The sequence below is a fragment of the Tsukamurella sp. NPDC003166 genome, from assembly GCF_040611135.1.
In the GTDB taxonomy this organism is placed as follows: Bacteria; Actinomycetota; Actinomycetes; order Mycobacteriales; family Mycobacteriaceae; genus Tsukamurella.
The window spans coordinates 113390-170692 of sequence record NZ_JBEXNL010000006.1 but is presented as its reverse complement, the minus strand read 5'-3'; the positions used below and the strand labels follow the sequence as shown (position 1 = coordinate 170692).

The 57303-nt window shown below is 71.2% G+C and carries 54 protein-coding genes, 1 pseudogene and 1 riboswitch (2 of these 56 only partly in view); of the genes and pseudogenes, 37 read left to right on the top strand and 18 right to left on the bottom strand.

Annotated elements, in window-relative coordinates:
- The 3 genes in view from ABZX10_RS09830 to ABZX10_RS09820 are tightly spaced (at most 38 nt apart) and all read right to left on the bottom strand, a layout consistent with a single transcriptional unit that may run on beyond the window.
- A protein-coding gene (locus ABZX10_RS09830) for a ubiquinol-cytochrome c reductase iron-sulfur subunit (protein ID WP_355537994.1) crosses the window boundary here: on the bottom strand, window positions 1-730 show its 5' portion. The gene continues 452 nt to the left of window position 1, outside the view; the window shows 730 of its 1182 coding nt (coding positions 1-730); it begins with the start codon at window positions 728-730; the stop codon falls past the left edge of the window.
- Entirely contained in the window at window positions 727-1653 is a 927-nt protein-coding gene (locus ABZX10_RS09825) for a cytochrome c (protein WP_355537991.1), read from the bottom strand. The genes ABZX10_RS09830 and ABZX10_RS09825 overlap by 4 nt, the downstream gene beginning before the upstream one ends.
- Before the next feature lie 38 nt (window positions 1654-1691).
- The gene (locus tag ABZX10_RS09820) at window positions 1692-2306 is read right to left on the bottom strand and encodes a heme-copper oxidase subunit III (protein WP_355537988.1); all 615 of its coding nucleotides are present in this window, start codon (window positions 2304-2306) and stop codon (window positions 1692-1694) included.
- Between the two features lie 149 nt (window positions 2307-2455).
- On the opposite strand from ABZX10_RS09820, the gene ABZX10_RS09815 reads away from it, so the two are divergent.
- The 4 genes from ABZX10_RS09815 to ABZX10_RS09800 all read left to right on the top strand — a co-directional run bounded on the left by ABZX10_RS09815 (window position 2456) and on the right by ABZX10_RS09800 (window position 5367).
- Window positions 2456-2911, top strand: a complete 456-nt coding sequence (locus ABZX10_RS09815; protein ID WP_355537985.1) for a hypothetical protein — start codon at window positions 2456-2458, stop codon at window positions 2909-2911.
- 22 nt (window positions 2912-2933) lie between these two features.
- Window positions 2934-3980, top strand: a complete 1047-nt coding sequence (trpD, locus tag ABZX10_RS09810; RefSeq protein WP_355537982.1) for an anthranilate phosphoribosyltransferase — start codon at window positions 2934-2936, stop codon at window positions 3978-3980.
- Window positions 3977-4444: a YbaK/EbsC family protein gene (locus ABZX10_RS09805; protein WP_355537979.1), complete on the top strand. Its 468-nt coding sequence runs from the start codon at window positions 3977-3979 to the stop codon at window positions 4442-4444. The genes trpD and ABZX10_RS09805 overlap by 4 nt, the downstream gene beginning before the upstream one ends.
- A gap of 71 nt (window positions 4445-4515) precedes the next feature.
- Window positions 4516-5367, top strand: coding sequence for a CoA ester lyase (locus ABZX10_RS09800; protein WP_355537976.1), 852 nt, complete (start codon window positions 4516-4518; stop codon window positions 5365-5367).
- 6 nt (window positions 5368-5373) lie between these two features.
- Here ABZX10_RS09800 and ABZX10_RS09795 read toward each other — a convergent pair whose 3' ends face one another.
- A complete protein-coding gene (locus ABZX10_RS09795) occupies window positions 5374-5649 on the bottom strand; it encodes an Lrp/AsnC ligand binding domain-containing protein (protein WP_355537973.1) in 276 nt (91 codons plus the stop codon).
- A gap of 25 nt (window positions 5650-5674) precedes the next feature.
- Window positions 5675-7504 carry a DEDD exonuclease domain-containing protein gene (locus tag ABZX10_RS09790; RefSeq protein WP_355537970.1) on the bottom strand — a complete coding sequence of 610 codons (1830 nt, stop codon included), beginning with the start codon at window positions 7502-7504 and terminating at the stop codon, window positions 5675-5677.
- Window positions 7505-7687: 183 nt separating this feature from the next.
- Here ABZX10_RS09790 and ABZX10_RS09785 point away from each other — a divergent pair, with 183 nt between their 5' ends.
- The 4 genes from ABZX10_RS09785 (at window position 7688) to ABZX10_RS09770 (ending at window position 11091) form a co-directional block, all read left to right on the top strand.
- Window positions 7688-7858, top strand: a complete 171-nt coding sequence (locus ABZX10_RS09785) for a hypothetical protein (protein ID WP_355537967.1) — start codon at window positions 7688-7690, stop codon at window positions 7856-7858.
- Between the two features lie 120 nt (window positions 7859-7978).
- Window positions 7979-8131: riboswitch (cyclic di-AMP (ydaO/yuaA leader) on the top strand.
- Window positions 8132-8145: 14 nt separating this feature from the next.
- Window positions 8146-8814, top strand: coding sequence for a C40 family peptidase (locus tag ABZX10_RS09780; RefSeq protein WP_355537964.1), 669 nt, complete (start codon window positions 8146-8148; stop codon window positions 8812-8814).
- Between the two features lie 87 nt (window positions 8815-8901).
- Entirely contained in the window at window positions 8902-9945 is a 1044-nt protein-coding gene (locus tag ABZX10_RS09775) for an NlpC/P60 family protein (protein ID WP_355537961.1), read from the top strand.
- 15 nt (window positions 9946-9960) lie between these two features.
- Window positions 9961-11091, top strand: coding sequence for a glycosyltransferase family 4 protein (locus ABZX10_RS09770; protein ID WP_355537958.1), 1131 nt, complete (start codon window positions 9961-9963; stop codon window positions 11089-11091).
- A 149-nt stretch (window positions 11092-11240) separates the two neighbouring features.
- Here the strand turns inward: ABZX10_RS09770 and ABZX10_RS09765 are convergent, their stop codons facing one another.
- Entirely contained in the window at window positions 11241-13049 is a 1809-nt protein-coding gene (locus ABZX10_RS09765) for a long-chain fatty acid--CoA ligase (protein ID WP_355537955.1), read from the bottom strand.
- Between the two features lie 166 nt (window positions 13050-13215).
- Here ABZX10_RS09765 and ABZX10_RS09760 point away from each other — a divergent pair, with 166 nt between their 5' ends.
- The 11 genes from ABZX10_RS09760 to ABZX10_RS09710 all read left to right on the top strand — a co-directional run bounded on the left by ABZX10_RS09760 (window position 13216) and on the right by ABZX10_RS09710 (window position 24034).
- Complete coding sequence (locus tag ABZX10_RS09760) at window positions 13216-13614, top strand: hypothetical protein (protein ID WP_355537952.1); 399 nt, start codon at window positions 13216-13218, stop codon at window positions 13612-13614.
- Window positions 13601-14065 carry an SRPBCC family protein gene (locus ABZX10_RS09755; RefSeq protein WP_355537949.1) on the top strand — a complete coding sequence of 155 codons (465 nt, stop codon included), beginning with the start codon at window positions 13601-13603 and terminating at the stop codon, window positions 14063-14065. The genes ABZX10_RS09760 and ABZX10_RS09755 overlap by 14 nt, the downstream gene beginning before the upstream one ends.
- Window positions 14065-15297 carry a hypothetical protein gene (locus ABZX10_RS09750; RefSeq protein ID WP_355537946.1) on the top strand — a complete coding sequence of 411 codons (1233 nt, stop codon included), beginning with the start codon at window positions 14065-14067 and terminating at the stop codon, window positions 15295-15297. Before ABZX10_RS09755 ends, ABZX10_RS09750 begins: the two co-directional genes overlap by 1 nt.
- Window positions 15290-15748, top strand: a complete 459-nt coding sequence (locus tag ABZX10_RS09745) for a hypothetical protein (RefSeq protein WP_355537943.1) — start codon at window positions 15290-15292, stop codon at window positions 15746-15748. Before ABZX10_RS09750 ends, ABZX10_RS09745 begins: the two co-directional genes overlap by 8 nt.
- Entirely contained in the window at window positions 15745-16695 is a 951-nt protein-coding gene (locus tag ABZX10_RS09740) for an ROK family protein (RefSeq protein WP_355537940.1), read from the top strand. Before ABZX10_RS09745 ends, ABZX10_RS09740 begins: the two co-directional genes overlap by 4 nt.
- 135 nt (window positions 16696-16830) lie before the next feature.
- Window positions 16831-18555, top strand: a complete 1725-nt coding sequence (locus ABZX10_RS09735) for an ABC transporter substrate-binding protein/permease (protein WP_355538241.1) — start codon at window positions 16831-16833, stop codon at window positions 18553-18555.
- Window positions 18556-18560: 5 nt separating this feature from the next.
- On the top strand, window positions 18561-19346 hold the full coding sequence (locus ABZX10_RS09730) for an amino acid ABC transporter ATP-binding protein (protein WP_355537937.1): 786 nt from the start codon (window positions 18561-18563) through the stop codon (window positions 19344-19346).
- Between the two features lie 71 nt (window positions 19347-19417).
- Window positions 19418-20128, top strand: coding sequence for a lysophospholipid acyltransferase family protein (locus ABZX10_RS09725; RefSeq protein WP_355538238.1), 711 nt, complete (start codon window positions 19418-19420; stop codon window positions 20126-20128).
- A gap of 11 nt (window positions 20129-20139) precedes the next feature.
- Complete coding sequence (locus tag ABZX10_RS09720) at window positions 20140-20616, top strand: polyadenylate-specific 3'-exoribonuclease AS (RefSeq protein ID WP_355537934.1); 477 nt, start codon at window positions 20140-20142, stop codon at window positions 20614-20616.
- Window positions 20617-20632: 16 nt separating this feature from the next.
- Window positions 20633-22030, top strand: a complete 1398-nt coding sequence (locus ABZX10_RS09715) for a class II 3-deoxy-7-phosphoheptulonate synthase (protein ID WP_355538235.1) — start codon at window positions 20633-20635, stop codon at window positions 22028-22030.
- A 129-nt stretch (window positions 22031-22159) separates the two neighbouring features.
- On the top strand, window positions 22160-24034 hold the full coding sequence (locus ABZX10_RS09710) for an acetate--CoA ligase (RefSeq protein WP_355537931.1): 1875 nt from the start codon (window positions 22160-22162) through the stop codon (window positions 24032-24034).
- Window positions 24035-24148: 114 nt separating this feature from the next.
- On the opposite strand, the pseudogene ABZX10_RS09705 reads toward ABZX10_RS09710, so the two are convergent.
- Window positions 24149-24511 (bottom strand): annotated as a pseudogene (locus ABZX10_RS09705) (GTP pyrophosphokinase family protein); the annotation flags it as partial.
- 85 nt (window positions 24512-24596) lie between these two features.
- Window positions 24597-26780, bottom strand: coding sequence for a Stk1 family PASTA domain-containing Ser/Thr kinase (gene pknB / locus ABZX10_RS09700; protein ID WP_355537928.1), 2184 nt, complete (start codon window positions 26778-26780; stop codon window positions 24597-24599).
- Window positions 26781-26878: 98 nt separating this feature from the next.
- On the opposite strand from pknB, the gene ABZX10_RS09695 reads away from it, so the two are divergent.
- On the top strand, window positions 26879-27259 hold the full coding sequence (locus ABZX10_RS09695; protein WP_355537925.1) for an Rv2175c family DNA-binding protein: 381 nt from the start codon (window positions 26879-26881) through the stop codon (window positions 27257-27259).
- 227 nt (window positions 27260-27486) lie between these two features.
- Window positions 27487-28044, top strand: a complete 558-nt coding sequence (locus tag ABZX10_RS09690) for a LysR family transcriptional regulator (protein WP_355537922.1) — start codon at window positions 27487-27489, stop codon at window positions 28042-28044.
- Between the two features lie 315 nt (window positions 28045-28359).
- Here ABZX10_RS09690 and ABZX10_RS09685 read toward each other — a convergent pair whose 3' ends face one another.
- The 6 genes from ABZX10_RS09685 to ABZX10_RS09660 all read right to left on the bottom strand — a co-directional run bounded on the left by ABZX10_RS09685 (window position 28360) and on the right by ABZX10_RS09660 (window position 34958).
- A complete protein-coding gene (locus ABZX10_RS09685) occupies window positions 28360-29868 on the bottom strand; it encodes an alpha-(1->6)-mannopyranosyltransferase A (protein ID WP_355537919.1) in 1509 nt (502 codons plus the stop codon).
- Window positions 29869-29895: 27 nt separating this feature from the next.
- Window positions 29896-30708: an ATP-binding cassette domain-containing protein gene (locus ABZX10_RS09680; protein ID WP_355537916.1), complete on the bottom strand. Its 813-nt coding sequence runs from the start codon at window positions 30706-30708 to the stop codon at window positions 29896-29898.
- A complete protein-coding gene (locus tag ABZX10_RS09675) occupies window positions 30705-31733 on the bottom strand; it encodes an iron chelate uptake ABC transporter family permease subunit (RefSeq protein ID WP_355537913.1) in 1029 nt (342 codons plus the stop codon). The genes ABZX10_RS09680 and ABZX10_RS09675 overlap by 4 nt, the downstream gene beginning before the upstream one ends.
- Window positions 31720-32742, bottom strand: coding sequence for an iron chelate uptake ABC transporter family permease subunit (locus tag ABZX10_RS09670; protein WP_355537910.1), 1023 nt, complete (start codon window positions 32740-32742; stop codon window positions 31720-31722). Before ABZX10_RS09670 ends, ABZX10_RS09675 begins: the two co-directional genes overlap by 14 nt.
- Window positions 32739-33734 (bottom strand): ABC transporter substrate-binding protein, encoded by a 996-nt coding sequence (locus ABZX10_RS09665; protein ID WP_355537907.1) that lies wholly within the window; start codon window positions 33732-33734, stop codon window positions 32739-32741. The genes ABZX10_RS09670 and ABZX10_RS09665 overlap by 4 nt, the downstream gene beginning before the upstream one ends.
- Before the next feature lie 135 nt (window positions 33735-33869).
- Complete coding sequence (locus ABZX10_RS09660) at window positions 33870-34958, bottom strand: polyprenyl synthetase family protein (RefSeq protein ID WP_355537904.1); 1089 nt, start codon at window positions 34956-34958, stop codon at window positions 33870-33872.
- 23 nt (window positions 34959-34981) lie between these two features.
- Between ABZX10_RS09660 and metF the strand changes: the two genes are divergently transcribed.
- Entirely contained in the window at window positions 34982-35914 is a 933-nt protein-coding gene (gene metF, locus ABZX10_RS09655) for a methylenetetrahydrofolate reductase [NAD(P)H] (RefSeq protein ID WP_355537901.1), read from the top strand.
- A gap of 13 nt (window positions 35915-35927) precedes the next feature.
- On the opposite strand, the gene ABZX10_RS09650 is transcribed toward metF, so the two are convergent.
- Window positions 35928-36872 carry an alpha/beta fold hydrolase gene (locus ABZX10_RS09650; protein ID WP_355537898.1) on the bottom strand — a complete coding sequence of 315 codons (945 nt, stop codon included), beginning with the start codon at window positions 36870-36872 and terminating at the stop codon, window positions 35928-35930.
- 62 nt (window positions 36873-36934) lie between these two features.
- Between ABZX10_RS09650 and ABZX10_RS09645 the strand changes: the two genes are divergently transcribed.
- Window positions 36935-37528 (top strand): TetR/AcrR family transcriptional regulator, encoded by a 594-nt coding sequence (locus ABZX10_RS09645; RefSeq protein WP_355537895.1) that lies wholly within the window; start codon window positions 36935-36937, stop codon window positions 37526-37528.
- Here the strand turns inward: ABZX10_RS09645 and ABZX10_RS09640 are convergent.
- Genes ABZX10_RS09640 through ABZX10_RS09630 form a run of 3 tightly spaced genes read right to left on the bottom strand, consistent with a single transcriptional unit; the run spans window position 37525 to window position 40434 of the window.
- The gene (locus ABZX10_RS09640; protein WP_355537892.1) at window positions 37525-38235 is read right to left on the bottom strand and encodes a DUF3153 domain-containing protein; all 711 of its coding nucleotides are present in this window, start codon (window positions 38233-38235) and stop codon (window positions 37525-37527) included. The genes ABZX10_RS09645 and ABZX10_RS09640 overlap by 4 nt on opposite strands.
- Window positions 38232-39812: an NAD(P)/FAD-dependent oxidoreductase gene (locus ABZX10_RS09635; protein ID WP_355537889.1), complete on the bottom strand. Its 1581-nt coding sequence runs from the start codon at window positions 39810-39812 to the stop codon at window positions 38232-38234. Before ABZX10_RS09635 ends, ABZX10_RS09640 begins: the two co-directional genes overlap by 4 nt.
- Window positions 39813-39819: 7 nt before the next feature.
- Window positions 39820-40434 (bottom strand): N-acetyltransferase, encoded by a 615-nt coding sequence (locus tag ABZX10_RS09630; RefSeq protein ID WP_355537886.1) that lies wholly within the window; start codon window positions 40432-40434, stop codon window positions 39820-39822.
- Window positions 40435-40666: 232 nt separating this feature from the next.
- Here ABZX10_RS09630 and ABZX10_RS09625 point away from each other — a divergent pair, with 232 nt between their 5' ends.
- From ABZX10_RS09625 to ABZX10_RS09560, 14 genes are all read left to right on the top strand, one after another.
- Window positions 40667-41080, top strand: a complete 414-nt coding sequence (locus tag ABZX10_RS09625) for an SAV_6107 family HEPN domain-containing protein (protein ID WP_355537883.1) — start codon at window positions 40667-40669, stop codon at window positions 41078-41080.
- Between the two features lie 105 nt (window positions 41081-41185).
- Window positions 41186-41605: a DUF3040 domain-containing protein gene (locus ABZX10_RS09620; protein WP_068569886.1), complete on the top strand. Its 420-nt coding sequence runs from the start codon at window positions 41186-41188 to the stop codon at window positions 41603-41605.
- Between the two features lie 605 nt (window positions 41606-42210).
- The gene (gene mraZ / locus ABZX10_RS09615; protein ID WP_126197196.1) at window positions 42211-42642 is read left to right on the top strand and encodes a division/cell wall cluster transcriptional repressor MraZ; all 432 of its coding nucleotides are present in this window, start codon (window positions 42211-42213) and stop codon (window positions 42640-42642) included.
- A gap of 192 nt (window positions 42643-42834) precedes the next feature.
- Window positions 42835-43833: a 16S rRNA (cytosine(1402)-N(4))-methyltransferase RsmH gene (gene rsmH / locus ABZX10_RS09610; protein WP_355537878.1), complete on the top strand. Its 999-nt coding sequence runs from the start codon at window positions 42835-42837 to the stop codon at window positions 43831-43833.
- On the top strand, window positions 43830-44726 hold the full coding sequence (locus tag ABZX10_RS09605) for a hypothetical protein (RefSeq protein WP_355537875.1): 897 nt from the start codon (window positions 43830-43832) through the stop codon (window positions 44724-44726). The genes rsmH and ABZX10_RS09605 overlap by 4 nt, the downstream gene beginning before the upstream one ends.
- Before the next feature lie 128 nt (window positions 44727-44854).
- Window positions 44855-46690, top strand: a complete 1836-nt coding sequence (locus ABZX10_RS09600) for a penicillin-binding protein 2 (protein ID WP_355538232.1) — start codon at window positions 44855-44857, stop codon at window positions 46688-46690.
- A gap of 24 nt (window positions 46691-46714) precedes the next feature.
- The gene (locus ABZX10_RS09595) at window positions 46715-48268 is read left to right on the top strand and encodes a UDP-N-acetylmuramoyl-L-alanyl-D-glutamate--2,6-diaminopimelate ligase (protein ID WP_355537872.1); all 1554 of its coding nucleotides are present in this window, start codon (window positions 46715-46717) and stop codon (window positions 48266-48268) included.
- Window positions 48265-49809 (top strand): UDP-N-acetylmuramoyl-tripeptide--D-alanyl-D-alanine ligase, encoded by a 1545-nt coding sequence (gene murF / locus ABZX10_RS09590; protein WP_355537869.1) that lies wholly within the window; start codon window positions 48265-48267, stop codon window positions 49807-49809. Before ABZX10_RS09595 ends, murF begins: the two co-directional genes overlap by 4 nt.
- Entirely contained in the window at window positions 49806-50885 is a 1080-nt protein-coding gene (gene mraY, locus ABZX10_RS09585) for a phospho-N-acetylmuramoyl-pentapeptide-transferase (RefSeq protein WP_068569187.1), read from the top strand. The genes murF and mraY overlap by 4 nt, the downstream gene beginning before the upstream one ends.
- A gap of 3 nt (window positions 50886-50888) precedes the next feature.
- Window positions 50889-52403: a UDP-N-acetylmuramoyl-L-alanine--D-glutamate ligase gene (gene murD / locus ABZX10_RS09580; RefSeq protein WP_355537865.1), complete on the top strand. Its 1515-nt coding sequence runs from the start codon at window positions 50889-50891 to the stop codon at window positions 52401-52403.
- Window positions 52400-54106, top strand: coding sequence for a putative lipid II flippase FtsW (gene ftsW / locus ABZX10_RS09575; RefSeq protein WP_355537862.1), 1707 nt, complete (start codon window positions 52400-52402; stop codon window positions 54104-54106). Before murD ends, ftsW begins: the two co-directional genes overlap by 4 nt.
- A complete protein-coding gene (gene murG / locus ABZX10_RS09570; protein ID WP_355538229.1) occupies window positions 54103-55203 on the top strand; it encodes an undecaprenyldiphospho-muramoylpentapeptide beta-N-acetylglucosaminyltransferase in 1101 nt (366 codons plus the stop codon). The genes ftsW and murG overlap by 4 nt, the downstream gene beginning before the upstream one ends.
- 44 nt (window positions 55204-55247) lie before the next feature.
- Window positions 55248-56687 carry a UDP-N-acetylmuramate--L-alanine ligase gene (gene murC / locus ABZX10_RS09565; RefSeq protein ID WP_355538226.1) on the top strand — a complete coding sequence of 480 codons (1440 nt, stop codon included), beginning with the start codon at window positions 55248-55250 and terminating at the stop codon, window positions 56685-56687.
- Window positions 56684-57303, top strand: partial view of an FtsQ-type POTRA domain-containing protein gene (locus ABZX10_RS09560; protein ID WP_355537858.1) — the 5' portion only. Its footprint extends 85 nt past the window's final position; 620 of the gene's 705 nt are visible here — the first part of the coding sequence; it begins with the start codon at window positions 56684-56686; its stop codon lies off the right edge, out of view. Before murC ends, ABZX10_RS09560 begins: the two co-directional genes overlap by 4 nt.

The window sequence follows — 57303 nt, the reverse complement described above, 5'->3', positions numbered from 1 at the left end:
CCGCCTTGACGAGCTTGACCTTGTACGGGTCGCCCACGTCGTTGCGCAGGTACACGGGCTCGTGGTTCTGCTCGCTCGAGAAGTCGTTCTCCAGCGAGTTCCAGTACGGGGACCAGCCGGTGTGCCAGAGCGCCGAGGCCTCGCGCTTGGCCCAGGGGTTCTTGACCAGGCCGCCGATGAAACCGGCGGCGGCACCGAGACCGAGCACACCCACGCCGAACCCGGCCGAGGCCAGGATCATCTTGCGGCGGGGGAGGGTCGAGGTCTCCAGCGCGTCCTTGAACAGGGCGGCGGTGGTGGCGCGGTCGACCTTGGACGAGCCGCCCGCGTCGTGCCGCTGCTGGACCGCGATCTCCTCGGGGATGAACTTCTTGGTGAACTGCACCGTGCCCGCGAAGACGCACAGCAGCGACAGCCCGAAGGTGATGCCGAGCATCGGCGTGTACAGCGTGTACCACCAGTAGTGCGCGTCGTCGATGCCCTGGTACTTCCACGGCCAGAACAGGAAGACACCGAGCAGTGCCGCGGCGAACAGGCCCGCGAGCACGAACCAGAGTGCGACGGTCCGCTCAGCACGCTTCTCAGCGCGGGTGCCCGGGACCGGCCAGCGGGGCTCGCGGTAGACCAGCTCGACACCGTCGAGGTTGGTACCGAGCTTGATCAGCTCGTCGTGGGACAGGTTGTCCAGTTCGTCGTCCGACGGGACGTTGTTCAACGGCTTGGCGGTCAATTCCTGCTCCCAACCCACATCGCGGCGCCGACGACGGCGATCATCCCGGTGAACCACATCACCATGCCCTCGGCCGCGGGGCCGAAGCCGCCGATGGCCGAGCCGGCGGGGGACTGCGTCTCGCCCGCGTTCTTGATGAAGCCGATGATGTTCTTCTTCTCTTCAGGCGACAGCGCACGGTCCGAGAACTTGGGCATGTTCTGCGGGCCGGTGAGCATCGCGGTGTAGATCTCCTGCTCGTTCGCGGGATCCAGCGGGGGCGCGAACTTACCACCGGACAGGGCGCCGCCCCGGCCGGTGAAGTTGTGGCACGAGGCGCAGTTCAGACGGAACAGCTCGGCGCCGGCGCCGAGGTTCTTGCCGCGCAGCGACTCCTGGGCGACGACGCGGTCGCCGTTCTCGTTGCGCTTGATCGAGCCGTCCGCGTTGTACTCCCACACGATCGACGGTCCGCCGCCGATCGACTGGATGTAGGCGCCCAGGGCGTCGATCCCCTTGGCGTCGAACTTCGCGGGCTTGCGCACGATCTGCGACGAGTTGATCGTCGCGGGCATGCGACCCGAGTGCACCTGGAAGTAGACCGCCGCGTCACCCACACCGACCAGGCTGGGACCGCGGTCCTTGACGCCCTCGAGGCTCGCGCCGTGGCAGCTGATGCACGAGGTCTCGTACAGGCGCTTCCCGTTCTCGATCTGCGCGGCGTCGAAGTCGTCCGCGAGGGCGACCTGCGGGGTGGGGCTGGCGATCGTGGCGACACCGCCGGCCGCGAGCAGGCCGCCGACCAGCAGGGCCGCGCTCGTCACCTTGCGGCGGAGCTTGCGCTGCTTGCGCACCTTCTGGGCCGCGAGGCGGTCGGGCGCGGCGCTCGAAGCGCCGCCCGGCTCGCCTCCCTCGCCGGCGGGCTCAAAGTTGGCTGAACTCATCTGCTATCCCTCTGTGATGGCGACTGAGAAATACGTCTTTAGCGAATGATGTAAATGACGGCGAAGAGGCCGATCCACACCACGTCGACGAAGTGCCAGTAGTAACTGACGACGATCGCCGAGGTCGCCTGGGCGGGCGTGAACTTCGAGGCGCGGCTGCGCGCCAGGATGAAGATGAAGGCGACGAGGCCGCCCATGACGTGCAGGCCGTGGAAGCCGGTGGCCATGTAGAACACCGAGCCGTACACCGACGAGCTGAGCGTGAGGCCTTCGCCGATCAACGTGTAGTACTCGTGCAGCTGCCCCGCGACGAAGGCGGCACCCATGATCAGCGAGATCAGGTACCAGATGCGGAACTTGAAGACGTCGCCCCGTTCAGCGGCGAAGACGCCGAGCTGGCAGGTGACCGACGACGCGATCAGCACGATGGTCGGCGGCAGGGCCGCGGCCAGGCTGATGTTCACGTCGTGCGGGGGCCATCCGTTCTCCCCAGCACCGGCCCGCGCCACGAAGTACATGGCGAAGAGCCCGGCGAAGAACATGAGCTCGCTCGACAGCCAGACGATGGTCCCGACGCTGACCATGTTGGGCCGGTTGAGTGAGTGCACGCGCTGGGTGATGGCTGTAGCTGAGGTCGGTGCGGCGCTAGTCACCTCGCAAGTATGACCGGTCGTAGTATCGAATGCCTACCCGGGTCGCAGATTGGGCGCGTCGAATATCGCGAGCAGGCCGCCGGCCTCCCGCACCCACCCTCGAAACGCCATGTCAGCGACCGTTTCGTCACCGGAAGATAAGGCATCCCTTGCCCTACGACCTCAACGGCAGGCCCGAGCAGGGCACCCGTCTGGGCCGCCTGCTGGGCCGCCTCTCGGCGCGCACCGTCGAAGAGTTAACGCCCGGGCACCCCGATCTGGTTCCCGTGGCGCGGTCCGGAGACGACACGGCCGCCTCGTCGGCCGTCCTCGACGCCGCGCCCGGATTCGATCCCGAGGCGCAGAGCGTGCTCCAGCACGTCCTCGAACTGCCGCCCGGATCGGTCGAGGAGGTGCTGCGGCTCGTCGGGCAGGACCGGTACGAGCGGATGCCCGACGGTGCGCCGGCCGCGGTCCGCACCGACGGGCTCGAGACCGTCGTCGTGGCCCGGGTGCAGAAGGTCGACGCGCTGCACGTCTCGCAGGAGCGCTCCCGGATGGCCGGAGTGACGGCCCGGCACGGCGGGCGGGCCGTGCTGTGGCAGGTGCTCCAGATACCCGCTTGATCGACCCCACTACGCTGTGGCCATGGATTGGCCCACAGTTCTCACCGAGCTCACCTCCCAGCGCGATCTGAGCGCGGAGCAGGCCCGGTGGGCGATGTCCGAGATCATGAGCGACGGGGCCACCCCGTCGCAGATCTCGGCGTTCGGCGTGGCCATGAAGATGAAGGGCCCGTCGCCGGTCGAGGTGCGGGCGCTGGCCGATGTGATGCTGTCGCTGACCACCCCGGTCCCGTTCGACGCGCGTGCCGTCGACATCGTCGGCACGGGCGGCGACCGATCGCACTCCGTCAACATCTCGACGATGAGCTCGATCGTCGTGGCCGCCGCCGGCGTCCCCGTGCTCAAGCACGGCAACCGCGCGGCGTCGTCGAAGTCGGGTGGCGCGGACTGCCTCGAGGCTCTGGGCGTGGCGATCGGGTTGAACGCCGACGGTGTCGCGCGCACCACCAGCGAACTGGGCATCGGTTTCTGCCTCGCCTCGGTCTTCCACTCGGGGCTGCGCTTCGCCGGTGCCACCCGCAAGGAGATCGGGATCCCGACCGTCTTCAACGTGCTCGGGCCGCTGACCAACCCGGGTCGGCCCTCGGCGGGATTGATCGGCTGCGCGTTCGCCGACCTCGCGCCGGTCGTGGCGCAGGCCTTCGCCGACCGCGGCGGCCAGGACCACGTGATCGTCGTCCGCGGTGACGACGGGCTCGACGAGTTGACCACCACGTCGACCTCCACGGTCTGGCGGGTGCAGGAGGAGGGTGTGGGCGTCGAGTCCGTGGACCCGCGCGAGCTCGGGCTGGCGCGGGTGTCGATGGCGGACCTGCGCGGCGGCGATGCGACCGTCAACGCCGCGATCGCTCGGGCCTTCCTCGCCGGTGAGACGGGCCCCGTCCGGGACGCCGTGCTGCTCAATTCCGCCGGGGCCGTGGCCGCCTACGAGGGGCTGACCGCGGGTGAGCCGGTGCAGGACGCGCTCGCCGCGCACCTGCCGCGGGTCGCCGCGGCCGTGGACTCGGGCGCCGCGGCCGCGTTGCTCGACCGCTGGGTCGCGCTGTCGCAGGAGATCGCGGGCGCGTGAGCGCATCCGGGCTGGACCGCATGCGTGCCGACGCCGCGTCCCGCGGCCTGACGGTGACCGTCCGCGAGCGCCCGGCGGCGCGCAGTCTCGAGGAGGCCGCCGCGCTGATGGACCTGCCGCCGTCGCGGTTGGTGAAGTCCCTCGTCGTGCGCCGGGGCGAGGGCGACTACCTGTTCGCGCTCGTGCCGGGGGACCGGTCGATCGCCTGGCCCAAGCTGCGCGCCGTCGTCGGGGTGAACCGGCTGGCGATGCCGCCCGCCGACGAGGCGCTGCAGGCGACGGGATACGAGCGCGGAACCATCACTCCGATCGGGGCGCTCGGGGGCTGGCCCGTGTACGTCGACGATCGGATCGTCGGGGCGACGGTGGCCCTCGGCGCCGGCGCGCACGGCCATAGCGCGATCGTGGACGCGGACGCGCTGATCGTGGCGTACGACGCGACCGTCGCGGACATCTCCGACTGAGAGCGCGTGAACAGAACGCACAAAATTCCATTCCGCGGAATTCAGCGTTCCACGCGCCTAGTCTTGAGGGCGTGAGTAAGCGCACCGTCTCCCCGCAGATCGCCCGTTCCTGGCTGCTCGTCCCGGCCTCTCATCCCGAGTCGTTCGCCATCGCCCAGGCCAGCGAGGCCGACGCCGTCATCATCGACCTCGAGGACGCCGTCGCCGCGAAGGACAAGGACCAGGCCAGACGGGACACCGTCGACTGGCTGACCACCGGGCACCGCGCCTGGGTGCGGATCAACGACGCGGCGAGCGAGTACTGGAGCGAGGACTGCGCCGCGCTCAAGCAGTGCGAGGGGCTCGAGGGCGTGATGCTCGCGAAGTCCGAGGGGTCGAGCCACCTCGACGACACCGCGGATCGCCTGCCCGACGGTACGCGGATCCTCGCTCTCGTCGAGACCGCCCGCGGCATGCAGAACGTCGAGCGGATCGCAGCCGCGCCGTCGACTTTCCGGATCGCGTTCGGCACCGGCGATTTCAAGCGCGACACCGCCGTGGGCGAGGACCCGATCGCGCTGGCCTACGCGCGCTCGCAGCTGGTGATCGCCTCGCGGGCCGCCCGCCTGCCCGCACCGATCGACGGCCCGACGCTGAACATCGCGCACCTACCGACCGGGACCGCGTTGGCGAAGGAGATGGGCATGTCGGGCAAGCTCTGCCTGACCCACGAGCACGCGGGCATCATCAACGCGGGGCTCAGCCCGAGCGACGCGGATGTCTCCTGGGCGCACGGGTTCATCGACGCCTTCGAGAAGTCGGGCGGCAAGATCACCGACGGCTCCGACCTTCCCCGCCTGGCGCGTGCGCAGAAGATCGTGCAGCAGGCCGCCGACTTCGGCATCGAGGCCGAGGCCGCCGAGGTCAGCCATAGCGGCTACTGAGGGCGGTCAGTTCCCGATGTCGAAACCGGCGTCGACGTCCGCGGAGGCGTACTCGCGGAAGGCGATGTGGGTGGACGTGCTCGCGACGCCGTCGATGCGGTTGATCTTCTCGGTGACGACCTCGGCGATCTCGTCGTGCTGCCGCACGCGCACCTTCGCGATGAGATCGATGTCGCCCGCGCAGGAGTAGACCTCGGTCACGCCCTCGACGTTCGCCACGGCCTGCGCGGTCTCGGGGATGCGGTGCACGTCGGCGTTGATGAGGACGATCGCGGTGATCACGTACGCGGCCTTTCGGTTGCTCTACTCACGCGGCATGCGTGGCCTCCTCACTGTATTGCCTGGCGGGCCCGCGCGGATGCGCCGCGGCCGAGCGGGCGTCGCGCCCCGCTTCGCCCGCCCGTTCCGCCCAGTCGAGCCAGCGGCCGGCGCCGTTGATCGGCTCGCCCCACGTTCCCTGCACGTCGACGATGCGGGTACCCGGCCGCAGTGCCCATCGCCGCAGCAGCGACGCCTCCTCGGGGCTGGCACCGTGCAGCGTGTCCGCCGGGAACAGCGTGTCGGGCACGTCCGGCGCGGCGACGGTGTCCCCGCTCGCCTCGTAGACCGATTCCGCGCCCGCCCGCAGCTGCTCGAAGACCGGCATCGGCGGCACGCCGCGCGGTGCCGTCCCGGCCGCGGCGAGGCGGCCGTGCCGGACGATGGACAGCTCCCAGCCGCCGGCCCCGTCGGGATGTGCGATCGACAGCTCGGGCACGTCCGCGAAGGCCACCAGCGCGTGTGAACGGAGCACCAGGTCGATCAGGTGCGCGGTGCGATCGCGCAGCCGCGCCGCGGATTCGAAGAACTCCCGCTCCGCGAGCACGGCGAGCCGTGCCTGGAGCGCGTCGAAGACCTCCGACGACCGGCCCGAGAGCGCCGACGCGGCCCGGTCGGCGCGGGGGCGGTACAGCGCGGCCGGCTCCGGCGTCGCGACTGAGGCCCGGCACCCGCCGAGGGGAGGCGCACCGTCGGGCCCCAGGGCGCACGTGTGGGCCGCGCCGGCCCGGAGTCGGGTCGTGCACGTGCGGAGGCCGCACGTGTCGGCGAGGAGGTCCGCGAGATCCGCCGCGTCGGCTCGCGAGCGGACCGGCCCGAGGCTCGGCGCGCCCGCCGGGGCGGACCGTTTGACCGCGAGCCTCGGAAAGGGTTCGACGGTCAGGCAGATCCACCAGCCGCGCTTCGGATACTTCGAGCGGCGGTTGTACGGGGGAGTGTGCGCCGCGATGAGGCGCAGCTCGCGGGCCGCGGCCTCGAGCGCGTGCGCGCACTCGACATGGTCCACCCGCTCAGCGAGTGCCACCATCTCCTTGATGCGCCCGCGCGTCTCGCCCGCGGTGAAGTAGCTGCGCACGCGACGGCGCAGGTCGCCCGACGTACCGACGTACAACACCTCGTTCCCCGGCCCGCGGAAGAGGTAGACGCCCGGTCGTTCGGGCAGCGGGTCCGCGAGGTGCCGCTTCGCGCGCTGCTGCGGCGTGACCGAGGGCAGGTGCCCGCGCAGTTCCCCGAGCGTGTGGATGCCCTGGTTGCCGACGCGCCCGATGAGCCCGTGCAACACCTCGACCGTGGCCCGCGCATCGTCGAGCGCGCGGTGGTTGGGGGTGGTCTCGGTGCGGAACAGGCGCGCCAGCTCGCTCAGTTTGACCGACGGTGCCTCGTCCCGCGTGAGCACCCGGCGCGCCAGCTGGACGGTGCACAGCGTCTGCGCCTTCGGCCAGGGCGTGCCGGTGGCGGCGGCCGCGGCTTTGAGGAAGCCCATGTCGAACCGGGCGTTGTGCGCGACCAGGACCGCGCCGTGCGCGAACTCGAGGAACGCAGGGAGCACGGACTCGATCCGCGGGGCGCCGGTGACCATCGCGGTGGTGATGCCCGTGAGGTGGGTGATGTGCGGCGAGATCCCGCGCCCCGGATCGACCAGCGTGCCGAACTCGCCCAGCACCTCGCCGCCGCGCACCTTGACCGCACCGATCTCGGTGATCGCATCGCCCCCTTTCGGCGAGCCGCCCGTGGTCTCCAAGTCGACCACGACGAAGGTCACGTCCCGGAGCGCCGGGTCCGTGGCGCCCGTCTCGAGGTCGTCCAGGCTGAGCTGCATGCCGAGACCGTAGAACACCCCACCGACAAGTCCTCCCGTCCCGAACGGGCGCGCGAAACTTGTCGGCCGTCCGGCATACCGTCGCCGCATCGAGACGATCGAACGAAGGGAACCACCGTCATGGCTCTGCATGTCGACTGCGCCACTTGCCCCGCCGAGCCCCGCGCCTGCGGCGATTGCTCCGTGGGCTTCCTCCTGGGGCCGGTGGTCGTGGCGGCGCCGGCCGCAGCATCGCCCCCGGCGCCGGCGATCACGGCCGAACCGGGCCTGAACGACGCGATCGCGGCGTTCGCGAGCGAAGGAATGTTGCCGCTGCTCCGCGCGGTGCCTGACCAGTACGAACAGGCCGGATAGGCGGCCCCTGGGGCCGATCGGACGGCGCTTCTCGGCGCGTCCGGCTAGACAGCGGCGTTTCCGTTTCGTAATCTTTCTGAGACCTTGCGGAGGAGCCCGGGGCGAAAACCGCTCCGTCTCCCGAGGTCACCGCCTAAGAGGCCGCGAGGCCTCGCCGGGGACCCACACGTGTTATCCGGGGTGAATCGCCGGAGGTCTTTCGAGCCTCCGGGGTAGGGCATCTTCCTCGCCCGAACCCGTCAGCTAACTCGGTCGGCGGTCGGGAAGAAACTTAGGAGAAACCCTTCGTGGCGAAACACCGGCTTCAGCCGCAGCCCAGCAAGGGCGCCACCGTCGCGCGCGGCGCCCTCGCCGCCGGCGCTGTCACCATCGGTACGCTCGCCGCTCCCGCGGTCGCCTTCGCAGCGCCCGCCCCTGCGGCTCCCGCGCCGCAGGCCCCGGAGGTCAAGCCCGCCCCCGTCGGGAAGCCCGTGGCGAAGCCCGCGGCCAAGGTCGCGCCTGCAGCGGCTCAGGTGGCCGCCACGCGGAACACCACGGCCCGCCCGAACATCGTCACCGGCATCGCGATCGCCCCGAAGCCGGGCGAGACCACCGTCGCCGGCGTGCAGCCCGGTGGCGCGAAGGCCAAGGTCGTGCAGGCCGCGCTGTCGCGCCAAGGCCTGCCCTACTCGTACGGATCCGCCGGCCCGACCTCGTTCGACTGCTCGGGACTCGTCTACTGGTCCATGAAGCAGGCCGGAATCACCGTGCCGCGCGACAGCTACGGCCAGCTCGGCGGCGGTCGCGCAGTGGCCATCGCGGACCTCCAGCCCGGCGACATCGTGATCTACAACGGCGGCAGCCACGCCGCCCTCTACATCGGCAACGGCAAGGTCGTCCACTCGGTGAACTACGGCATCCCCGTGAAGGTGAGCCCGCTCAACGAGATGTCCGTGTACTCCGCTCGACGTTACTGACGTAACCTTGCTGTGATTGCCACCGCAATCACAGCTCGTCGCGGGGCAGGAGCCTCGCGACGTCAGTCTGGAAGGACCCGCTCGGCCGTGTCATCGATCTCTCAGCCCCGCTCCCTGCTGGCGCGTGGCATCGCCGCGTCCGCCGCTCTGTGCATGGTCGCGGGGCTCACCGTGGTCGGCAGCGCGACTGCGGATCCGGACACCGCCGACGCAGCTCTCAAGCAGTACAAGGACCTGTCCGAGCAGGCCTCTGCGACGAACGAGGCGGCGAAGGCGGCGCAGGACGACGCCGCGAAGGCCACCGCCGCCAAGCGCGCCGCGGACGCCACCCTGGTCGCCGCGAAGCGCGAGGTCACCGCCGTTCAGGCGCGCCAGGCCGCGTTGCAGCCGCAGATCGACGCGGTGGTCGTCGCGAACTACAAGGGCTCGCGGACGAACCGCACCTATGCGCTGCTCGTGAGCGATTCGCCGCAGCAGATGCTCGATCAGATGTCCACTCTGGACTTCATCAACCGCGACGTGGTCGCCACCGTCGCCGCGTTCAAGAAGTCGAAGACCGAGGCCGACTCGGCCGCGAAGCGGGCCGACGAGGCGGCGAAGGCCGCCGACACCACGAAGACCGAGGCCGAGAAGAAGGCCGCGGACCTGCGGGAGAAGAAGTCCCGCCTCGCCCAGGAGATCGCGCGGATCAAGGCGATCTACGACCGGTTGACCGGGGCGCAGCGCGGCTCGCTCATCGGCAAGCCGACGCCCTTCGACCCCAGCAAGGTGCCGCCGGGGAGCACCGCGGAGCTGGCCGCCGTGCGCGCCGCGGTCACCCGCGTCGGCATGCCCTACGCCTGGGGCGCATCAGGCCCCGGCCAGTTCGACTGCTCGGGCCTGATGGTCTGGGCCTACCAGCAGTCCGGCAAGTCGCTGCCGCGCACCTCGCAGGCCCAGCTCAGCGGCGGGCAGCCCGTCTCGCGGGACGCTCTGCAGCCCGGCGACATCATCGTCTACTACGCCGCCGCCACGCACGTCGGCATGTACGTGGGCGATGGAAAGGTGGTGCACGCCTCCACCTACGGCGTCCCCGTCCAGGTCGTGCCGATCGACGCGGCGGGCCCCTACAAGGCGGCCGTCCGCTACTAGCTAGGCTCAGTCACCATGCCGCGCACGCTGCTGGTCACCAACGACTTTCCACCCCGCCCCGGCGGGATCCAGACCTACCTCCAGGCGTTCGTCCGGCAGCTTCCGGCCGACGAGCTGGTGGTGTACGCATCGCGCTGGCGCGGCAGCGAGGAGTACGACGCCGCGCAGCCCTTCGAGGTTGTGCGCCACCCCACGTCGCTCCTGCTGCCCACCCCCGACGCGTTCGGTCGCGCCCGGGACCTGGTGCGCGACAGGGACATCGAAACGGTCTGGTTCGGCGCCGCCGCGCCGCTCGCACTGCTCGGCGCCCCGCTCAAGGACGCGGGGGCCCTGCGCACGGTCGCCTCCACGCACGGCCACGAGGTCGGCTGGTCGATGCTCCCGCCGTCGCGCGCGTGCCTGCGCCGCATCGGCGAAACCACCGACGTCACGACCTACGTCAGCACGTACACCCGCGGCAGGTTCGCCGCCGCGTTCGGTCCGCGGGCCGCGCTGGAGCACCTCCCGCCCGGCGTCGACACGGACGTCTTCCGGCCCGACGGTGCCGCCCGCGCGGAGCTCCGGCGACGGTACGGCCTGGGCGACGACGAGCCCGTGGTCCTGTGCCTGTCGCGGCTCGTACCGCGCAAGGGCCAGGACATGCTCATCCGCGCGCTGCCGCGGATCCGCGCGCAGGTTCCCGGGGCGAGGCTCGTCGTCGTCGGCGGCGGCCCCTACGCGGAGACGCTGCACAAGCTGGTGCGCAGCGTCGGGGTCGAGGAGCACGTGATCTTCACCGGCGGCGTTCCCGCCGATGAGCTGGCGGCACATCACAACCTCGGCGATGTCTTCGCCATGCCCTGTCGCACGCGCGGCGCGGGCCTCGACGTGGAGGGGCTCGGCATCGTCTTCCTCGAGGCCTCGGCGACCGGCAAGCCGGTCGTGGCGGGGGACTCGGGCGGTGCCCCGGAGACGGTGTGGGAGGGCGAGTCGGGGCACGTCGTCCCGGGTCGTGACGTCGAGGCCATCGCGGACGCCGTCGCCGGCCTGCTCGCCGATCCCGACCGCGCGGCCGCGATGGGTGCGCGGGGCCGCGAACTGGTGGGTGAGCACTTCGACTGGCGCCGCCTCGGCCACCGCCTCCAGACCCTGCTCAACCCGTACTGATCCCCGCGCCGCGGCCCGGCGTCGATCTTCGGTGGAACTCTGCGACGGGCGCTCGGCGTGTCGTCGCCGACACGCACCAAAGGTCCGAAGGGGAGGGGAAACGACAGCCGCCGCACCGGAATCCGGTGCGGCGGTGCTGTGTTCGAGGACTACTTGGCGTACATCTCCGCGATGTCGTCGGCGTACTTCTGCGACACGACATTGCGCTTGACCTTCATGGTCGGCGTCATCTCGCCGGTCTCCTCGGAGAAGTCCTCGGGAAGGATCCGGACCTTCTTGATGGCCTCGGCCTTGGACACGGTCTCGTTGGCGACGGCGACGGCCCGGTTGATCTCGGCCACCAGATCGGGATCGGTGCGCAGATCGGCGACGGTGGCCGACTCGGGCTTACCGTTGGCGGACTTCCACTGCGGGAAGGCCTCCGGGTCGATGGTCACCAGCGCGGCGATGAAGGGCTGTGCGTCGCCGACCACCATGGCCTGGGAGATGAGGGCGTTGCCGCGCAGGGCGTCCTCGAGGCCCGCGGGGGAGACGTTCTTGCCGCCGGCGGTGACGATGAGCTCCTTCTTGCGGCCGGTGATCGACAGGAAGCCGTCGTCGTCGATCGAGCCGAGATCGCCGGTGTGGAACCAGCCGTCCTCGATCGCGGTCTTCGTGGCCTCCTCGTTGCGCCAGTACCCGCGGAACACGACGGATCCCTTGAGCATGATCTCGCCGTCCTCGGCGATCTTCGCGGCCTGCCCGGCCAGCGGCCGGCCGACGCTGCCGATCTTCTGTGCGCCCGCCACGTTGACGGTGACGGCCGCAGTGGTCTCGGTGAGGCCGTAGCCCTCCATCACGGTGACGCCGACGCCGCGGAAGAAGTGGCCGAGCCGCGCACCCAGCGGTGCGCCGCCCGAGATCGCGACCTTGCAGTTCCCGCCGAGCGCGGACTTGAGCTTGCCGAACACGAGCTTGTCGAAGAGCGCGTGCTTGGCCTTGAGCAGCAGGCCGGGGCCCCCGTTGTCCAGCGACTGGCTGTACTCGATCGCGGTCTGCACGGCCGCCTCGAAGATCTTGCCCTTGCCGCCGTCGACGGCGCTCTGCTGCGCCGACGCGAAGACCTTCTCGAACACGCGGGGCACCGAGAGGATCAGCGTGGGCTGGAAGACGGAGAACTGCGGCACCAGGTTGCGGGTGTCGTTGAAGTGGCCGACCACGGCGCCGCCCTTGAAGCAGGCGATGTTCACGGCGCGGGCCAGGACGTGCGCCAGCGGCAGGAACATCACGTTCGAGCCGCCCCGGATCGCGTCGCCGAAGGGGGAGGCGAGGATCGCGTCGGCCTCGCTCATGAGGTTCGAGTGCATGAGCTCGCAGCCCTTGGGACGGCCCGTGGTGCCCGACGTGTAGATCAGGGTGGCGAGGTCATCGGCCTTGACGCCGGCACGCCCCGCGTGGACCTGCTCCTCGGTGACGCCCGCGTCGGCCCCCTCGGCGGTGAGCGCCTCGACGGCGCCCTTCTCCCCGTCCTCGGGGTCGATGCGCAGCACCCGCGCGACCTTGTGCAGGTCCTTCAGCTCGGCCACCTCGGCGGCCTGCTTCGGACCCTCGATGACCATGAGCACGGCATCGGAATCCTGCAGGATCCAGTCGATCTGGCCGGCCGAGCTGGTCTCGTACACCGGCACCGTCACGGCGCCGACGGCCCAGATCGCGAAGTCGATGAGCGGCCACTCGTACCGGGTGGACGAGATGAGCGCCACCCGGTCACCCGGCTGGACGCCCTGCGCGATGAGGCCCTTCGCGACACCGAGGATCTGCTGCTCGTACTGCTTCGAGGTGACCGGCTCCCAGTTGCCCGCGACCAGCCGCTTGACCCGGACGCTGTCCGGATCGGTGCGGGCCACGTCGAACACGACATCGACCGTGGAGGCCGAGGGGTCGATGGTGTAGTTGGCAGGGACGCTTATCTCGCGCACGTATCCTCCGGGTCGTGATCGCTGGTGATGTGGTGAACCTTACACCGCGGCAAAGGGGGTGTTCGGGGCATGCGGCAACCCCCGCACCGTCGTACCGCAGGCACGTGACGGGGCCTAACCGACCCGGCACCGTCCGCCCCGACCACGGATGTGTGAAGCTTAGGAGGTGAGCACCATCCAAGTGGCCGACGTCGCCTTCGTCGCCGCCCACCCGAGTGCCGTGGCCGCCGCGCTGGCGGGCGCGCAGCGGTGGCGCGGTTGGTTCCCCGACCTGCGCCTGTCCGTCACCGAGGACCGGGGCGATCTGGGGATCCGCTGGAAGGTCGAGGGGCCGGTCGCCGGGACCTCGGAGTTCTGGATCGAGCCGCACCTCGACGGCAGCCTGCTCCACTACTTCCTGCACGCCGAGCCCACGCGGCCGATGACGCCCGAGCAGATCGTCGCCGACGTGCACGAGCGCCGGGTCCGCGGGCACGACGTGATGTTCGACGTGAAGTTCGCCGCCGAGAACGGCAGGGTGCTCGGCGGCCCGGCGGTCGGGGAGGTGGACCGTGTCCGACGGTGACCGCACCCGCGAATCCATCGTCATCGCCGCCTCGCCCGAGCGGATCATGGCCGCCATCGCGGGCTTCGACCGCTATCCGGAGTGGGTCTCGGCGGCCCGCGAGGTCACCGTCCTCGAGACCACCGAGGACGGGTTGCCGAAGCGGGTGCGGTTCGTGCTCGAGGAGGGCTTCCTCCGCGATACCTACGAGCTCGAGTACCGATGGGCCCCGGGCGGCCGATCCGTCGAGTGGGACCTCGCGGCGAGCACGCTGCAGAGCACGCAGCACGGGCGGTACGACCTCACGCCCACGGCCGACGGTGCCGGCACCACGGTCACGTACACGCTGGAGGTCACCCTCCAGATCCCCATGCTCGGGATGCTGCGCCGGAAGGCGGAGAAGGCGATCACCGACACCGCCCTCAAGGAGCTCAAGCGCCACGTCGAGGGCGAGTCGGCGGCGCAATCCTGATGTCGGACGGGGCGTCCGGGGCTGACGGGACGCGGGTACTGCTCCTCGCGGGCGCCGGGGGATCGGGCCGGACCACGACGGCGACGGCGCTCGCGGCGCGCGCGGCGGACCGTGGCCGTACCCTGCTCGTCACGGTCGGCCGGGTGGTCGATCCCCTGCTCGCGGACGGTGGTGCGCCCTTCGACCACGTCCACCTCAACCCGGTCGAGCTGCTCGCGCAGTGGTGGGAGAGCCTGTCCGCCACGGTCCGGGCCGGACGGGGCCTCGTCGACTCCGCCGACGCCGGCTCCGGCTTCGACCCGTTCGCCCTGGAGCCGCCCGAGCTCACCGGTCTCGCAGACGCCGAGCACGTGCTCGTGCTCCGGGCGATCCGCGGGCACGCGGACTCGGGCGAGTACCGCACCGTCGTCGTCGACGGCCCGGGCTTCGACGGCCTGGTCTCGCTGCTCACCGCGCCCGCGTCGCTCGCGGCGTACCTGGAGCGCGTATGGCCGCGCCACATCCGGCTGTCCGGGCCGGCGTCGGGCCCCGCCGCGGGCGCGCTCGCGGCGCTGCTGCTGGCCGAGCCCCTCGCGGGCCTGGCCGAGCAGCTGGCCGCGTTCGTCGCCGACCGGTCCGCGCTGGAGTTGGTGTACGTCCTGACCGGCGACGCCGGCCGCCCGGCGCGAGCCCGGCAGGAGCTCGCGGCGCTGGAGGTGCTGGGCCTGCGGCCCGTGGCACTGGTGCTGGGCCGGCTGATCGACCTCGACGACCGGTTCGCGCTCGACCTGCCGCACCCCGGCGTGCGACTCGTGCGCGCCCGCGTCGCCGCGCAGGACGACGCGCGTGAGGCCCTCGCCGAGATCTCGACGGTGCTGGATCGTCCCGTCGTCGAACTGGCGGAGGCCGCGGACCTCGTGACGACTCCCGCGCAGGCGGCCGCGTTGGCCTGGGACGCGGCGGCGATCCTCGACGCCGCGCCCGCCACGGTGCCCGCCCCCGAGGTGCGCCGGCTGGGCGGCGAGGGCATGGACGTGCGGTACGAGTGGGGGATCGCGTTGCCGCTCGTCGACCCCGCGACCATCGGCCTGGGCAGGGTCGAGGAGGATGTCGTGGTCGAAGCGCACGGCGTGCGGCGGCGGATCCGGCTACCGTCGGTCCTGCGCCGCTGCGTCGTGGCCGGTGCCGCCCACACGGAAGGGGAGCTGCGCGTGACCTTCGCCCCGGACCCGGAGGTATGGCCCCGTGGCTGACTCCTCCGACGAATTCCTCAGCTCGGCGGCACGCCTGTTCGAGACGGCACGGCCGTGGCTCGCGGCCGCGCTCGCCGAGCACTCCGCGCACCCCGAGGGCGACCCGGGGACGTGCCGGTTGTGCGCGCTCGGCGGAGCGGTGGCCCGGCACATCGAGCCCTTCGCCGCGGAGGCCTCGAAGTCCCTGGGCCACTTCGCCGACGAGATCCTGGCCGATCTCCTCGCACTGGCGGAGGAACTGCTCGGGAGCGCGCGGGTCACCGCCGCCGCCGTGGCGGCGGATTACCTGTCGACCGTGGCCGGCGCTGCCGCGGCGACCGGGGGAGCCGCGCAGGACGACGCCGCGCGGGAGGCCCCGTCCGCGCCGTCGTCGCAGGCCACCGCCTACGAGCGCATCGACGTCATGCTGTCCGAGCCCGTCGCCGCGCCGGACGACGAGGACCCCGCATGACCGTGACTATCGGCATCGACATCGGCGGCACGTCGGTGCGGGCCGGCGTCGTGACGGACGACGGCACCGTCGTCGACACGGCCCGCGCGGAGACGCCCCGCAGCGCCCGCGCGCTCGAGCGCTGCCTGGACCGGGTGGTGCAGGAGCTGTGCGTGGAGCACGACGTGGCGGCCGTGGGCCTCGCGGTCGCCGGCTTCCTCGACCCGGCACGGCAGGTCGTCTCGTTCGCTCCGCACCTGCCGTGGCGCGACGCCGCGGTTCCCGCCGAGATGACGGCGCGGCTCGGGCTGCCCGTCGTGATGGAGCACGATGCGAACTCCGCCGCCTGGGCCGAGTACGTCTACGGCGCGGCCAAACGCAGTGAGGTCGCGTGCGTCGTCGCGCTCGGCACCGGCATCGGCGCGGGCCTGCTGATCAAGGGCGAGCTGTACCGCGGGGCCTTCGGGGTCGCGCCGGAGCTCGGGCATCTGCAGGTCGTGCCCGACGGTAGGCCGTGCGACTGCGGCAAGTCCGGGTGCTGGGAGCGCTACTGCAGCGGCACCGCGCTGGTGGAGACGGCGATCGACCTGATGGGCGGTTCCGGGTCGCGGGGCGTGCTGCTCGCGCGCGAGCTGGGCGAGGATCCGGGGTCCCTCACGGGCCGCAAGGTGGCCGCGGCCGCGGAGGCGGGCGATCCGGTGGCGCAGGAGGCGGTCGCCGATCTCGCCCGGTGGCTCGGCGTCGGGCTCGCGATGGTCAGCGATGTCTTCGATCCCGACCTCATCGTGCTGTCCGGGGGCGTGGGCGCGTCCTCACGCCTGTTCCTCGACGATGCCCGCGACCACTATGCGGAGCTGCTCACGGGCGCGCGGTACCGCCGCAAGGCCCGCATCCGGGCGACGGAGCTCGGGGAGCGCGCCGGCATGCTCGGTGCGGCCGCGCTCGCGCGGGACGCGGTCACGCCCTGACGATTGCGATCACGCACGATCCTAAATCTCGTCTCCGAGTCGAAGACCCCGTAGGGTTCACGCGTGACTGCACCCAGAATCGCCCGAAGCGCCCGGCTGTTGGCCGTGATCCCGCTGCTCGGACTCCTTCTCGCGCTGCTCGCCCCGGCGGGCGCGGCCTCGGCTGCGCCCGACGCCGGGAAGTGCGCCCCGCCCGGAGAGGCGTCCGCGTCCGCTGCGCCGCTCAACCTCGCAGCCGCGGGCGACCAGGACGTCGACAAGTACACGACGCCGGGCGTGGTTCCGCTGGAGTCGATCAACCGCGATGCGCTGGGGCTGATCAACCCGGGCACGATCACCGTCGGGACCCTGGGGGACGCGCCGCCGAGCATCTGCCTGAACCAGGCCACGGGGCAGTACACCGGCTTCGACAACGAGCTGCTCAAGGCGATCGCGCAGAAGCTGGGCCTGAAGATCGAGTTCTCGGGCACCGAGTTCTCGGGCCTGCTGTCCGCGGTGGCCACGAAGCGCTACGACGTGGGCTCGTCGTCGATCACCACGACCGACGCGCGCCGCCAGACGGTGTCCTTCACCAACGGCTACGACTTCGGCTACTTCTCGCTGGTGGTCAAGTCCGGCTCGCCGATCAAGGGCTTCAGCAACCTGTCGGGCGACAATCGCATCGGTGTCGTGCAGGGCACGGTCCAGGACGAGTACGTCAAGAACGTGCTCAAGTTGGAGCCGGTGAAGTTCCCCGACTACGCCACCGCGTACGCGAACCTGCGCTCGGGCCAGATCGACGCGTGGATCGCACCGTCGGCCCAGGCGGACGGCCAGGTCAAGCCCAGCGACGGCACGGCCATCGTCGAGAACACCTTCTCGGTGAACAACTTCGTGGGCTGGGCCGTGGCGAAGGGCAACCAGCCGCTGATCGACGCGCTGAACTCGGGCCTGGACGCGATCATCGCCGACGGCACCTACGCCAAGCTCTACACCGATTGGGCGCCGCGGGAGATGCCGAAGGGCTGGAAGCCGGGCTCGAAGGCGGCGCCCGCGCCGCAACTGCCCGACTTCGCGGCGATCGCGAAGGCGCACGCCGCCGACAAGCCGGCCGCGACCTCGGTGGAGCAGAAGGGGACGCTCGCGCAGCTGGGCGAGACCTTCTTCAACTGGAGCCTGTACCGCGAGGCGTTCCCGTACCTGCTCAAGACCGGCCTGCCGAACACGCTGATCCTGGCGATCGTCTCCGGGCTGATCGGCACCGTGATCGGACTGTTGCTGGCGGTGGCCGGCATCTCCCGCACGCGCTGGCTGCGCTGGCCGGCCCGCGTCTACACGGACGTCTTCCGCGGCCTGCCCGCGGTGGTCGTGATCCTGCTCTTCGGCCTCGGCATCGGCCCGATCGTCAAGGACGTGACCGGCAACAACCCGTACTGGCTCGGCGCGATCGCCCTCGGGCTGTTGGCCGCGGCGTACATCGGCGAGATCTTCCGCTCCGGCATCCAGTCGGTGGAGGCGGGCCAGATGGAGGCCTCGCGTGCGATCGGGTTCAGCTACCGCCAGTCGATGTCGCTGGTGATCATCCCGCAGGGCGTGCGGCGCGTGCTCCCGGCCCTGATGAACCAGTTCATCTCGCTCATCAAGGACAGCTCGCTGATCTACTTCCTCGGCCTGTTGGCGTCGCAGCGCGAGCTGTTCGCGGTGGGCCGTGACCTCAACGCCAACACCGGAAACCTCTCGCCGCTGGTGGCGGCGGGCCTGTTCTACCTGATCCTGACGGTGCCGCTGACCCACCTCGTGAACTACATCGATGCGCGGCTGCGCTCGGGGAAGCGGGAGCAGGCTCCCGCGGAACTCGACCTCGCCGCGGAGAAGGGCTGACCGCCATGACTGAGAACTCTGTGACCGAGAATCAGACTCCCGCCGTGCCCGGTAAGACGCCGATCGTTCCCGTCTCGCTCGAGGGGAAGGGCCTGCACCTCGCGTTCGGCGCGAATCACGTGCTGCGGGGCGTGGACATCGACGTCCCCGCCGGCACCACGACGACGGTGATCGGCCCGTCCGGGTCCGGCAAGTCGACGCTGCTGCGCGTGCTGAACCGGCTCCACGAGCCCCAGTCGGGCGACATCCTGCTCGACGGCCGGTCGGTCCTGAAGGACGATCCCGACGAGCTGCGCCGCCGCATCGGGATGGTGTTCCAGCAGTTCAACCTATTCCCGCACAAGTCCGTCGCGGACAACGTCGCGCTGGGGCCGCGGAAGCTGCGCGGGCTGAGCGCGGAGGAGGCGCGCGAGCTCGCGCTCGCCGAGCTCGAGGTCGTGGGCCTGCGGAACAAGGCCGACGCGCGGCCGTCCAGCCTGTCGGGCGGCCAGCAGCAGCGCGTGGCGATCGCGCGGGCGCTGGCCATGCGGCCGCAGGTGATGTTCTTCGACGAGGCCACCTCGGCGCTGGATCCCGAGCTGGTCAAGGGCATCCTCGCCCTGATGACCGAGTGCTCGGCCGAGGGCATGACGATGGTCGTGGTGACCCACGAGATGGGCTACGCCCGCACGGTCTCCGACAACGTCGTGTTCATGGACGCCGGCAAGGTCGTGGAGGCGGGGAAGCCGGAGAAGCTGTTCGAGGACGCCGAGAGCGAGCGCCTGCGCACCTTCCTGTCCCAGGTGCTCTGAGCCCCGCGGAGCCGGGATCGTCGGTAGAGTGAGGCCCAGCACGTCAGGGCGTGGACGAGGAGCTGGGCGACATGTGGTGGTTGGTCTTCAAGTGGATCCTGATCGGGCCGGTGCTGCGGCTGCTGGGCCGGCCGCGGGTGGTCGGCGTCGAGAACCTGCCCAAGGACGGCGCGGCGATCCTGGCGAGTAACCATCTGGCGGTAATGGATTCGTTCTTCCTGCCGCTCATGGTGCCGCGGCCCATCAAGTTCCTGGCGAAGAGCGAGTACTTCACGGGCACGGGCCTCAAGGGCGCGTTCAAGAAGTGGTTCTTCAGCTCGGTCGGTTGCATCCCGATCGTGCGGGGCAGCGCGAGTGCCGCGCAGGACGCGCTGAACGCCGGTGTCGGCGCGCTCGAGGCCGGTCAGGTGCTGGGCCTGTACCCCGAGGGCACCCGCAGCCCCGACGGACGCCTGTACAAGGGCAAGACGGGCATGGCCCGGATGGCGCTCGAGACCGGCGCCCCGATCATCCCCGTCGCGATGGTGGACACCGAGAAGTTCAACCCGCCCGGCTCGACCCTCCCGCACCCCACGAAGGTGCAGATCCGGATCGGTAAGCCGCTCGACTTCTCCCGCTTCGAGGGCATGTCTGGCAACCGGTTCATCGAGCGCGCCATCACCGACGAGGTGATGTACGAGCTGATGAAGCTGTCTGGGCAGGCCTACGTGGACGTCTACGCACAGGACGTCAAGGACGGCGTGGTCGTCCCGGGCGCGGAGCGCGAGGCCGGCGCCGCGTAACCTGACAGCCCATGCGCTACTTCTATGACTTGGAATTCATTGAGGACGGCAGGGTCATAGATCTGGTCTCGATCGGCATCGTCGGCGAGGACGGGCGGGAGTTCTACGCCGTGTCGACGGAGTTCGATCCCGAACGCGCGGGGCCGTGGGTGCGCGCCAACGTGCTGCCCAAACTGCCGCCGCCGGCGAGCAAGGCGTGGCAGTCCCGGGCCGCGATCCGCGACGGCGTGCTCGACTTCCTGACCGCGGGCCCGGGCGACATCGAGCTGTGGGCGTGGGTCGCCGCGTACGATCACGTCGCGCTGTGCCAGCTGTGGGGCCCGATGACGGCGCTGCCGCGGTCGATGCCGCGGTTCACCCGTGAGCTCAAGCAACTGTGGGACGAGCGGGGGCGGCCGTACCTGCCGGCGGCACCGTCGGACGCCCACGACGCGCTGGCGGACGCCCGGCACAACCTGGCCAAGTACCGGGCGATCGTGACCGCGTAATCTGTCTCACGTGGCAGTGAACTGGACCGTCGACGTCCCCATCGATACCCTCCCCAAGCTTCCCGCGCTGCCGGGCGACCTGCGTGAGCGCCTCGACGGCGCGCTGGCGAAGCCCGCGCTGCAGCAGCCGAGCTGGCCGCGGGAGCAGGCGGACGCGATGCGGACCGTGCTGGAGTCCGTGCCGCCCATCTGCGTGCCGCCGGAGATCCAGTCGCTGCAGGATCAGCTCGCCGAGGTCGCGCTGGGGCGCGCCTTCCTGCTGCAGGGCGGCGACTGCGCGGAGACCTTCGTCGACAACACCGAGCCGCACATCACTGCGAACATCCGCACGCTGCTGCAGATGGCCGTCGCGCTGACCTACGGCGCGTCGATGCCGGTGGTCAAGGTGGCCCGCATCGCCGGTCAGTACGCCAAGCCCCGCTCGTCGGATACGGATGCGCTCGGCCTGACCAGCTACCGCGGCGACATGGTCAACGGTTTCCCGCCGGAGGAGGCCATCCGCAAGCACGACCCGTCGCGCCTGATCCGCGCCTACGCGAACGCCAGTGCGGCGATGAACCTGGTGCGCGCCGTGACCGGTTCCGGCATGGCCGACCTGCACAAGGTCCACGAATGGAACCGCCGGTTCGTCTCCGATTCCCCGGCCGGCGCCCGGTACGAGGCCCTCGCCGCGGAGATCGACGGCGGCCTGCGCTTCATGGCCGCCTGCGGCGTCGAGGACCGCAACCTCAAGACCGCCACGATCTACGCGAGCCACGAGGCGCTCGTGCTCGACTACGAGCGCGGCCTGCTGCGGCTCGCGGACAACCCCGACGATCCCGCCGCGCAGCAGGTGCTGTACGACCTGTCGGCGCACTTCCTGTGGATCGGCGAGCGGACGCGTCAGCTCGACGGTGCCCACATCGCGTTCATGGAGCTCATCAACAACCCGATCGGCGTGAAGATCGGCCCGACGACCACGCCCGAGCTGGCGGTCGAGTACGTGAAGAAACTGGATCCGCACAACAAGCCCGGCCGCCTCACGCTCATCTCCCGCATGGGCAACGGCAACGTCCGGACGGCGCTGCCGCCGATCGTGGAGGCCGTCGAGGCGACCGGCCACAAGGTGATCTGGCAGTGCGACCCGATGCACGGGAACACCCACGAGTCGTCGACGGGCTACAAGACCCGCCACTTCGACCGCATCGTCGACGAGGTCCAGGGCTTCTTCGAGGTGCACCGCGCCATCGGCTCGCACCCGGGCGGCGTGCACGTGGAACTCACGGGCGAGAACGTCACCGAATGCCTCGGCGGTGCACAGGACATCTCCGACGCCGATCTGGCCGGCCGTTACGAGACGGCGTGCGACCCGCGGCTGAACACGCAGCAGAGCCTGGAGCTGGCCTTCCTGGTAGCGGAGATGCTGAGGGGCTGACCCTCGCGCGACCGACCGACCGGACGGATGGCGGCCGGAGGCATGTCCGGATCGGGGGATCCGACGTGCGGCGCGGGGACGCGGGGGAGACTGGGAGGACATCGTCTATCGAGCCCGAGGAGCGGCCGCATGGGTGCCTACGCCGACGAGTACCACCGCAGCATGACCGACCCCGAGGGGTTCTGGGCCGAGCAGGCCGCAGCGATCGACTGGATCGTGCCGCCGTCGCGGATCCTCGAGGGTGCGGATGCGCCGCTGTACCGGTGGTTTCCGGGCGCGGAGCTGAACACGTGCGTGAACGCGGTCGACCGGCACGTGGCCGCCGGCCGCGGTGATCAGCCGGCGGTGATCCACGATTCGGCGATCACGGGAGAGGTGCACGTGCTCTCCTACGCCCAGCTGTTGGAGCGGGTCTCGAGGTTCGCCGGAGTGCTCGTGGATCTCGGTGTGGCACAGGGCGACCGGGTGGTGATCTACCTCCCGATGATCACCGAGGCCGTGGTCGCGATGCTCGCCTGCGCGCGGATCGGGGCGGTGCACTCGGTGGTGTTCGGCGGCTTCGCAGCGCCGGAGCTCGCGGCCCGGCTCGACGACGCGCAGCCGAAGGTCATCGTCACCGCGTCGTGCGGGCTCGAGGGCGCCAAGGTGCTGCCGTACCTACCGATCGTGCACGCGGCGATCGACGCCGCGACGGCGAAGCCGGATGCCGTGGTGGTGTGGCAGCGCCCCCAGCTGAAGGCCGAACTGGGCCCGCTCGATCACGACTGGGCTGAGGCGGAAGCCGCTGCGCGCCCGGCAGATCCGGTCGCCGTCAAGGCCACGGACCCGCTGTACATCCTGTACACCTCTGGCACCACCGGAAAACCGAAAGGGGTCGTGCGTGACAACGGCGGGCACGCGGTGGCTCTGGCCTACTCGATGCGGGCGATCTACGACGCGCACCCGGGTGAGGTGTGGTGGACCGCCTCGGACGTCGGCTGGGTCGTCGGCCACAGCTACATCGTCTACGCGCCGCTGCTCATCGGCGCGACCACCGTGGTCTACGAGGGCAAGCCGGTGGGCACGCCCGACGCCGGTGCGTTCTGGCGGGTGATCGAGCGGCACGGCGTGAGCAACCTGTTCACCGCGCCCACGGCTCTGCGAGCGATCCGTAAGGAGGACCCGGACGCCGAGTTCCTCACGCGCTCCGACGTCTCCAGCCTGCGGACGCTGTTCATGGCGGGGGAGCGGCTCGACCCCGACACCTACGAGTGGGCGTCCGCGAAGCTCGGCGTGCCGGTGATCGACCACTGGTGGCAGACCGAGACCGGTTGGCCGATCGCCGCGAATCTCCGTGGCGTCGAACAGATGCCGGTCAAGCCGGGCAGCGCCACCGTCCCGGTGCCCGGGTTCGGGGTGCGCATCGTCGACGATGCCGGGCAGGACGTTCCGGCGGGAGCGGAAGGCGCCGTGGTGATCTCCCTGCCGCTGCCGCCCGGCACGCTGCCCACGCTGTGGGGCGCGGACCAACGGTACATCGACTCCTACCTGTCCACCTTCCCCGGGAACTACCTCACCGGCGACGGTGGCTACCTCGACGACGACGGCTACCTCTTCGTCATGGGCCGCACGGACGACGTGATCAACGTCGCGGGCCACCGCCTCTCGACGGGTGCGCTGGAGGCCGCGATCGCCGGACATCCGGCCGTCGCGGAGTGCGCGGTGATCGGGGTGGCCGATCAGCTCAAGGGGCAGCTGCCGCGGGCACTGGTGGCGCTCAAGGCCCGCGGCGACTGGGACGACGACGCGGTCCGCGCTGAGATCGTGCAGCGGGTCCGCGAGACCATCGGCGCGGTGGCCGCGCTGAAGGAGGTCGCGATCGTCGCCGCGCTGCCGAAGACCCGCTCCGGCAAGATCCTCCGGCGCAGCATGCGGGCCATCGCCGAGGGGCGCGACGAGGCCGTCCCGTCGACGATCGAGAACCCCGCCGTCCTCGACGACCTGCGGGGCGTGCTGCGCGGCTGAACCCTCAGCGCTGCAGCATCGGCGCGCTGCGGTAGATCCACACGGCCGCCACGGACCTCACGGTGAAGGTCGCGGGCAGGTTCTCCCGCGTCGCCAGGACCAGGTCGACGGTTGGAGGCTCTTGTAGCCGTTGGGCTTCGGGTTCGCGATGTAGTCCTTGATCATCACCACGCGGACGTCGTCCTGCGCGGTGACGGTCTCCAGGATCCGATAGGTGTCGGCGATGAAGCTGCACGTGATCCGGATCCCTGCGATGTCGGTGATCGCCTCGCGGATGAGCGGCAACTCCGGCGAGATGCCCCGGCGGGCAACCTTCTTGACGATGCTCTCGGGCTTCTTGATCCGCGAGGTCACGTGCTCGATCGGGTTGTACCGGTGCAGCTGCAGGAACTCCTCGCGCAGGATCGTCACCTTGGTGAGCACCTCCTTCACGGCGAATTCGTACTCCATGAGGAACCGGGTCAGCGCGTCCCGCATGCGGCGCGCCTGCGCCAGCGTCGCGGGATCGGGCACGAAGCCCGGTACGAAGGGTGCGGGGGTGCTCATCGACGGTCCTCGGGCGTTACGGAATGGCGGTGATGGTCACCGTCGACCCTGCGGACACGCGCGTGCCGCCGCCCGGGTCCTGCCAGATGACCTGGGACTTGTCGGAGGCGAAGATGCCGTTGACCTTCACTTGCAGCCCGGCGTCGCGCAGCGCGGAGCGGGCCTGGCTCACGCTCATCCCGGTCACGGACGGCACGGTGATGCGTGAGGCCATCGTCACCGTCACGCGGTTGTTCGACGGGTCCACCCGTCCGCCGGCGGGCGGACTCGTGGAGACGACGACGGAGCCGGAGCCGGTCTCCCCGGCGAGGTCCGCGACCAGGCCCGCGCGCTGCAGCAGCTGCGTCGCCTCGGCGCCGGTCCTGCCGGTCACGTCCGGCACCGTCAGGGCGTTCGACACCAGCAGCGTGACGCTGCCGCCCTTGTTCACCTGGCCGGACGGGTCGGTGCCGAACACCTTGCCCGCCTCGGTCGAGGAGTCGAACTGCTGCTTGGTCTCCTTGACGGTCAGGCCCGCCGAGCGCAGGATCGACGTCGCCTCGTCGGGCGAGCGGCCGCGCACGTCCGGAATGGTGACGGGCTGGTTGCCCGCGGAGGCGACGACGGTCACCGTCGAACCGACGGGCACGCGCGTGCCCGGCGTGGGCGAGAGGCCGATGACGCCGCCCTGCGGGACGTCACGGCTGAACTGCGCGGGGCCGCTCTTGGCCACGAGTCCGTTGTCGCGCAACAGCTTCTCGACGTTCTCCGGGCTATCGCCGGCACGGAACTGCGGCACCACGGGGCGCCCGCGCGAGTACTTGATGGTGACGGTGCCGAACCGGCTGATCCGGCTGCCCCCGGTGGGATCGAGGCCGGTGACGGTGTCCTCGGTGACGTCGTTGCTGAAGGAGCCGTCGAGCTTCACATCGAGCCCGGCGTCCTTGATCGCCTTCTCCGCGGCGGGCCGGTCCATGCCGGTCACGTTGGGGACCGAGGTGTACTGGCCCGAGGCGAGCCACCAGCCGCCGACCGCGAGCAGCAACGAGACCACGGCGATGATCGCGACGATCGCCCAGGACCTCGCGCGGCCCTTCTTCGGCGCGCCGATCCGCTCGGGCGGCGCCGACTCGGAGGGCAGCGGCTCGTGCATCGTCTCCGCCCGCGTGGGGTGGGGGCCCTGCGGTAGGGGCTGGGCGACGGTGCGCGGTGGCGCGACGGGCGGTACGGGCCCGGGCAGCGGGGCGCCGGGCATGAGCGCGCTCGTGGGCTCCGCGGCGGCGGGGATCAGCGGCTGGCCGCGCTGCGCGTCGTACATCGCGGCGGCCGCCCGCTGCTCGGCGCTGGACTGCGGCGCGGGCACGGTGAAGGGCGGCAGATCGAGGTCCTCGGCGATCGCATTCAGCGCGTCGGCCATCGCGAAGCCGTCCGCGTAGCGGCGCGACGGATCGCGATCCGTCGCGCGCGCAACGAACTCGTCGAACTCCGGCGGCACGCCGGCGATGGCGGCACTCGGGGGCGGAACGTCGTTGTGCAGGCGCTGGTAGGCGAGCGAGATCGCCGTGTCGCCGGTGAAGGGGACCTGCCCGGTGAGCAGCTCGTAGGCCAGGATGCCGCTCGAGTACACATCGGAGCGGGCGTCGGCGTTGCCCGATTCCACCTGCTCGGGGGAGAGGTACGCGGCCGTACCCAGAATGACCGACGAACTGGTCACCGAGGCTGCGGCGATGGCCCGGACCAGCCCGAAATCGGCGACCTTGACCTCGCCGCCGTCCGAGATGAGCACGTTCTCCGGCTTCACGTCACGGTGGACCAGTCCGGCGCGGTGGGCGGTACCGAGCGCCGTGAGCACCGGACCCATCACCGCCGCCACGGCGTGCGGCGGCATGGGGCCGCGCTCGCCGAGCAGTTCACGCAGCGTGCCGCCGGTGACCAGCTCCATCACCAGGAAGGCCAGTTCACCGTCGACGCCCTGGTCGTACACGGCGACCAGGCCGGGGTCCTTGAGCTTGGCGACGGCGCGGGCCTCGAACTCGAAGCGGGAGACGAACTGGGCGTCGGCGGCGTACTTCGGGTCCATCACCTTGATGGCGATCGGACGGTCGAGCCGCAGGTCGAGGCCCATGTAGACGGTGGACATGCCGCCACGCGCGATCACCGCATCGATGCGGTAGCGCCCCTCGATGCGGGCGCCGATCAGGCGGTCGCGCGGAGTGTTCACCTTCTTCGTGTCCTCTCGATATCGGGCGGTGTCGACAGTTCAGCCTAGCGACCCCGGGGTGGGAAGCTCCGAATCCCGTCGCTGGGTACAGTGTGACGGTGAGCTCCATCCCGTTCGTCAGCGACGATCTGCTGCCCGAGGGCACCGCCACCTACAACACCACCACGGTCGCCAAGGGCCTCGGCGTGTCGCAGTCCAAGGTGCTGCAGCTGCTGCGCGATCACCAGCTGATCGCGGTGCGGCGCGGCGGCGACCTGCACATCCCGCGGCTGTTCTTCGGCGAGGTCGACGAGCGGTTCTCCATCGCCAAGCACTTCACCGGACTGCTGAGCGTCCTGCACGACGGCGGCTACCGCGACGACGAGATCATGCGCTGGCTGTTCGAGCCGCAGGAGGATCTCGACGGTGCGCCCGCGGAGCTGCTGCACACCGACTCCGCGCGCGAGATTGTCCGCCGCGCCCAGTCGATGGCGTTCTAGAGCGCGCGAGCGGAGCTGCTGCGGGGCTGATGCGACCTGCCGCAGCGCGGCTGCGGACGGGGCTGCGTCGGTCTTTCGCTATACGTCTCTGGCATACCCGAAAATGCCCAGTTCAGAGGCCCTTTCTTGGATAGCGGCCATACGGATTTCGAATACCCTCGGATCGCGGATGGTCGGCTCCGCTCGCGTCGACGTTTCCTGTCAGTGCCGCGCGCTACGGTTCCGCCATGTCCGACATCGAACGCTTGCGGTTGGTGGCCACGGTCGCGCGCACGGGGAGCATGAACGTGGCCGCGCAGGTCCACGGAACCTCGCAGCCTTCCGTGACCCGCGCCGTCGCGGCCACGGAGAAGATGCTGGGGTTCGAGCTGTTCGAGCGCGGCTCGGGCGGCACCACGCCCGCTCCGGGCGCGTTGCACGCCCTCGCGGTCATCGAGCGGGTCGTGGCGGGCCTCGACGAACTCCGCGGGCTGGGTGGTTCCTCCCGCTCCACGATCAGGATCTGTCGCACCGCGACCGTCTCCCTGCCCGACTACCTCGAGGGCCGGATCACGCGGTGGAACCGCGCGCACGAGGTGCAGGTCGAGCAGTGCATCGTCGACGATCCCGTGGCCGTGCTGCGGTCCGGGGAATGCGATCTGGCGGTCGTGCACCTGACGGGGCCGATGCTCGAGGGCGTGGAGACACAGGTCGTCCGGGCGCTCGGACGGGCGGGGCGCGTCGAGCTGCTCAACCGGCCTGCGCCGTCGGAGCGAGTGGCGGCGTTTCTGAAGTATCTGGGGTGAAGCGCGCTCGTGGGTGGCGCGATTGCGTCGCGCGGCTGTGTTTCTGAAGTATCTCGGTCGACATGAGCTCCTGGGTGGCGTGTGTGTGGCCGCGTTAGTGGTGAGGCATACGCAATGCGTATACCCGCTCCGGATTCACCCATCTTGACCTGCGCGTTTGGGGTATGCGGGAATCGTATAGGCGGCGGCGAGAACGACTGCCATCCGGGACGATCCATCCGGCCCTGCTGACCCGGCCCTGCTGACCCGGCCCTGCTGACCCGGCGCTGCCGATCCCGTCCCGTCCCGGCCCCGTCGCGGCTGATGGGGCGCGGCTCAGACCGCGGGCGCCAGGCCCAACCGCGGCCGCATTCCCAACGGGTCGGGCCGCAGCAGCGACCAGCCGGCCAGGGCGCCCAATGCCACGGCCAGCGCCACGTTCCACAGCGAGTACAGGCCGATCGAGCCGGTGGGCATGAACACGACCATCAGCCACACCGACAGGCCCGCGATGATCGCCAGCGTGCGTCGCGACCAGGTGAACGCGCCGGCCACCGCGAGCGGCCAGGTGTAGTACCAGGGCAGCGACGCGGGGGAGAGCACGCACACCGCCAACAGGCCCAACAGGATGCCCATCACGTTGCGCCGCTCGTCCTGCCGGAAGCGCCACCACAGCACCACCAGCGCGATCGCGAGCGCCGCGATGCCCAGGGCGCGCGTGACGATGAGGATCGGCGCGAGGTGCAGGTCCGTGAACGGCGCGGCGGCGAACGCGAACAACTGCGCGATCGCCGTCGGCAGCGTGATGTAGTTGATGATCTTGATCGACCCGGCCAGCGCAGTGGTCCAGCCGAGGCCCACGCCCGCGATGAGCGAGAACGCCGCGAACAGCGCGACGAAGATCCCGACGGACGCGGCCAGCGCCGTGCCGAAGGCCTTCGCCGCCGACTCCTGCGGCTTCGCCGCGCGCCGGTGGTGGAACCAGATCCACACCACGAAGGGCAGTGCGATCGCCGCGGTGCCCTTGACCGCCACCGCGGTCACGATCACCGCGACGCCGAACCAGTGCCGCCCGTCGAGCACGAGTGCGATGCCGGCGACCATCAGCCCGACCATGAGCGCCTCGTTATGCACGCCACCCACCAGGTGCACGATCACCAGCGGGTTGAGCACGGCCAGCCACAGGGACACCGCGGGCTTCGCCCCGAAGTGCCGCGCCAGCTTCGCCACGCCCCAGACCGAGAGCGCGATGCCCGGAAGCATCACCACCCGCAGCGCGATCACGCCGCCGAGCACGTTGTCGCCGAGCACCGTCGTGATCCCGCGCGCGATGAGGATGAACAGCGGACCGTAGGGCGCCGTCGTGGTGGTCCAGATGCCGCTCACGTCGTCGAGCAGCCCGTTCGGGTTGACCACGGGGCCGTCCACGTACGGGTCGAAGCCGTCGCGCAGCAGCGCGCCCTGCGCGAGATAGGAGTAGGCGTCGCGCGAGTACAGGGGCACGGCCACCAGCAGCGGCGCGATCCACAGGGCGACGGTGCCCGCCACGTCGCGGGCCTCGAGCCGCCCGGCGAGCGCGGCGCGCCCCAGCCGGATCCACGCGATCACGAGCAGTGCGATGCCCGTCCAGAACAGCACCGAACTGAGCACCAGACCGTGACCGAACCGCAGCCACGACAGGTGGGTCGCCTCGAGCGTCGTGTCGTGCACGCGGATCGCGCCCGCGCCGAAGCTGCCGAGCGTGGTCACGACGGCACCGGCCAGCCCCAGCAGGGCCGGCCGGCCGGCTGCGGACCGCAGGTAGTCGCTGTAGCCGCGCGCGGCGGGCATGAGTGATCCGGACATCCCCGCCAGTCTAGGCGGCGGGCACCGTCAGGCCAGCCCCGCGTACACGGCGACGGGGCCGCCCTCCAGGACGTGCACCGCGACGGGGGTCTCGAAGATCCCGGTGAGCAGCTCGGCGGTCATGATCTCCGATGGTGCGCCCGACGCCGCGATGGTGCCGTTCTTCAGGGCGACGATGCGGTCCGAGTAGGCGGCGGCGAAGTTCAGGTCGTGCACCACCAGGATGATCGTCTTGCCCAGCTCGTCCGCGGCGCGCCGAAGCCGCCGCATCATGCTGACCTGGTGCCTCATGTCCAGGTTGTTGAGCGGCTCGTCGAGCAGGATCACGTCGGTGTCCTGTGCCAGCGTCATGGCGACGTACGCCCGCTGGCGCTGACCGCCCGAGAGCTCGTCGAGGAACCGGTCCGACAGCTCCGTCAGGCCCAGGAAGTCCAGGGCGTCGTCGACGTGCCGGACGTCCTCGGCGGTCATCCGCCCGCGGCTGTGCGGGAACCGGCCGAACGCGACCAGGTCGCGCACCGTCAGGCGGGCGTTGACGCCGTTCTCCTGCCGGAGGATCGCGAGCCTGCGCGCGACGTCCGTCGGCTTCATGGAACGGATATCCACGCCCTCGAGAAGAGCCGTCCCGGAGTCGGGCGCCAGGAGCCGGCCGAGGATGGTCAGCAGCGTCGACTTGCCGGCGCCGTTCGGCCCGACGAGCGCGGTGACGCCGCCGCGGGCGAACTCCCCGGACACCGGGCCGAGCACGACGGTCTCGGCGTATCTCTTGGTGAGATCCGTGAACGCGATCGCGGGCGCGGTCACGGCCCGGGAGGTGGTGTCTTTCACGCTGTTGTTCACATGGTCCCCCTTCGGCGGAACAGCATGGCGAGGAACAGGATCCCGCCGACGAACTCGATGATCACGGTGAGCATCCCGTTGGCGTAGAAGATGTTGTGCAGGACGAACTGCCCGGCGGCGAGCAGGATCACGCCGAGCAGGAAGGCCATCGGCAGCGTCGCGCGGTGTCGCCAGTCGCCGGCGAGCTGGTACGCCAGCGTGGCGATGATGAAGCCGAAGAACATCATCGGGCCGACCAACGCGGTGCTCACGGACACCAGGACGGCGATGAGGATCAGCGCGAGGATCAGCTCGTAGCGATGCCGCACGCCCAGTGCCGTCGCCGGGTCGCGACCCAACAACAGCACGTCGAGCACTCGGCGGCGCTGCCACACGATCACGCCGACGATCAGGCAGGCGGCGCCGGCGATGGGCAGCAGATCGGCGTTCACGGCGGTGAGCCGTCCGTACAACTTGATCGAGAGGGCGTCGAAGTCGGTGGGGGAGAGCAGCCGCTGCAGGAATTCGGAGAACGACCGGAAGGCGAGCCCCAGAACCACGCCCGCGAGCAGCAGCAGGAACATGCTGGCGAAGCGGCCCGAGAAGAGCCAGCCGTAGAGCACCGCCGCGAAGGCCACCATGGTCGCGGTCTGCGCCAGGAACTGCGGGATCGAATCCCCGTTGTTCACGAACCTGCTGCCCACGACGTACACGCCCACCGTCTGGATGAGCACGTACAGCCAGTCCAGGCCGATGATCTGCGGGGTGAGGATCCGGTTGTCGGTCACGGTGTGGAAGAGCACCGTCGAGACGGCCCCGGCGAAGGCGGCGATGAGGATGGCGGCCACGGTGCGGGCGCGGCGCTCGAAGGACAGGCCGAACTGGAAGTCCCAGCGCAGCACGTCGTCCGCGCCGGTGCGCATCAGCAGGTACAGCGCGACGCTCACCAGCGCCAGGGCGCCGGCGATCGCCAGCCGGGCGCGCCACCCGATCCGGCCGGTGCCCCCGTCCAGCGACGGAGCGGACGTCACATCAGAGAGCGACACGGTTCCTCCTCGACAGCACGATCGCGAGGAAGGTGACCGAGCCGATCACGCCCATGATCACGGACACGGGGATCTCCATGGGGCGCACCACGACCCGCCCGATCAGGTCGCAGCCCACGATCAGTGCGGTGGCGAGCACGGCGACCCAGGGCAGCCCGCTGCGGACGTCGTCGCCGCGCAGGGCGCTGATGATGTTCGGAACCACGAGGCCGAGGAAGGGGATGAACCCGACGACCACGCTGGTGATCCCCGTGGCGAGCGCCACCATGGTGACGCCGAGGCCCATGGTGAGCCCGTAGCGCAGGCCGAGCGAGGTGGCGACGTCTTTGCCGAGCCCCGCGATGGTGAAGTAGTTCGCGAGCAGATACGTGGCCAGTGCGATGACCGCCACCGCCCACAGCGGCTCGTAGAAACCCCGCACGATGTGCGCGAAACCGCCGGAGCGCCAGCTGGTCACGGCCTGCAGTAGGTTGGCGCCGATCGCCAGGTAGGTCGTGATCGCGCCGACCACGGCCCCCAGCATCAGGCCCACGAGCGGCACGATCGCCGAGCGTCGGGCCCGGATGCGCGAGAGGAAGCCCAGGAAGATCATCGTGCCCACGAAGGCGGTCGCCGTGGCGAAGAGCATCCGGACCATCGGTGTCGCGCCGGGGAGGTAGAGCATGCACAGCAGGACGCCCAGGCCTGCCCATTCGGCGGTGCCGGCGGTGGTCGGCTCCACGAACCGGTTCTGGGTCAGGCGCTGCATGATGACGCCGGAGAAGCTCATCGCGAGGCCGGCGAACACGAGTGCGGCGGTGCGCGGTACGCGGGAGATGAAGAACATCCGCCACATGTCCTCATCGCCGGCGAGCAGGCCCGCGGGCGTGATGTGGTACTCGCCGGTCATCAGTGACAGGGCCAGCAACACCACGCACGCGACCGCGACCAGTGGGAGCGCGACGTGCCCCAGGCGGGCCCCCTTCCGGGAACCCGCCTGGGGCGGTGCGGAGCTCGCGGTCGCCGTCACTTCTTGGCGGCGAAGGCCTTGGCCAGCGCGGCGTAGTTCTCGCCGTAGTCCTGGATGCCCTCGCGGAGGTAGAAGTCGTTGTCCAGGTAGAAGATCCGGTCCTTCTGCTGGAACTCGACCTGCGCGAAGGCCTGCTGCGCCCTGAAGGTCTCGGCCGCGGTCTTCGGCGTGCTGCCGTCGGTCGGCGGGACGGCCGCGTCGCGGTCCATGACGATGACCCACTGCGGGTTCGCCTGGGCGATGGCCTCGGGCGTCAGGCCCGAGTTCTGGTGGTGATCGCCGGCCTGGCCCGCGAACACGTCCTTGAGATTCAGGGGAGCGACGAAGGGCTGCATACGCTTGGCGCCGTTGTCGATCTTGCCGCCGTTGACGATCGACAGGAACACGCTCTGACCGGTGGCCTGTGCCTTCGCCGCCTCGAGATTCTTGTCGAAGTCGGCGACGATCTGCCGGGCCTGCTCGTCCTTGCCGAAGATCTTGCCCAGCGTGATGGTCGAGCTGCGCATGGTCTCGACGCGGCCCTTCGGCGCCGCGTCCTCGGCGGCGATGTCGATGAACGCGGCGCCGGTCTTCTCGGCGATCTTCTTGATGTCGGCCTCGGACTTGGCGAAGCGGTAGCCGCCGATGATCAGGTCGGGCTTGACGTCCTCGATCACGTCGAACTTCGGCTCGGCGTGGGTGCCGGTGTCCTTGACGTCCCGGTTCGAGATCCAGTCGCCCAGAACGCTCTTGGCGAACAAGCCCTTGGGGATCGCGACGGGGGTGATGCCCATGGCCTTGACCGTCTCGGCGCTGGTGTTGTCGAGGACGACGACCCGCTTCGGGTTCTTCGGGACCTCAACATCGCCCTTGTTGGTGCTGACGGTGATCTTCTCGCCGGATGCGGCGGGCTTGTCGTCGTCGGCGCCGGTGGTGGAGCAGCCTGCGAACACGAGGCTCGCGACCATCAGCGCGGCCGCGACGGGCGCGGCCTTGCGGGAGCGGGGGAACATGCGGGGGTGACTCCTTCTCGCTGGTGCTTCACGACGGTGACCGTAAGCCGTTGGTAAAGGCTTTTAGGTAAACGGAACCATACCCAGGGGTGGCTAGGTTTGCCTAACTCGGGTAGGTGAAGGCGGCGAGAGGAGTCAGGCGGCGCGGTCGACGAGCACCGCGGCGAGCCGGGCCAGGACGGGGCGCGCACCGTCGGCGACGGGGGCCTGTGCGAGGGCGGACGTGGCCCGGGCCGTCAGCTCCTCGACCCGCGCCTGCATGGCCGATGGTGCCCCCGTCGCCCGGAGCGCGGCGCGGGCGCGCTCGACGCCCGCATCGTCGAGGTCGGTACCGACCAGTGCGCGCAGCTCGTCGGCAGCGCGGCCGCCGGTCGCCAGGGCGTGCGCGAGCATCGGCGTGTGCTTGCCGGACCGCAGGTCGTCGCCCGAGGGCTTGCCGGTGACCGCGGGATCGCCGAAGGCGCCGAGCAGGTCGTCGCGGAGCTGGAAGGCGATGCCGAGGTCCACCCCGATCTCCCGGAGCGCCGCGATCGTCTCGTCGGACGCGCCGGCCAGGGCGGCGCCCACGTGCAGCGGCCGCTCGACGGTGTAGCCCGCCGTCTTGAACCGCACCACACGCTCCGCGGCGGCCTCCGATTCGTCGCGGGCGGCCTCGCTCACGATGTCGAGCAGCTGGCCGCCGAGCACCTCGGTGCGCATCGCGGCCCAGGCGCGCGCCGCGCGCAGGTACCGCTCGGGCTCGAGGCCGGCCCCGAGGAACATGTCGTCGGCCCACGCCAGCGCCAGGTCGCCGAGCAGGATCGCTGTCGCCTCGCCGAACTTCTCCGGCGATCCCGACCAGCCGCGCTCGGCGTGCACCTGCGCGAACTCGCGGTGGGTCGTGGGGTGGCCGCGGCGGGTGAGCGAGGCGTCGATGATGTCGTCGTGGATGAGCGCGCACGCCTGCACGAACTCGAGGGAGGAGCAGGCCCGCAGGGCCGCCTCGGCCACCGCACCGTCGGGCTGCCCGCCACCCGCCAGCCACCCCGTCCAGGCGAAGGCGGGGCGAATTCGCTTACCGCCGCGCAAAACGAAGCGCGCCAGGCCGGCGGTCGCCTCCGCGAACACCGGACCGACGGGTTCGACCAGGTCACGGCGCTCTTCGAGGAAGGTTTCGAGCTGCGGCTGCACGGCGGCCGCGATGTCGGCGAGGTCGGTCCGGGGCGGGGCGACGGGCAGCGTCATACCGGCAAACCTATTCTTAAAGCGTGACCGAACAAAGCCGGACCGTACTCGACCGCCTCGACGCCGTGCGCGCGAGCGGGCGAATGCCGTTCTCGGTCGAGTTCATGCCGCCGCGGGACGAGGAGGGCGAGGCCCGGCTGTGGCGCGCGGTCCGGACGTTCGAGCGGATGGACCCGGCGTTCGTCTCCATGACCTACGGCGCGGGCGGCTCGACGCGTGACCGCACCGTGCGGGTGACCGGCGAGATCGCCGAGACGACCACGCTGCTGCCGGTGGCGCACCTGACCGCCGTGAACCACAGCATCTCGGAGCTGCGCGCCCTCATGGGGTCGTACGCGGACCAGGACGTGCGCAACGTGCTCGTCCTGCGCGGCGACCCGCCCGGCGACCCGCTGGGGCGCTGGGTGCGGCACCCGCAGGGCCTCAAGTACGCCAGCGAGGTCGTCGAGCTGGTGCGCGAGCTGGGCGACTTCCACGTGGGCGTGGCAGCTTTCCCCGAGGGGCATCACCGGTCGCCGGACCAGGACAGCGACGTGCGCTACTTCGCGAACAAGCTGCGGGCCGGGGCCGATTACTCGATCACCCAGATGTTCTTCGACGTCGACGACTACCTGCGGCTGCGGGACGCGGTCACCGCCTTCGATCCGGAGCAGGGCGCCAAGCCGCTGATTCCGGGCATCATGCCGATCACCTCGTTGAAGTCGGTGTCGCGCATGGCGGAACTGTCCAACGCGAAGATCCCCGACGCGATGCGCGCCGAGCTGCGCGCCGCGGCGGGCGACGGGCCCGAGGAGAACCGTGCCGCCGTGCGGGCCGCGGGCATCGAGATCGCCACCCGCATGGGCGAGCGGCTCATCGCCGAGGGCGCGCCGGCGCTGCACTTCTGCACGTTGAACTTCGCCAAGGCCACCTCGGAAGTGCTCGAGAACCTCTCGATGCTGCCGGTCGGCGTCTAGGCCGGGCCCTTCGCTACGACACCGCGCGTGCCCCTGCGAACGCGGCGATGGTCTCGACCATCGTGTCCAGTCCCGGCTGCTCCAGCGGGTAGTGGCCGGCGTTCTCGAGCAGCACGGTGTCGACCGGGACGCGGGTGATCCGGTCGAGGAAGGGCGTCGACAGCTCCAGCGGCGTCCAGGTGTCGGCCGCGGGTTGGGTGAGCAGCACCGGGCAGGTGTCGAAGTCCTCGGGCGCGACGGTGGGCCGGTAGTTCAGGTACGAGTCGAGGAAGGCCAGTGACACGAGGTTGCCGGCCGAGGTGCGATCCGCGTAGCAGGCGCGCTTCGCCGCCGGGTCGTTGACCAGCGCGCGCATCTTGCTCACCAGTTTCATCGGGACTTTCGCGGCGCGCAGCGGCGTGCGCGCGAGGGTCTTCATGACGGGCGCGCCCACGCTGCCGGAGACCGGGTCGAAGGCGGTGTCGCGCCGCACCTTCGCGGACTGCTGGTCGAGGAAGGTCATTCCGACGATGCCGCTGACCCGCCCGTTGACCGATGCGACGTGGTAGGTCTCCATGCCGCCCGCGGACAGGCCGTAGAGGACGACCGGCCGATCGTCCTTCGCGAGCTCGGCGTCGACGAGGTCCGAACCGATCCGCACCCAGTCGTCGTAGGTGACCAGCGCACCGGGGGCGACCTCGGTGACGCCGTACGTGGGCATGTCGATGGCGATGGTCTCGAAGCCGCGCTCGGCGAGTGGCCGGCCGAGGATGGTCGACATCTGGCGGCCGTTGGTGCCGACGCCGTGCAGCAGGATCACCTTCACGGGCGCTTGGGGGTTGCGGTAGGTGTCGAGGTGGATGTGATGGCCCGCGTGCTCCCACCACTCCTCGGCGGGCTCGGTGTCCGGCGTCAGCCGGTACGACAGGGGGAGGAATTCCTGGATGGTCCGCCATGCGGACTGCTCTGCGTAGGTCATGGGAACGATGATTCACCACCCCGCACGCTAATGCAAGAGTGTCTCGCATTTAAGATGGGGGTGTGACCGAAGCGACTCGTAGGGAACGCCCGGGCGGGCGCACCGCTCGCACCCGCCGGGCGGTGATCGACGCGACGACGGCGCTGCTGTCCGAGGGCTCACCGTCGGCGCTGACCGTCGGCCAGATCGCGGCCCGGGCCGGGGTCAACGAGGCGACGGTCTACCGCAAGTGGGGCTCCAAGGACGCGCTGCTCACCGATGTCCTGCTCACGCTCTCCGCCGAACGGCTGACCGTCGCCGACACCGGTTCGCTGCGCGGTGATCTCGTCGAGACCGTCGGCGCGGTCGCCGATTTCCTGCGCACTCCCGCCGGCTTCGCGCTGGCCGCACTGGCCGCGACCGCCGACGACGAGACCTCGGCGAAGCTCCGCGACGCCTTCTGGGCGGATCGCTTCGACCGCGCCCGCACGATCTTCGGCCGCGCTGCCGAGCGTGGGGAGCTCGTCGATGTGGAGCAGGCGATGCTGGCGTACGAGGCGCTCATCGGCACGCTGCATTTCCGCATCCTGGCGCGACGCCGCGAGCTCGACGCCGACATCGCCGAACGGCTCACCGACCTCGTGCTCGACGGTCTCCGCCGCCCGCCGCGGGACTAGCGCCCGAGCTTCTCCCGCAGCCATTGCGGCAGTTCGATGAGCGACTCGGGCTCGGCCGACTCCTGCCCCGGCTTGGGACTGCGGTCGCGCCGGATGTAGGCCGCCGCTGCCACGACCGCGGCCGCGAGGAAGGCGACCAGCGCGGTGATCCACGCCCACTTCGTGAACGACGCGATCGAGGGATCGGCGTACTCGGCTTCGGCGGTCAAGGACGCGGACGTACCGGCGTTGAGCGTCCAGGTCACCAGGTCGTCGGCCTCCTGCTGGCCGTTCGTGGCGGTGACGGGGCCGGGGAACTGCAGCTGCACGACGATCACTGCGGAGTTCGGCGCCAGGGACGACAGGTCCGCCGTGCCGGAGAGCACGACGGAGCTCCCGGTGCGTTGCACCCGCATCTTGATCGAGGCCGCCGACGTGTCGAAGGCCTGCGAGACCACCTCGCCCAGCTGGTTGAACTGGCCGAAGGTGATGGTCGTGAAGATCATCTGGGTGCCGACTTTGCCGTTCGAGTCGTACGCCTTGACCTCCGCGAGGCCGCGCAGCTCGCCGGGCGCGGCCAGCTGCGGTCCCTCCGCGTTCGACGCCGGAGTCTGCGCGGCGACGATCTTGCCGGACATCCGGTCGCCGGGGCCCGGGCTCGAGCACGCGGCAGGGGCGGCGACGAGCAGTAGTACCGCCAGCGCCGCGAGCATCCTTCGGAGAGTCACGGTCGCCATCGTGCCAGGTGTCCCAGGTCGCGGGCGAGCAGCCGCGCCGCGATCCGCCCGCTGGATCCGTTCACGCCGCCACCGGGGTGCATCGACGCGCCGGCCAGCGCCAGGCCCGGCGCATCGGGGACCCGGCCGCCGGCGAGCTCCGGGACCGGCCGGAAGAGCAGCATGTTGTGCAGTGCCATCTCCACGTGCATGACGTTCCCGCCGCGCAGGCCCAGCTCGCTCTCCAGGCTGGCCGGGGTCTGCACATACCGGTGCTCGACGGTGTCCGCGAACCCGGGCGCCCAGCGCTGGGTCTCCGCGACGATCCGGTCCGCCTCGGCCTCCGCGGCGGCCGCCCAGCCATCGCCGCCGCCCAACGCGTACGGGTACCACTGGGCCCACAGGGTGGTGTTGTGCCGGCCCGCCGGGGCGATGGACGGGTCGAGGCCCGAGAAGGTCATCGCCAGCACCGCGGGCCGACGGGGCGCTTCCCCGGCCAGCATGTCGCCGCGCGCGCGGGCCAGGTGGCCGCGATCGGCGGTGAGCAGGCCGAGCCCGGACTGCTCGGCGAGCGGCACCCCGTCGAACGCGGGCGGCGCCGTCGTGCCGAGCCGCAGCACCATCCCCACGCCGGGGCCCACCTGGATGCTCCGGCGCCACGCAGCGATCCGCGCGGCGTCGTAGCCGCCGCGGGCCAGCAGATCCAGGGTCGTCAGGACGTGGCAGCCGGCGAGCACGGTGCGGGCCCGGACGGTCCGCGCACCGTCGGGCCCGGCGACGGTGACCTCCCACTCCCTACCGGACCGGCGCAGTTCCGTGACGGGCGTCCCGAGCTCGACGGCGCCTCCGTCGGACGTCAGGCGGGAGATCAGCGCCGCGGTGAGCGCGCCGCTGCCGCCGACCGCCCGGCCCGGCGGGAGGGTGTGCATGAGGGCGGCGAAGCCGATCATGGGCGCGGTGCCCGGCTCGCTCATCGCCGGCCCGGACTGCGCGCCGAACCAGGCGAGCGCGGCCTTGAGTCGCTCGTCGTCGAAGTACTCGTCGAGCAGCTGATCGCCCGAGGCGAGGTAGGTGCGCGACATCTGCGTGAGGCTCCCGCGCCCCTTCGTGGGCCAGAAGGCGCGGCCCAGCCGAGGGGCCGTGGGGGAGGAGCCGAAGGCGGTCATGGTCGCCTTCGCCCGGGGCGTCCAGTCCGCGACGAAGCGACGGTACGCAGCCGCCTCCCGGACGCCGCACGCCGCGGCGACGGACTCGGTGGTGGCGTCGAGGTCCCGCCGGAAGACGATCGGCGGGGCCTGCGTTCCGGGCGGGGTGGGCGCGAACGCCCAGGGATCGCAGTCCAGGTAGCGCAGCCCGTGCGCCGCGAGGTCGAGCTCCTCCGCGATGCCCGTGTGCCGGAACATCAGGTGCGCCGACGAGCCGCGGTCGACGCGGTAGCCCGGGAACCGTTCGACGGTGCTGACCGCCCCGCCCGGCACCGTGTCCGCCTCGAAGACCGCGACGGAGCGGCCCTGCGCCGCCAGGTACGCGGCGCCGACCAGCGCGTTGTGGCCGGAACCGACGACCGCGACGTCGACCTCCGGGCTCATGGAGTGCTCATGGTGCCGGCGGGCCGAAAGGCAGGTCGTGGCCGAGGACCGCGAACGGGCGCGGGTCGCCCGAGAATCGGAAGTCCCGCAGCACGTCGTAGAAGCCGGTGCGGCGGTAGAGCTTCCAGGCCCGGTTCTGCTCGGCGGCGACCTCCGGGGTGGAGAGCAGGACCCGCGGCTCCGGGCGGTCCGTGAGGAGTGCGGTGAGCAGCGCGCTGCCGACCCCGTGGCCCTGCGCCGCGGGGTGCACGTGCAGTTCGGTCAGTTCGAAGTAGTGGCCGGCCATGGCGTCGATCCCGGCGGGAGGCAGGCCGCGCTGGCGCAGACCCACGCGGAGCTGGCGGTTCCACCACTGATCCCCCGCTCCGCTGTAGCCGTAGGCGATGCCCACCAGATGGTCGACGGGGCGCCCGTCGGCCGCCGGGAGCGCCTGGACGGCGCCGAACGCGGCGTACCCGGGACGGTTCAGGTGCTCGCGCCACATCGGCAGACGGTGCGTCTCCGTCCCCGCCGGGTAGTCCATGGCCGCCACGTAGATCTGCAGGGCGGCGGGCAGCCACAGCGTGGCGTCGTGCGGGGAGAGGGCGTGGATCCGTGGGGCCTGCGGGATCACTGCGCTCACGGATCGACCTTTCCCTTGACGTGTCGGACACTCACGCTATATTAGAAGTGATCGAATGATTGTTCGATCACGGACCATCGGATTGGCGCGCATGTTCTGGCGCCGGGGCGGGTACGTCGGTCCCGGTCCATCCGGCGGGGCTGGCGCGGAACGAGGGAAGCGTTACGTGTCAGTCCCGTCCGGTACAACACAGCGGTAACAGCGACGAGGTTCACGGAGCAGGAGGAAGGTCATGGTCGAATCGAAGGTGCGGATCGATCACGTCGGGTCCCGCCGGCGCGTCGGGGAGTCGGGCGCCGCCCGGATCCTGGACCGTGCGGACCAGTTCCTCGCCCGCGCCGGCGGCTCGCCGGCGCCCGCCGATCAGTACCGCGAGATCTATCACGCCGCGCTACGCGGCGCGGCCGCCCTCCTGGCGGAGCGGGAGACGGGCGTGCGGCGCCCCACACGCAACGCGTGGCTGCGGCTCGCGAAGGCCGCTCCGGGGTATGCGGAGTGGGTGGCCTACTTCACTTCCGTGTCCGGTGTGGTCGCCGCGCTGGAGACCACGGCGCGCACCGTCAGTGCCGAGGAGGTGGCCGTGCTGCACGGTCGCGTCCAGAGCTTCCTGAATTCCGTCGAGTCCGACCTGAGTCGCGCCGCATAAATCTCACAGTGGGCGCTAATTGTTCGGTGGATGGTGGTCGTGTGCTCGCAAGCCTCGTATCATGGAGCTAGGAGTTGGACCCCATGAGTGCTGAAGGAGGGGAACGTGCCACTCTCCGAGCACGAACAGCGCATGCTCGACCAGATCGAGAGCGCGCTCTATGCCGAGGACCCGAAGTTCGCGTCGAACGTACGCGGCGGCCGGTTCGGCGGCGCTTCGGGCAAGCGTCGCGTGTTCGCCGCGATCGGTTTCGCGGTCGGACTGATGCTGCTCATCGCAGGAATGTTGCTGCCCAAGGTCGAGTACACCGTGATCGTCGGCCTCATCGGCTTCCTGCTGATGTTCGGCTCCGTGATCTACGCCCTGTGGTCCGGGCCGTCCACCAAGGGGCCGCGCGGCACCGTCGGTGAGGACGGTTCCGTCCGTGCACCGTCCGGTCGTGGGCGCGGCGTGAAGGGGGCCCGTGCGTCGGGTCAGTCCTTCGTCGCCCGCATGGAGGAACGCTTCCGCCGCCGCTTCCCGTGAGTTCGCGGAGCTGAAAGAGCCGCCGGCCTGATGGTCGGCGGCTTTTTCGTTGCGCTGTGAGCGAAACTCGCGCCGTGCACCCGGGGCGTGCGAGGGGCGGAGGCAGCGGGCGAGGCTGCGTGGCGGCTTCCTTCCCGCAGATCTCTCCGGCCGCGGCAGATTTCTCCGGTCGCCCCGTGGATACCCGGGGCGAGCGGAGATTTCTGCTGCATCCGGAGATTTCTGCTACGCCGTGGATGGCCGCCGTCGCCAGGCTTGCTACTCGCCCCGCCCGGTCTCCCCACATCTCCCCACCCGGTTCCCCCACTTCTCCCCACGGGCGGTGTGGCCGCGCTCCGTCACGCCTCAGCAGTCACACCTATCGCGGTGGTTGCTGCCTCGCTGCCTGGTGTGACGAAGCCCGACGCGCCGGGACGAGCCGCGTCCCCCACTTCTCACCACGAGTCTGACCTGCCGTAACTCTGAGAATACGCCGCGAAACGCGCTCCGGCGTGGTTGAAAGTGGCGGATGGTGGGGTAATGTGGGGCGCACTGGAGAGGGACGCGCTAGTCTGAAGTCTCGATCCAGTGACAACCCCGACGGGGGGAGGCGGGAGGTGGCCGTGATGTTCACGGGTACCTACACGCCGAAGCTCGACGACAAGGGACGGCTCACCCTCCCCGCGAAGTACCGCGAGGAACTGGCAGGTGGGCTCACGATCACGAAAGGACAGGATCGAAGCCTCACGGTGTACCCGAAGGCGGAGTTCGAGCGCATCGCCGAGAAGGCCGATGCCATCGAATGGACCGACCCCGCGGGACGCGCCTTCTACCGCAACTTCTTCGCCAGCTCGGACGATCAGCGTCCCGACTCCCAGGGTCGGATCTCACTGTCGGCCGATCACCGTCGCTACGCAGGCCTCACCAAGGAATGCGTCGTCGTCGGATCGCGGAGGTTCCTGGAGATCTGGGACGCGGAGGCGTGGGACGCCTACCAGGCACAGCACGAAGACGACTACGCGCAGCCGCAGTCGGAATCGCTGAAGGCGATCTTCTAGGCCGCGCAGCACGCCCCGCAGCACCACAGCAGAGCACGTCCGCGACGAGGTGGACCGAGGCCTGCGCCCGAATCGGCCCTGACGTACTTCCCCAACGCCAGGTACGGGTCGGGCGGGGACCCCGCTTCATCCGCCGGAACGTCATCCCACAGCACCGCCCATCGCCAATCCCCGTCGTGCTCTGGAGGAGCCATGTCCGATTTCGGTCACGTGCCGGTCCTGGCGACCCGGGTGCGCGAGCTGCTCGCTCCGGCCCTTCAGCACGACGGTGCCGTCTACGTCGACGCCACGCTCGGTGCCGGCGGCCACTCCGAGCTCATGCTCGAGTCCTTCCCGGACATCCGCGTCGTCGGCCTCGATCGGGACACCGACGCGCACGCCATCGCCGGCGACCGCCTCGCGCGGTTCGGCGACCGCTTCATCCCGATCCACACCCGCTACGACGGGATGGCCGATGCCCTCGACGAACTCGGTATGAGCGGGCCGGGACGCCCAGGCGTTCAAGCGATCCTGTTCGACCTGGGTGTGTCCTCCATGCAGCTCGACCGCGTCGAGCGGGGCTTCGCCTACTCGGTCGACGCGCCGCTCGACATGCGGATGAACGCCGAGGATCCGCTCACCGCAGCGGACGTGCTCAACACGTACTCGCACGGCGATCTCGCGCGGATCCTGCAGCGCTACGGCGACGAGCGGTTCGCGGGCAAGATCGCCTCCGCCGTCCTCAAGGAGCGCGAGAAGGAGCCCTTCACCACCAGCGGGCGCCTCGTCGAACTGCTCTACGCCACGATCCCGGCGCCCGCGCGCCGCACCGGCGGTCATCCCGCCAAGCGCACGTTCCAGGCGCTCCGGATCGAGGTGAACGCCGAGCTCGCCTCCCTCGAGGCCGCGGTACCGCAAGCGCTCGACGCGCTCGCTCCGGACGGCCGCGTCGTCTTCCTGAGCTACCAGTCGCTCGAGGATCGCATCGTCAAGTCGGCACTGGCCGAACGCATTCACTCGACGACCCCGGCGGGGCTGCCGATGGACCTGCCTGGCACCGGAGCGACCTTCGAGCTCCTCACCCGGGGCGCCGAGCGCGCCACCGACGACGAGATCGCCGAGAACCAACGGGCGGCGCCGGTGCGCTTGCGCGCCGCCCGTCGCCTCGACACCCCCGACCACCGGACCCGTAGCACGAGGAGCGCGCGATGACCGCACCGAACGCGACCCAGGCACCGTCGACCCCGGACACCCGGACCCGCCGCGCCCCGGCGCGGCGGGAGGACCGCGACACCTCGCGGCCGCGGTCGAGCTCGGCGCAGCGGGCGCTCGACCGGCGGCAGAAGCGGCTCGATCAGCAGCGCGCGGTCCTCGACGCGGGCGGCACCCTCCGCGAGACCCCGGCCGAGCGGGCGCTGCGGCGGCACCGCGATGGCGCGGACTCCGCCGGGCTGATGTCGAAGCTGCCCACGCCGCGCGTCCTCGTGCGCCGCGTGCCCTTCGTGCTGGCGCTGATCGCCCTCGTCTGCGCGGGACTCGCTCTGACGCTGTGGCTCTCGACCGGGAGTGCGGAGAACTCCTACGACCTCAGTAAGCGCGAGGCCGTCAACAACAGTCTCGCGGAGAAGAAGGCCGCGCTCGAGCGCGACGTGAAGTCGGGGGAGAGCGCGCCCGGCCTGGCCGAGCGCGCCACGGCCCTCGGCATGGTCCCCGCGGGCAATGTGCCGGTGCTGGTCGGGCAGCCCGACGGCAAGGTCGTCGTGGTGGGCAAGCCCGCGCCCGCCACCGGCGTGGCCAAGCCCGCGCTGAACCCCCCGGCACCGACCTCGGGGGATCCGAGCGGCGCCACGTCCAACGGATCCGGCACGCCGGTCGCCGGGAATCCCGGGCCCGCACCGGCCGGCGGGGAACAATTGGTCACCATGAACCCCGGCAGCCCGACCGTCGCGAACGCGCCGACGAGCGCACCGTCGACGGTTCCGCAGACCCCCGCGCAGGGCCAGACCCCTGCGTCCGCAACGACTCCCGCGCAGGCCGCACCCGCGCAGATCCCGGCTCAGCCGACGCCGGCCCAGCCGACGCCGGCCCAGGGGACGCCGCGGTGACCCGCGCCCAGCGCCCCCCGACGAAGACACGGCCCGCCGCCCGCGCGGGCACGCCGCGCGCAGCAGCGGCCCCGAAGGCCGGACACCAGTCCGCCCGCGCCCGCGTCAAGGGCGGTCGCGCGCCCGAGGTGTCCACGACCTTCCTCAGCCGCAACAGGATCGGCGGCTGGGTGATCGTCGCCGTGTTCGCCGTGATCGCCGTCTGGCTGGGCGTCGTCCAGTTCGTGCAGGCTCCGACACTGTCGGCCAAGGCCGCGAGCCAGCGCGAGGTCAAGGAGGTGCTGCCGGCGGTGCGCGGTTCCATCACGGACCGCTCGGGCCAGCCGATCGCCTTCACCATGGAGGCGAAGTCGCTCACCTTCCAGCCCGTGGCCGAGCGTAAGAAGATCCAGGAGAAGTACGACAAGGCCGTCGAGGCGAAGAAGGAGGGGGCCGGCGCCGCGAAGACCGACGAGCCCGTCACCGTCGACGACCGGCTGCAGCAGATCGCCAAGAAGATCGTGTCCGTGCTGGGCGATTCGGTGAACGAGCAGAAGCTGCTCGAGCAGTTGCGCAGCAACGACACCTTCGTCTACCTGGCTCGCGGCGTCGATCCCGCCAAGGCATCGGCGATCACCGACGAGTACGCGGAGGTCGGCGCCGAGCGGCAGTCGATCCGCAACTATCCCGGCGGCTCCCTCGCGGCGAACATCGTGGGCACCACCGGTTTCGAGGGACAGGGGCTCATCGGCCTCGAATCCTCGTTGGACTCGATCCTCGCGGGCACGGACGGCTCGCGCACCTACGACCGCGGGTCCGATCTGGCCGTCATCCCCGGGAGCACCCGCGACGTCCACCCGGCCGTGAACGGTGCCCGGGTGGTACTGACGCTCGACAACGACGTGCAGTTCTTCGTGCAGCAGGCGGTGGCGCAGGCCAAGGCGAAGTCCGGCGCGAAGAGCGTGCAGGCCGTGGTGCTCGACGCCAAGACCGGCCAGGTCCTGTCGATGGCGGTCGACAACACCTTCAATCCGTCGCTCGGCGTGAACAACAATCCGACATCGGCGCGCACCGGCAACCTCGCCGTGACCACGCCCTTCGAGCCGGGCTCGGTGAACAAGCTGATCACCGCCGTGGCCGCGATCGACAACGGCAAGACCACGCCGACGGAGGTGCTGCAGGTTCCGGGGCAGATCCGGATGGCCGGCGTCACGGTCAGGGACGCCTGGGCGCACGGCGTCGAGCCGTACACCACGACGGGCGTGTTCGGTAAGTCCTCGAACGTCGGCACCCTGATGCTGGCGCAGCGCGTCGGCGAGGACGCGTTCGCCGACTACGTCGACCGGTTCGGTCTCGGCCGTGCCACCGGCGTGGGCCTGCCCGGCGAGTCCGGCGGCGAAGTGCCCGCCCGCAATCAGTGGTCGGGCGGCACGTTCGCCAACCTGCCCATCGGCCAGGGCCTGTCGATGACGGTGCTGCAGATGGCGGGCATGTACCAGGCGCTCGCCAACGACGGGGTCCGTATCCCACCGCGCATCATCAAGGAGGTCGACGGTGCCGCCAACCCGGCGACCGCCGCGGAGCCGGTCCGGGTGATGAGCCCCGAGACGGCCCGGACGGTGCTGGACATGTTCCGTGCCGCGCTGCAGCGCGACCCGATGGGCTACCAGCAGGGTACCGGTGCGCCGGGTGCGGTCGAGGGGTACCAGATCAGTGGCAAGACGGGTACCGCACAGCAGGTCGATCCGGTGACGCACGCCTACTCGAACTCGCTGTACAACATCACCTTCGCGGGCGTCGCCCCGACCAACGACCCGCGGTTCGTCGTCGGGATCATGATGGACGCTCCCACCCGCAGCTCCGACGGCTCGGGCGGGCAGTCGGCGGCGCCGCTGTTCCACGACATCGCGACCTTCATGCTGCAGAAGTACGGCATTCCGCTCTCGCCGGCGGCGAAGCCGTTGACGCTGGTGGCCGGGAAGTAGTTAACCGACGGGTAGGATCTATCGGTGCCCGAATCGACTCTCACTCGTCCCGCCCATCCGCGCGGCGCCACGCCCGCCGAGGTCGCCGCGCAGGTCGCGGGCGTCAGCGCCGGCGGGCGCGACGCCGCCGGCGTGCGCCTGACCGGGGCGACGGTCCGCGCCCAGGACGCCCGGCCGGGCGATCTGTTCTGCGCGGTGCCCGGCACCGCGACGCACGGCGCGCGGTTCGCAGCCGGGGCGATCGAGGCCGGGGCCGTCGCGGTCCTCACCGATCCGGACGGTGCCGCGCTCCTCGCGCAGGACGGCATCGACGTGCCCGTGCTCCTGCACGACGACCCGCGCACCGTCCTCGGGCCGGTCGCGGCGGTCGTGTACGGCGCACCGTCGAGCCGGATGACGCTCGTGGGCATCACCGGCACGTCCGGGAAGACGACCACGAGTTTCCTGGTCGAGGCGGCGCTCGCCGCGACCGGCGACCCGACGGGGCTGATCGGCACCGTCGGCACGCGGATCGCCGGCGTCGACGTGCCGAGCTCGCTGACCACGCCCGAGGGCACCGCGCTGCAGGGCCTGTTCGCCTCCATGGTCGAGCGCGGCGTGACCGCGGCCGTGATGGAGGTCAGCTCGCACGCGCTCGCGCAGAACCGGGCGGGCGGGAGCCGGTTCGCGGTGGGCGCGTTCACCAACCTCAGCCAGGATCACCTCGACTACCACCCGACCATGGAGGACTACTTCGCGGCGAAGTCGCTGCTGTTCATCGGAGCGCAGGCGTGCGAGCGCGCCGTGATCTGCGTGGACGACGAGTGGGGCGTCCGGATGGCCGAGCTCCGCCGCGCGGCGGGCCTGCCCGTGGTCACCGTCGCGACGACGGGACCGGCGGATTGGACCGCCGGCGAGGTCGCCGCGCACGCGGACGGCACGCAGCGGTTCACCCTCAGCAGCCCCGACGGGCAGAGCTACTCCGCGATCGTGGGCCTGCCCGGCGCCTACAACGTCGCCAATGCCGCGCTGGCGCTGGTCATCGCGCAGGAGGCCGGCGTCCCGCTCGCCGACGCGATCCGCGGGATCGGCGCCGTCGCCGTCCCCGGCCGGGTGCAGCGCATCGACCGCGGCCAGGACTTCCTCGCGGTCGTGGACTACGCGCACAAGCCCGCCGCGCTCGACGCGGTGATCGCGACCCTGCGCGGCCAGACCGCCGGTCGCATCGTGGTGGTCGTCGGCGCCGGCGGCGACCGCGACCGCGGCAAGCGACCGCTCATGGGCGAGGCCGCCGCGCGCGCCGCCGAGCTGGTGATCGTGACCGACGACAACCCGCGGACGGAGGACCCGGCCGCCATCCGCGCGGCGGTGCTGGCGGGCGCGCGCGCCGTGCCCGACGGTGGCGAGGTACGCGAGGTGGGCGACCGCCGCGCCGCCATCGCCCTGGCCGTGAACTGGGCCCGCACCGGCGACGTGGTGCTGATCGCCGGCAAGGGCCACGAGGCGGGCCAGGAGATCAACGGGGTCAAGTACCCGTTCGACGACCGCGACGAGGTCGCCGCCGCGCTCGAGGCCCGAGCGGCGGGGGAGCGCGCATGATCGAGCTGACCCTGCGGCAGGTCGCCGACATCGTCGGCGGCACCCTGCACGACGTACCCGACCCGGAAGCGCTGATCACGGGCACCGTCGAATTCGACTCGCGGGAGGTCGGCCCCGGGGGCCTGTTCCTCGCGCTGCCCGGCGCCCGCGTGGACGGCCACGAGTTCGCCGCGACGGCCGTCGAGAAGGGCGCGGTGGCCGTGCTCGGCGCGCGCCCCGTCGGCGTCCCCGCGATCGTGGTCCCCGTGTCGGGCGAGACCGACAACCGCGTGATGGCGCTGGAGAACGACGTCGACGGCGCCGGTGCCGCGGTCCTCAAGGCCCTCGGCGACCTCGCCGCGTACTGCACGAAGACCCTCGCGGCCGACGGGCTCACCGTCGTGGGGGTCACCGGCTCCGCCGGCAAGACCTCCACCAAGGACCTCATCGCGGCGGTGCTGCGACCGCTCGGCGAGACGGTCGCGCCGCCCGGCTCCTTCAACAACGAGATCGGCCATCCGTGGACCGCCCTGCGCGCGACCGCGTCGACCCGGTTCCTCGTGCTGGAGATGTCGGCCCGCGGCATCGGTCACGTCGCCGCGCTGGCGCGGGTCGCGCCGCCGCGGATCGGTGTCGAGCTCAACGTCGGCACCGCGCACCTCGGCGAGTTCGGCAGCCGCGAGGCCATCGCGCAGGCGAAGGGTGAGCTGGTCGAGGCGCTGCCCCCGGAGGGGCTGGCAGTACTCAACGCCGACGATGCCGCCGTCGCCGCGATGGCCTCCCGGACGGTCGCACGCGTCGTGCGGTACGGGACCGCAGACGCGGACGTCGCCGCGGAAGGCGTCACCGTCGACGGGACCGCCCGTGCGTCCTTCACCCTGCGCACCCCGGGTGGCTCCGCGCCGGTGGCGCTCAAGGTGCACGGCGAGCACCAGGTGCACAACGCGCTCGCCGCGGCTGCCGTCGGCCTCGAGTGCGGTGCGAGCGTCGAGCAGGTGGCAGCGGCGCTCTCGGGTGCCGGGGCGGCATCTCCGCGCCGGATGGACGTCTTCACGACCGAGGACGGGGTCACCGTCGTCAACGACACCTACAACGCCAACCCCGATGCGATGCGCGCTGCGCTGCGCAGCCTCGTGCTCATGTCCGAGCACGACGAGGCCGGAGAGCGCCTGCCGGGCCGCGAGCGGCGCCGCACCTTCGCGGTGCTCGGCGAGATGGGCGAACTCGGCGACGAGTCGATCGTCGAGCACGACCGGCTCGGCCGGTTCCTGGTGCGGCTCGACATCACCGGGACGATCTGCGTCGGCACCTCGCGCGCCGTGCACGCGCTGTGGCAGGGCGCGGTCATGGAGGGCTCGTGGGGGAGCGAGGCGATCCGCGTCGACACCCGCGACGAGGCCGTCGAGCGGCTGCGCGCCGAGCTGCGGCCGGGAGACCTGGTTTTGGTGAAGGCGTCGAAGTCCGAGAAGATGTGGGAGGTCGCCGAGCACCTGGGCACGGCCGGCCCGCGCACCGATGAACACCGAGTCGATGAACACGAGAACGGGGAGTCACCGAAGTGATCCAGATCCTGTTCGCGGGCGGCATCTCGCTGGCCGTGGCGATCCTGCTCACACCCGTGCTGATCCGGGTCTTCTCCCGGCAGGGCTTCGGCCAGGAGATCCGCGTCGAGGGGCCGCAGAGCCACCAGAAGAAGCGCGGCACGCCGTCGATGGGCGGCGTCGCGATCGTCGTCGCGTTGTGGGCCGGCTACCTGGGCGCACACCTGCTGGGGTGGAAGTCCGGCCCGGGCCCCAGCGCATCGGGCCTACTCGTGCTCGGCCTCGCGACCTCGCTCGCGATCGTCGGCTTCCTCGACGACTTCATCAAGGTCCGCAAGCAGCGCAACCTGGGCCTGAACAAGACCGCGAAGACGGTCGGCCAGACCATCGCCGCGGTGATCTTCGGCGTGCTGGTGCTGCAGTTCCCCAACGCGAACGGCGTGCGCCCGGCCAGCGAGTTCCTCAGCTACACCCGCGACATCAACACGATCTCGATGTACGCGATCGTGTTCGTCGTCTTCTGCTGGTTCGTCGTGGCGGCCTGGTCGAACGCGGTGAACTTCACCGACGGCCTCGACGGCCTCGCCGCGGGTTCGATGGCGATGGTGCTCGGCAGCTACGTGCTCATCAGCTTCTGGCAGTACCGCTACGCGTGCGAGACGAAGCAGGTCGCCGGCTGCTACGACGTGCGCGATCCGCTCGACCTCGCGCTCATCGCGGTCGCCGCGGGCGGCGCGTGCCTCGGCTTCCTCTGGTGGAACGCCGCGCCCGCCAAGATATTCATGGGCGACACCGGCTCGCTCATGCTGGGCGGCCTGCTCGCCGGTCTGTCGATCACCACCCGCACCGAGCTGCTCGCCGTCGTCCTCGGCGCGCTCTTCGTCGCCGAGATGGTGTCGGTGGTCGTCCAGATCGCGGTCTTCCGGTCGACGGGGCGCCGCGTGTTCCGGATGGCGCCCTTCCACCACCACTTCGAGCTCTCCGGCTGGGCCGAGACCACGGTGATCATCCGGTTCTGGTTGCTCACCGCCATCGCCTGCGGCCTCGGACTGGTGCTGTTCTACGCCGAGTTCCTCGGCTCCGGCGCGGTCGGCTAGCGGATGACCGGCGCTCTTCCCGGGCCGGGTACCGCGGTCCTCGTCGCCGGGGGCGGGGTCACCGGCCCGGCGGTCGCCCGCGCGCTGCTCCGGCTCGGGGCCACCGTCACCGTCGCCGACGGCAAGCCGGAGGCCCGCGCGAAGATCGCGGCCGAGGTTCCGGGCATCGTCGTCGCCGATCTCGACGGCCACGACCCGTCCGGCTACGACCTGGTCGTCGTCGCGCCCGGTTTCCGGCCCACGGCGCCGGTGGTCGTGGCCGCCGAGGCCGCCGGGGTTCCCGTGTTCGGCGATGTCGAGCTGGCCTGGCGGATCGACCGCGCGGGCGCGTTCGGGGCCCCGCGCGACTGGCTCGTCGTCACCGGAACGAACGGCAAGACCACCACGACCCAGATGCTCGAGTCGATCCTGCTGCGCGCCGGACTGCGGGCCGTCGCCTGCGGCAACATCGGGCGCCCCGTGATCGATGCGATCGGCGACCCCGCGGACCCGCGGGTGCTCGCCGTCGAACTGTCGTCCTTCCAACTGCACTGGGCGCCGTCGGTGCGCCCGCGCGCGGGCGTCGTGCTCAACGTCGCGGAGGACCACCTCGACTGGCACGGCTCGATGGCCGCCTACACGGCCGACAAGGCGCGTGCGCTGTCCGGCGAGCTCGCCGTGATCGGCCTCGACGACCCGGTCGCCTCCCGCCTGGGCGGGACCGTCACCGTCGGTTTCACCACGGGGGAGCCGGGGCCCGGGCAGTACGGCGTGCGCGGCGGCGACCTGGTCGACGGTGCCGGGCTCGCGATCCTGCCCGCCGCGTCGGTCTCGCCGCCCGGGCCCGCGGGGATCGCGGACGCTCTCGCGGCGACGGCGCTGGCGCAGGCCGTCGGCGTGACCGCGCCGCAGGCGGGGGAGGCACTCGCGGCGTTCCGGGTGGGTGCGCATCGCGCGGAGCCCGTGGCGCAGGTGCGGGGGGTGACCTACATCGACGACTCCAAGGCGACCAACCCGCATGCCGCGCTCAACTCGATCGAGGCGCACGAGCGCGTCGTGTGGGTCGCGGGCGGCCAGCTCAAGGGCGCGGACATCGCGCCGCTCGTGCAGCGGGTGGCCTCGCGGCTCGTGGGCGCGGTGCTGCTCGGCGTGGACCGGGACGAAATCGCGGGTTCACTCGCGCGACACGCGCCCGATGTCCCCGTGGTTCGGGTGTCTTCGGGCGACGATGTTCGTGTGTCTCCTGTGACTAATGATGCAAGCCGTTCTGTAGGGACGTCTGGTGCAGTCGATGTGCGAGTGTCCGGCGATGCGGATGCGGTGATGGCCGCAGTCGTCGCCGAAGCCTCGAGGATCGCCGAAGCCGCACTGGACGACAGTGCCGCCGCGCCCTCCGCTGCATCGGGTCCGCTCGCTGCGCTCCCGGCGCCCGTGGTGTTGCTCGCGCCGGCGGCCGCATCGCTGGACATGTTCACCTCCTACGGCCACCGCGGCGACGCCTTCGCCGCCTCCGCCCGGGCTCTCGGGACGGCATCGTGAGCCGGGCCGGTAAGGCCGCCACCAGCTCCGACACCGACGCCGAACTCGAGTCCGGCCCGCTGAACGCCCCCGAGAGCACCGAGTTCGACGCGCAGCCCCAGGAGACGGCCGCGGCGACAGGCGCTCGCGGAACGGCCGGAGCCCGCGGGGCCGCGGCGGCGCGGACCGGCGCCGATGTGGCGCGCGGCGGCGCATCCTTGCTGCGCCACACGGCGATCGGCTTCGCGACGGCGCTGCGCCGCCCGCTCGCGTCCTTCCACCTCGTGCTCGGTCTGACGGCCGTGCTGACGGTGATGGGCCTGATCATGGTGCTCTCGGCGTCGTCGGTCGAGGACATCAGCGCGACGGGCTCGCCGTACAGCAAGTTCTTCAGTCAGCTCATCTACGTCGGCCTCGGCGTCGTCGCGTTCATGGTCGCCCTCTACCTGCGCCCGGCGCTGTTGCGCCGCGTGGCGCTCGGCAGCGTCCTCGTCTCGCTCGCGCTGCTCGTCGCCGTCCTCGTGCCGGGTATCGGCTCGAAGGTCGGTGGCGCGCGCCGCTGGATCGACGTGGGCGGGTTCACACTGCAGCCCTCGGAGATCGCGAAGGTCGCGCTGATCCTGTGGGGCGCCCACCTGCTCGCCGATCGCGGGCGCAAGGGCAACATCAAGGAGCTGCTGCTGCCGCTCGGCCCGGTCGTGGTGCTCATGGCCGCGCTGGTGGTCGCCGAGCCGAACCAGTCGACCGCCATGATCATCGTCGCCGTGGGTGCGATGCTGCTGTTCTACGCGGGCCTGTCGTCGAAGCTGATCGCATCGCTCATCGTCGTGTTCACGCTGCTCGGCGTGTTCTTCGCGCTCGCCGAGGGCTACCGTTCCGCCCGCGTCGCGGCGTGGCTGGGCCGCACCGACGACGCGCTCGGCGCCAACTACCAGTCCAACCAGGCCCGCTACTCCCTCGCGGACGGCGGGCTGTTCGGGGTGGGCCTGGGCAACTCCACCGCCAAGTGGAGCTACCTCCCGAACGCGCACAACGACTTCATCTTCGCCATCATCGGCGAGGAACTGGGCTACCTCGGCGCGGGTGTGGTCATCGTCATGTTCGGCGTGCTCACCTGGGTCGGCATGCGGATCGCGAGCCGGGTGTCGGACCCCTTCCTGCGACTGATGTCCGCCACGATCACCACGCTGATCGCCCTGCAGGCGATCATCAACATGGGCTACGTCGTCGGCCTGTTCCCCGTGACCGGCATCCAGTTGCCCCTGCTGTCCGCGGGCGGCAACTCGGTGATCCTCGTGCTGTTCATGATGGGCCTGCTCGCCAACGCCGCGCGGCACGAGCCCGAGGCCATCGCCGCGCTCGCGGGCGGCCGCGAGAGCCGCACGGGCCGCCTTCTCCGGCTGCCCCGTCCGCTGCCGTACATCCCGCCGCGCACCGAACGCCCGGCCCCGGCTCGGCCTGCCGGGCGCGGTCCCGCGCCGCGGCAGGGCCGTCCCGCACCCGCGCGACGTGGGCTTTCGCAACCGGCGGCACCGTCGCCGTACGATCGACACCCGTACGGTGATGAGAGTCTGAGCCGGCGGCAGGCGCCGCGGCGGGAGCTCCCGCCGATCCGGTCGCAGGGCCGGACGGCGGAGCCCTGGCGCGGCGATCGTGCCGGGCGTGATCGGAACGCGCAGCAGCAGCGGCGCCGAGGACAGGAAAAGGGCAGACGGGCGTGGTGAATACTCGAGCGGTCTCGGTGGTGGTGGCCGGAGGTGGCACCGCAGGACACATCGAACCCGCCCTGGCGGTCGCCGATGCGGTGCGAGCCCAGCAACCCGACGCCGTCGTCACCGCCCTCGGCACGCCCAAGGGCCTCGAGGGCCGCCTCGTCCCGGAGCGCGGCTACCCGCTCGAGATGATCCCGCCGGTCCCGCTGCCGCGCAAGCCCGGCGCGGACCTGGCCAGGCTTCCCTTCCGGCTCGCCGGCGCCGTCCGGCGCACGCGGAACGTGCTGCGCGCCACCGGCGCCGAGGTCGTCGTCGGTTTCGGCGGCTATGTCGCGCTGCCCGCCTACTTCGCCGCGCGCACCCTCCGGCTGCCGATCGTCATCCACGAGGCCAATGCGAGCGCCGGGGTCGCCAACAAGGTGGGCGCGAAGCTCGCCACGCGCGTCTTCGCCGCGGTTCCCGGGTCGGGCGTCGCCGCAGAGGTCGTGGGCATGCCCGTCCGTGCGTCTATCACCGGCCTCGATCGCGCCGCGCTCCGGGCCGAGGCGCGTGCCCACTTCGGGCTGCCGGCCGACGGCCCCGTCGTCCTCGTCTTCGGCGGCAGCCAGGGTGCGGTCCGGCTCAACGACGGTGTCGCGGGCGCGGCCCGGGACCTCGCGGCGGCCGGCGTCGGCGTGCTGCACGCCTACGGCCCCAAGAACTCCCTCGACCTCGGACCGGACGGAGTGCCCGGGTACGTCGCCGTGCCCTACCTGTCCCGCATGGACCTCGCGTACGCCGCCGCGGATCTGGCCGTGTGCCGGTCCGGGGCCATGACGGTGGCCGAGGTCGCCGCCGTCGGGCTGCCCGCGGTGTACGTCCCGCTGGCGCACGGCAACGGCGAGCAGGCGCTCAACGCCGGGCCCGTCGTCGAGGCCGGCGGGGGACTGCTCGTCGACGATGCCGCGTTCACCCCGGAGCTGGTGCGCTCGACGGTGATCCCGCTCGCGGTCGACGGTGAGCGGCTCGCCGCCATGGGCGCGGCCGCGGCCGGCCTCGGGCACCGGGACGCCGCGGGCACCGTCGCCGCGGCGGCGATCGCACTGGCACAGGAGAGGCGGAAGTCGTGAGCGAGACCACCGGGGCACTGCCCGCGCGTCTGGAGCGCGTCCACATGGTGGGCATCGGCGGGGCCGGGATGTCCGGCATCGCGCGGATCCTGCTCTCCCGCGGCGGCCAGGTGTCGGGCTCCGACGCCAAGGAGTCGCGCGGGGTGATCGCGCTGCGCGCCCGCGGCGCCCACATCCAGGTGGGCCACAGTCCCGAGGCGCTCGACCTGCTGCCCGGCGGCCCGACGGTGGTGGTGACCACCCATGCCGCGATCCCCAAGGACAACCCCGAGCTCGTCGAGGCGGCGCGGCGCGGCATCCCCGTGATCCTGCGGCCCGAGGTCCTCGCCGACCTCATGGACGGCTACCGCACGCTGCTCGTGAGCGGCACGCACGGCAAGACGTCGACGACCTCGATGGCGGTCGTGGGCCTGCAGCACTGCGGCGCCAATCCGTCGTTCGCCGTCGGCGGTGAGCTCAACGAATCCGGGACGAACGCCTTCCACGGCACCGGTGACGCGTTCGTCGCCGAGGCGGACGAGTCCGACGGATCGCTGCTGCAGTACGCGCCCGATGTCGTGGTGATCACCAATGTCGAGGCGGACCACCTGGACTTCTTCGGTTCCGAGGCGAAGTACGTCGCGGTCTTCGACGCGTTCACCGAGCGGATCCGTCCCGGCGGCACGCTGGTCGTGTGCCTGGACGACCCGGGCTCGGCGGCGCTCGCGCAGCGCACGCACGCGGCCCTGCGCGCCCGCGGCGTGCGCGTGCTCGGATACGGCGCGGGCACTCACCGCGACCTGGCGCCGGACGTCACGCTCATCGCGGAGCTGCTGGACTACAAGCCGCGCGCCGAGGGCGGCATGCTCAAGGTGCGCTTCTCCGATGAGAACCGCCGGATCGTGGAGCGGGCGCTCCTGCTGTCGGTCCCCGGGCGGCACATGGCGCTCAACGCGATCGCCGCCACGATCGCGGTCGTGAGCATGGGATACCCCGCCGCTACGGTGATCGAGGGCATCGAGGCCTTCGGCGGCGTGCACCGGCGTTTCCAGCTGCGCGGCACGAGTGGTGGCGTCCGCGTGTTCGACGACTACGCGCACCACCCGACCGAGGTGCGGGCCGTCCTCACCGCGGCGGCGGAGATGGTGACCAAGCAGGCCGAGCCGGGCCGCGTGGTCGTCGCCTTCCAACCGCACCTGTACTCGCGTACCGAGCAGTTCGCCGCCGAGTTCGCGGAGGCCCTGAGTCTCGCGGACGAGGTCGTCGTGCTCGACGTCTACGGCGCCCGCGAGGACCCGCTGCCCGGCGTCACGGGCGCGCGGATCGCCGAGAAGGTCACGGCGTCCGTGCGGTACGTGCCGCGGCAGGCCGATGTCGCGGACGTGGTCGTCGGCCTCACGCGGCCGGGCGACGTGGTGATCACCATGGGCGCCGGCGATGTGACGATGCAGGCACCGTCGATCCTGACCGCGCTGGCGCAGCGTGGCGCCGAGGCGGGCGCGTGAGTGATGTCGCGACGCGCAGGCGCGTGCCGGGTCTGCGGCGGCTGCTGCTGATCCTGCTCGCGCTGGTGGTCGCGGGCGGCCTCGTCGCCGCCGCGTACTTCTCGCCGATCCTCTCGGCCCGCGATGTGTCGGTCACCGGCGCGACGAACGCGCCGGCCGAGGAGGTCGCGAAGGTGGTGGAGCCCCTCAAGGGGCGCCCGCTGCTGCAGATCACCTCCGCCCAGCGCGACGACTACGCCGCGAAGGTGATCGGCGTCAGCCCGTGGATCGACCGCGCGACGGTGACGGTGTCGTATCCGTCGACGTTGGTCGTCGCGGTCACAGAGCGCGAGGTCGTGGCCTACGCCCAGCGGCCCGCCGGCACACTGCTCGTCGACGCCAAGGGGGTGCCGTTCATCAAGGTGGGGGAGCCGCCCATCCTCACGCCCAAGCTCACCGTCGACGATCCGCGCTCCGACGATCCGTCCACCAAGGCGGCGATCGCGGTCCTCAAGGCGCTGCCGCCGGACCTGCACGGGCAGGTCGTCGAGATCGGTGCGAACTCGCCCGCGAACGTGCGGTTCGTCCTGCGTGACAAGCGGATCGTGTACTGGGGCGACGACGAGCGCGCCGACGC

Bases quoted from the DNA above. Each gene is read 5' to 3' on its own strand.
- ABZX10_RS09685 (WP_355537919.1), bottom strand. From the start codon at position 29,868: ATGTCCGGATCACTCATGCCCGCCGCGCGCGGCTACAGCGACTACCTG.
- trpD (WP_355537982.1), top strand. From the start codon at position 2,934: ATGGATTGGCCCACAGTTCTCACCGAGCTCACCTCCCAGCGCGATCTG.
- ABZX10_RS09730 (WP_355537937.1), top strand. From the start codon at position 18,561: ATGACTGAGAACTCTGTGACCGAGAATCAGACTCCCGCCGTGCCCGGT.
- ABZX10_RS09725 (WP_355538238.1), top strand. From the start codon at position 19,418: ATGTGGTGGTTGGTCTTCAAGTGGATCCTGATCGGGCCGGTGCTGCGG.
- ABZX10_RS09690 (WP_355537922.1), top strand. From the start codon at position 27,487: ATGTCCGACATCGAACGCTTGCGGTTGGTGGCCACGGTCGCGCGCACG.
- ABZX10_RS09660 (WP_355537904.1), bottom strand. From the start codon at position 34,958: ATGACGCTGCCCGTCGCCCCGCCCCGGACCGACCTCGCCGACATCGCG.
- ABZX10_RS09635 (WP_355537889.1), bottom strand. From the start codon at position 39,812: ATGAGCCCGGAGGTCGACGTCGCGGTCGTCGGTTCCGGCCACAACGCG.
- mraZ (WP_126197196.1), top strand. From the start codon at position 42,211: ATGTTCACGGGTACCTACACGCCGAAGCTCGACGACAAGGGACGGCTC.
- ABZX10_RS09720 (WP_355537934.1), top strand. From the start codon at position 20,140: ATGCGCTACTTCTATGACTTGGAATTCATTGAGGACGGCAGGGTCATA.
- ABZX10_RS09605 (WP_355537875.1), top strand. From the start codon at position 43,830: ATGACCGCACCGAACGCGACCCAGGCACCGTCGACCCCGGACACCCGG.
- ABZX10_RS09710 (WP_355537931.1), top strand. From the start codon at position 22,160: ATGGGTGCCTACGCCGACGAGTACCACCGCAGCATGACCGACCCCGAG.
- ABZX10_RS09790 (WP_355537970.1), bottom strand. From the start codon at position 7,504: ATGCAGCTCAGCCTGGACGACCTCGAGACGGGCGCCACGGACCCGGCG.
- ABZX10_RS09825 (WP_355537991.1), bottom strand. From the start codon at position 1,653: ATGAGTTCAGCCAACTTTGAGCCCGCCGGCGAGGGAGGCGAGCCGGGC.
- murF (WP_355537869.1), top strand. From the start codon at position 48,265: ATGATCGAGCTGACCCTGCGGCAGGTCGCCGACATCGTCGGCGGCACC.
- ABZX10_RS09665 (WP_355537907.1), bottom strand. From the start codon at position 33,734: ATGTTCCCCCGCTCCCGCAAGGCCGCGCCCGTCGCGGCCGCGCTGATG.
- ABZX10_RS09750 (WP_355537946.1), top strand. From the start codon at position 14,065: ATGTCGGACGGGGCGTCCGGGGCTGACGGGACGCGGGTACTGCTCCTC.
- murC (WP_355538226.1), top strand. From the start codon at position 55,248: ATGGTGGGCATCGGCGGGGCCGGGATGTCCGGCATCGCGCGGATCCTG.
- ABZX10_RS09740 (WP_355537940.1), top strand. From the start codon at position 15,745: ATGACCGTGACTATCGGCATCGACATCGGCGGCACGTCGGTGCGGGCC.
- ABZX10_RS09770 (WP_355537958.1), top strand. From the start codon at position 9,961: ATGCCGCGCACGCTGCTGGTCACCAACGACTTTCCACCCCGCCCCGGC.
- ABZX10_RS09650 (WP_355537898.1), bottom strand. From the start codon at position 36,872: ATGACCTACGCAGAGCAGTCCGCATGGCGGACCATCCAGGAATTCCTC.
- ABZX10_RS09625 (WP_355537883.1), top strand. From the start codon at position 40,667: ATGGTCGAATCGAAGGTGCGGATCGATCACGTCGGGTCCCGCCGGCGC.
- murD (WP_355537865.1), top strand. From the start codon at position 50,889: ATGACCGGCGCTCTTCCCGGGCCGGGTACCGCGGTCCTCGTCGCCGGG.
- rsmH (WP_355537878.1), top strand. From the start codon at position 42,835: ATGTCCGATTTCGGTCACGTGCCGGTCCTGGCGACCCGGGTGCGCGAG.